Consider the following 56,968-nt stretch of genomic DNA (forward strand, 5'->3'; position numbering starts at 1 on the left):
CCCAGTGACCTGCTTGAGCCGTGGTGCGGTGCAAGCCGCTCGCCCGGTTCTGAGGGGGCCGGGGTTCCAGCAATGGGCCCCGGCTACCCGACCGTGGACCGCAAGTCGGTGTGCGTCTACTCCCAGCTTCGCTCCTGCAACGCCTCCGAAGTCGCCGCGATGATGGAGGGCGTACTGCGGCACTGCACCGACGCCACGATCGATCGCCAGTACACAGATAGTCATGGCCAGTCGCTGGTCGGGTTCGCGTTCTCCTACTTGCTGGGGTTCAAGCTGCTGCCCCGGATGAAGAACATCGCCCGGCAGAAGCTGGTGAAGGCCGACGCCGATGACGAGGTCCCGTCCTGCCTGACCGGCATGGTGGCCGACAAGCCGATCGACTGGGAGATCATCGCTCAGCAGTACGACCAGATGGCGAAGTACGCCACCGCCCTGCGCAGTTTGGTGCCTTGGAACGCCTGACGATCTTCGGTTCCTAATTCGTCGGCCGACCAAGCGGTCACTGACCCGCTACGACCACTGAACACCGGCAAGACCGCTTGGACGCAAGCATCTAGTCAGCACCCTGGCTCATACGGTGCGCTGGGCGCATACTGTGACCACTCCTGCCTGGTCAAAGGTGGTCTCCCGCCAGTCGTGCATGCCGTCGATAGAAGATCGTTCGGCTCACCCCGAACACGCGGCCCTGGTGGCCAGCGAGCGAGGCGCCGATCTGGCTATAGGTGGCCGTGTCCCACCCAATCCGGTACGCAGGTCGGCCCTTCAGAAGACGAGTCCACCCGCCGGGATTCTCCTGGCCGTCTGCCTGCACCCATGGCCGTCCGCCAGGGGCGTCATGGCCGCCAATCCGGGTTTCCCGATGACCGCTAACGCACGGCAACCCCGATCCAGACGATGGTGGCGGACGGTCGGCCTTCGACTCCGCGGGAACATTTGTCCAAGACTGATAGTCGACCGCCCGTGCACAGTCTCCGCATGAATGAGTACGACATCGAGCCGCGTGGTGAAGGCCGCGGTCGAGAGAGCCGCCGACTGGAGAGGGCGGGGTCTTCGTAGACGGGGGCGCCTGCGACCAGTAGGGCGGTGAGGGCGTGCCGCTGGCGGGCGTCAGTCTGCATGTTTGTGGAGTGCCACAGGCAGACCGGTCAGCCACGTCCGGCATCCGTGACGGGTGGGTGCGGGTGAAGGCCTGGGCGGTGGGCAGGGCGGTGCCCGCGCTGGTAGGGGCGCAGTCACGCCGCTCCTGGGTGTCGGCCTACCAGGCCAGCTCGACCGGGTCCTCGCCCCCTCATACGCCGACCCCGTATACGCCGCCCCTCATCCACCATCGGCTCGGCCACGGGCCGGGTCGTGACGAGATCGACGAGACCGGAGAACGATGACCACCACCAGCGACCTCGCTCGGGCGACCAAGCAATCGCATGCCGATTCCGCGGCGGGACAGAGCATGACCCGGCTGTTGCGTCCCCATCTGCGAAGCTTCGCGGCCGTGGTGATCTTGCAGGTCATCGGCGCGCTCACGGGTCTGGCCCCGTTGCTGGCGGTCGTCGAACTGGGCCGTGCCCTGCTGTCGCCCGGCCCGATCGATCACGCTCACGTCTGGACTGTGGTGATCGCGGGTGCGGCCGGCCTGTTCGTCCGGCTGCTGTTCACCGCCGCATCGTCGGGGATCGGGCATGTTCTCGACAGCCGGGTGCAACTGACGTTCCGCCGGCAGTTGGCCGCGTCGCTGGGACGCGTCCCGATCGGCTGGTTCTCCCGGCGCCGCACCGGTGAGCTGGCCAAGGTGGTGGGCGAGGACGTGAGTGCCGTGCATCCGTTCATCGCCCACGCCCCCGGCGAGCTCGTCGCCGCGTTCGTGGTGCCGCTGGTGTCGCTGATCTACTTGTTCACCGTCGACTGGCGGCTCACGCTGATCACGTTGATCCCGGTGGTGCTGGCGATAGCGCTGGTCCCGCTGCTGATGCTGCCCGCCAGGACGCGCGAGCAGGAGGCCTACGACGCGGCCCTGGGACGGATCGCCAGTTCCGTCGTCGAGTTCGTGCAAGGCATCTCGGTGGTCAAGGCATTCGGCGGAGGCGAGCGCGCCCACCGCACGTTCCTGACAGCCGCCGACGACTTCGTCAGCATCTTCTCCCGCTGGGTGCGCGGCATGTCCGTGATCGCCGCCGGGATGCAGCTGGCGCTGTCGCCGCCGTTCGTGCTGCTCATCGTGCTGACCGGCGGCACGGCTCTGATCACCTCCGGCGGCCTGGCCCCGGCGGACCTGCTGCCGTTCCTGCTGCTCGGGCTGGGACTGACCGCTCCGGTGGCGGCGCTCGGCCACGGCTTCGACGACCTGCAGAGCGCCGGCCGCGCGGTCGGCCGGATCAAAGACGTGCTCGCGGTCCGGCCACTGCCCGAACCCGCCCACCCGCGTCCGCCGCGGGGACACCGGGTGGAACTGCGTGACGTCCGCTTCGCCTACGACGCCGACCACGAGGTGCTGCGCGGCATCGACCTGGTGCTGGAGCCAGGGACGGTCACCGCGGTCGTCGGACCGTCGGGAAGCGGCAAGTCCACGCTGGTCCAGCTGCTGCCGCGGTTCTTCGACCCCACCCACGGCTCGGTCCTCCTTGGCGGCGTCGATCTGCGCGAGATCGGCAGCCGGGAGCTGCATCGGCAGGTGTCCTTCGTCTTCCAGGACGTCCGTCTGCTGCGCGTCTCGGTCGCCGACAACATCGCGCTGGCGGTGCCGCGGGCCGGCCGCGACGACGTAATCCGCGCCGCCCGGCTGGCCGGCATCCACGACCGCATCCTCCAGCTGCCGCACGGATACGACACGGTGCTCGGTGAAGAGGCCAAGGTGTCCGGAGGCGAGGCGCAGCGGATCTCGATCGCCCGCGCGCTGCTTGCCGACGCTCCCGTGCTGGTGCTGGACGAAGCGACCTCCTTCGCCGACCCGCAGACCGAACAGGCGGTCCGCCGGGCCCTGGCGACGCTGAGCGGCGACCGCACGATCGTCGTCATCGCCCACCGGCTGGAGACGGTCGCCGACGCTGACACTGTCGTGGTGCTGGAGGACGGAGCGATCGTCGAACGCGGCAGGCCCGCCGACCTGCTGACACGAGGCGGAAGGTTCGCCGCGTTCTGGCGATCCCACCAATCCGACGAGACCAAAACCCACGGTGGCGTACTGCGAGGAGACGAGCCCCGATGATCCGAATGCTGCTGCGTGTGCTCGGAGATGAGTACGCCTGGGCGATGCGCCGCACCGTGATCCTGATGACGATCACCGCGGTGGTCGAAGGTTTGTCCTACGCGCTGCTGGTCCCGGTGCTGCGGGCGCTGCTCGGCAGCACGCCCGCGGATGCCGTGCCCTGGCTGGTCGCGTTCGGGGCCGCGGTCGCCCTCTACGCCGTGCTGCGCTACATCAGCGACTTGTCCGGCATGCGGGTCGGGACCACCATGTTGCGCGGCATGTATCACCGGCTCGGCGAGCACCTGGCCCGCCTCCCCCTCGGCTGGTACAACGCCGGTCGCATCGGCGAGGTGTCCGCCCTGGCCGGCCGCGGCCTCCTGCAAGCCATGGGCGTGGCCGCGCATCTGCTGGCACCGTTCATCTCCGCCCTGGTCACGCCCCTGACCATCGTGGCCGTGATGACCGCCTTCAACTGGCGGATGGGGCTGGCCGCGTTGCTCGCCGCACCCGTCGTGGCGGCGATCCAGGTCTGGACGGCACGCGCGACGGCCGCCGCCGACGTTGAGCGTCACGAACGCCACCAGGAGGCCGGCGCGCGTGTGATCGAGTTCCTCCAGGCCCAGCCGGTGCTGCGGACCGGCGGACGGACCGGCGAACGCTTCCAACTGCTCGACGACTCGCTTCGGAATGCCCAGCGCGCCTCCCGCCGTACCGTGCTGGCGACGCTGCCCAGCGCCGTGGGGCTGACGCTCACCGTGCAGGCGATCTTCACCGGGCTGCTGGTCCTGGGCGCCTACCTCGCGCTCGGGGGGAACATCGGTGCGGCGGAGATCCTGGCGATCCTGGTGCTGGCCGCCCGCTGCGCCGACCCGCTGCTGTCGCTGTCGGACATGAGCGGCAAACTGCGCGGCGCACGTTCGGAGCTGGCCAGACTCGAGACGGTGCTGCGCACCGAGCCGCTGCGGGAACCCCGCGAGCCGATCCAGCCGGCGCACCACGGCCTGGAGTTCGACGCCGTCGCCTTCCGGCACGGAGCGCTCACAGTGTTCGACGAGGTGTCGCTCACCGTCCCTGAAGGACAGCGGCTCGCGGTCGTCGGACCGTCCGGCGCGGGCAAGAGCACTCTGCTGCAGCTGCTGGCGCGCTTCTACGACGTGGACGCCGGCGCGGTGCGCGTGGGAGGCGTGGACGTACGCGCGATCAGCACCGAGGCGTTGATGGCGCGGATCACCATCGTCTTTCAGGATGTCTATCTCTTCGACGGCACGATCGAGGAGAATGTGCGCCTGGGCCGTCCCGGCGCAGGCGTGGCCGAGGTGCGGGCGGCGGCGACCGCGGCGCGGTTGGACGAAGTGATCGAGCGACTGCCCGGAGGATGGGCTGCGAAGGTCGGCGAGGGCGGCGCACTGCTGTCAGGTGGTGAGCGCCAGCGTGTCTCGATCGCGCGGGCGCTGCTGAAGAACGCGCCCATCGTGCTGCTGGACGAGGTGACCTCGGCGCTGGACCCGGTCAACGAGGCGGCCGTCCACGAGGGCATCGAGCGCCTGATGGCGGGGCGGACGGTGGTGATGGTGGCGCATAGGATGCGGACCGTCCGGCGCGCCGACCGCATCGTCTTTCTGGACGGCGGCCGGATCGTGGAGGAAGGCAGCCACGACGAACTGCTCGACCATGGCGGCCGCTACGCCGGCTTCTGGAACATCTCCATGGCTCCCGCCGCGCGGGAATGAGCCCGCCGGGCCCGTGTTCCGGCCTTGGGACCTCGGTACGGCCGTTATGGCGATGGCCGCCGGTCTTCGACTGCGCGGGAACATATGTCCAAGACTGGCGGCCGGCCGCGCGTGCATAGTCTCCGCATGAGTGAATACGACATTGAACGTTCGCATGGGATGCACGTGGTCCATGACGGCCCGCGGCAGGCGCCACCGTTGTTGCTCATCCACGGGTCGGGGGCCTCAGGCGGTTTCTGGGGTCCGGTGGTCCCGGCGCTGACCGGTCACCATCACGTCATCCGGGTCGACCTCCCGGGCTGCGGCCAGTCCCCGCCCGCGCCGTCGTATGACGTGCCCGCGCAGGCGGGTCAGGTGGCGGCGCTGCTGGACGACCTCGGCCTTCGTCACGTCGCCGTGGCCGGGCACTCCAGCGGCGGCTACGTCGCCACCGCGCTGGCCGAGCAACGTCCCGACCTCGTGGGTTCGCTTGCGTTGATCAGTAGCGGCCCGAGTCCGGATGCGCTCCTCCGGCAGCCGTTCATCCTTCGGGTGCTGCTGGCCCCGCCGCTGGGCCCGCTCCTGTGGCCGAGGCGTTCGGACGCGATGATCCGCAAGGGGATCAGCGCGACGGCCGTTCGCCCCGTGGACCTCCCGGACGACGTGGTCGCCGACGTACGGGGCATCACCTACCGCGTGATGAGGACGGTGCTGCGCCAGAACACCGCCTACATCGCCGAACGGAGCGTGCCCGAGCGGCTCGCCGCCCTCGGGGTCCCCGTGCAGGTGATCTTCGGTGCTGCCGATCCCCGTTGGGAGCCGTCGTCGGCGCGCCGATACGACGCGGTGCCGGGCGCGCGGGTCGAGCTGCTACCCGGTGTCGGGCACCTACCCATGCTGGAAGCGCCCGAGACGATCGGCAAACTGCTGCTGGACTTCACGGCGGCGGGGCCGACGACGACCCGTGATCCCTGATGCCTAGACTGGCCATGTGTTGCCTGCCGGAATGCCATCTGACCAGACATGGGTGGACATCGCAGTCCCACGCCCGTCGGTTCGGCTGCCGGGGGTCAGCATGGCCGGGTTCTGCCATCGTGCCCCGGCCTCGGTGGACATCTCCATGATCGCCTACCCGTCCGTCACCCTGTTCGTCGATCTGGGCGAGGGAGAAGGTGTCGTCTACGAAGCCCCTGGCCGGCACGAGCGCGGCAGCGTCGTCGCCGGGCTACTCCCCGGCGATCTCCAGGCAACTGGCCGGGGAGCCGGACAGTTGCTCCAGATCCGGCTGGATCCGGTCGCGGCGGCTGCGTTGCTGGGCGGCGCATCGGCCGAGCTCAGCGGGACGGTGGCAGCCCTTGAGGACGTCTGGGGCCGCGACGCCGGGCAAGCCGAGGACAGGCTGCGCACCGCCACGTCGTGGGACGAACGCTTCACGATAGCGGTGGACATCCTAGGTCGGCGGCTGGGCGACCACCCGCCGGTCGACCCCCAGGTCGCCCACACCTGGCGGCGGACGCTGTCCAGCCGGGGCCGGGTGCGGGTCGACGGCCTGGCGGACGAGGTCGGCTGGAGCCGCAAGCGCCTGTGGTCCCGCTTCCGGTCCCAGCTCGGCATCACCCCTAAACGCGCCGCCCGACTGGTGCGCTTCGACCACGCCGCCCACCTTCTCGCGGCGGGTCACGCCGCCGCCCGCGTAGCCGCCGAGAACGGCTACGTCGACCAGTCCCACCTTCACCGCGAGGTCGCGACGTTCGCCGGGCTCACGCCCACGGCCCTGGCGGTCGCGCCGTGGCTCGCGGTGGACGACGTCGCATGGCCGGCTTCATCGCCCGCCGGCGCAGCACGCCTTCCTGCGATGAGCCACACGCGCAAAGCTCCCACCGCGGAATGACCCTCCCACACCGGCCATCATCAACCCCATGCCCACCAACCAGAACTCCCGGCTCTTCCGCTCGATCTCCGCGATTCACCCTGACAGCAGCGTCGCTTCGTGGTCCTTGATCGCTGCTGTGACCAGGCTGCGTGCGGCCCCAGATGATGGCCCCCTGTTCGGCCTGGGGGCCCAGGCCGCGGACGTCACGCAGGGCGATCTGCGCCTCCCAGCCGACCACGACGGTCAGGGCCGAGATCAGGCGCTGAAACGACTCCTCGCTCAGGGTGCCGCGGAGCGGTTCGCAGGGCTCGCTCCAGCCATTCCACCCCCGGCGGGGGCTGCGTCGCTGGCCGGTCAGCTCTTCACCGTCGCGACCCTTTCAAGATCATCCCAATGTGGGTTTTGGGCTTATGTGCGCTGTTACCTGACAGGCCAATCCGGCTACGACAAACGCCCGCACAGGGCCCTGCCCCTCCTCAAACGAGCGATCCGAGCCCTGGCGCAAGACACCGCCTGCGGACCAACTCCATATGGGTCGCCGACTCCCACCCCCGTCGAGTGGATCCGACCCCGCCCTCCGCCCGGCCGTCTCCGACCCGAACACGATCAAGCAGAAACCCCACCCAGCCACAGTCACCGCTCCGAAACGATCATGAACCGCAATTGCGATCGATCACTCGGCTACCTGGCGGCTGGGGACGCGTTCGGGAGTGGAAGGCCTGGACCGCGTCCGAATCGGTGACGCGCACCACCGCGATATGGCTCTGGGAGCCGGGAAGGGGGATGCCGGCTAGCGGCGGGCGGTCAGTGCGGGATATCGGTCCGGTGCGTGGCGAGAAGGTCCATCCCGAAGTCCCCGTCCGGGTCCCGCCACACGGAGTGCGCGTGGTTGGCGGCGCGCTGGGTGTTGTCGTACTCGATGAGCAGGCGCGGGCCGGTGAGCCGGTAGTAGTGGGGCTCGCCCGGCGAGACGCTGCCGGCCCAGCCGAAATGTACGCGGTCGAGGTTGTGCTCGACGAGATAGTGGCGGCGGTAGGCGTCGGCGACCGGTGCCGGAGAGCGGTCGGTGTAGGCCGCCAGCAACTCGCGGAGCAACCCGCGCTGCTCCCCCGTCATCTCGTGGGCGGGGACCCCTTGGGGGTCATGGGTGAGCGCCATCGTCTCGTGGTCCTGCTCGGTGTAGCCGGAGTCGCGCTCGGCGGCTTCGTCGAGCCGGTGGGCCAGCGCGGACAGCTCCGGCGTGGGCAGCGGTCCGCGGAACAGGTCCTGAAGGTGCATCATGCGGTCTCCGGGGCGTACGCGGGCGCGGTTGCCCGAGACGATGTCGGAGATCGCGCGGGGGTGCAGCAGCGCCCGCGCCTGATCCTGCCTTCCAAGCGAGCCCATCACGGAGCGAGCCAGGTCCTCGGCCCCGCCGAGCGGGCGCAGCGTTCCGGCGAGCAGCGGCGATGTCGCAGGGTTTGCGCCCAGGAAGGACGGTGTCGACGCCGCGATCCGTCCCTCATGAATCAGCAGGTTCACCGACACATGGTGGCCGCCGACACGCCACCCCCACAGGGGGTCACCGGGACGGCCGAAGACACGCACCCAGTACAGCCCCGGGTCGCGGGTACGCTCCCGGCCCCAGTCGACGCCCCACCCCTCGAGTTCGTCGAGGACGTTCTCCAGCCCCATGATGACGCAGGCGGTGGCGTACGCGGGGCGCGTCAGGCCGCTGGCCAGGAGCCGCATGGCGAGGCCCTGCTGCCGGGGCGAGAGTTCGCCGAGCGGCACCCCGCCGTGGTCGGTGGGGGTGTAGAACCACCGGACCCGCTCGGCCTCGACGGCCGGGTCGCCGAAAGGGATCAGCGCCGCTCGGGCGTACAGCGCTTCCGGGAGCGAGTCGAGGAATTCGGTCGCGACGCGGACCATGTCGTCCACGAGCGTCCGCTCCGCGTCGTCCGGACCCGCCGTTCCCCCACCATCAACGCGATCGGTGACCTTCTCGCCCACCAGACCCACCTCATCCCTCTCGAAATGGTCCCTTTCGGGAGTCATGCGGCGATACGTCCGGTTCCGCGACATCGAGCATAACCTTCCAACCATCGGCAACCTAGCAAAAGACCGCCGGTATGTAGGATGTGGCCGTGACCTTCAAGCGCGCCCGCAACGACGAGCAACGCGGCGAACGACGGCGGCAGATACTCGACACCGCCGCCGCGATGCTGATCGAGATGCCGGTCGCGAAACTGAGCCTGAACGAACTCAGCCGCCGCGCCGGCCTGGCCAAGCCCAACGTGCTGCGCTACTTCGAATCCCGCGAGGCGGTCCTGCTCCAGCTCCTGGACACCGAGATCCACAACTGGATCGCCGAACTGGAGCAGTCACTCGAACCCACCGACGGCACACCACGGCAACGCGGAGACCGGCTGGCCGCCATCCTGGCCAAGTCGATCACCCGGCGGCCGGTGCTGTGCGACCTGATCAGCACGCAAGCCGCGGTGCTGGAACACAACGTGTCCACCGAAGTCGCCATCCGGCACAAGAACGCCACCCTGCGCGCCTTCCAAAGCCTGGTCCGGCTATTTCTCCGCTACCTGCCCGAACTCGGCACACAGGACGCCTTCCGGCTCGTCGGACTGGCCACACTGACGGTCAGCGCCGCCTGGCCGTACAGTCAACCCACAGAGGCACTACTGGCCGCCTACGCCTCCGACCCGGCGCTGGCCCCCCTGCAAGCCGACTTCACCGACCTCGTACGCCAAGCGCTGGAAGTGACCATCTCCGGCCTGCTCGCCCGCGGAGAAGACCTGCCCCTGGGAGCGGGCCCCCTCAGCTGAGCCCGCCGCGAGGCTCGCCTGTCAGACCGCGAGCGAGCGGACCACCTCCTCGTCCACGCCGATCCCCAGGCCGGGGCCGGTGGGCACGTGGGCGACGCCGTCGGTGACGGTGATGACCGGGTCCGTGGCGTACGGGCTGGTGATGAACTGGCGGCCGTTGAGGTCGACGGGCGTGTCCACGCCGAACGCGGCGAACAGGTGCAGCGAGGCGGCCAGCCCGATGTCGGACTCGGTGAGGCCGGAGCCCATGACGGCCAGGCCGCTGTCCTCGGCGAGCTGGCACTGGCGCAGGGCCAGGGTCAGCCCGCCGCAGCGCTGCACCTTGGCGACGGCGACGTCGATGGCGTCGAGCCGGACGAAGGTCGCCAGGTCGCTCGGGTGGCGCAGGCTCTCGTCCACGGCCACCGGGATGGGGCTGGCGTCACGCAGGCGGCGCAGGCCGGCGAGGTCGTTGGAGGGCACCGGCTGCTCGAAGACGGCGACGTTCAGATCGGTCAGGCGCCTGGCCACCCGGAGCGCGGCGGCGGCCGTGTAGCCCTGGTTGGCGTCCACCCAGAGCACGGCGTCGGGCGCGGCCGCGCGTACGGCGGTCACGATGGCCACGTCCTCGTCCTCGGTGTGCAGGCCGAGCTTGACCTTGACGTGGCGGTAACCGTGGGCGCGGCCCTCGGCCACCGAGTCTGCGGCCTCGGACGCCGACTCACCCGACACGATCCAGGCCAGCTCGATGGTGTCGCGCCTGCGCCGGCCCCACAGCTCGCCGAGGGACACGCCCAGGCTGCGGGCGTAGGCGTCATGGCAGGCCACGTCCACCGCCGCGCGCGCCAGCGGCATGCCGATCGAGAATCCCTTGCTGATGGTCCGGTCGAAGGTACGGCAGAGCCCGTCGAGGTCCCACAGCGGGCGACCGACGGCGGCCGGGGCCAGGTAGCCCTCGATGGTGGAGACGATGGATTCGGTGGTCTCGTACGTCCATGAGGGAATCGGGGTGGACTCACCCCACCCGATGGCGCCGTCGTCGGCCGTGACCTTCACCAGGACCCTGATGGCGGGACGGCCGCTCTGGACCACGGACCCGCCCGCCACCGCGAAGTCGCGCAGCGAGGGCAGGGCCACGGTGAAGGTCTCGACGCGTGCTATCTGGTTCACGTGATCAGTACCATTCCGACTTGTCCACCACATTGATCAGTTCGCGCCCGGCCACGAAGCGGCGGGCGTTCTCCAGCAGGACGGCGAAGCACCGCTCCGAGGCGTGCGGTCCCACGCCCGCGACGTGCGGGGTGATGAGCACGTCGGGACGCCGCCAGAGCGGGTGGTCGGCGGGGAGCGGCTCAGTCTCGAAGACGTCCAGGGCGGCGCCGGCCAGGTGGCCCGAGGACAGGGCGGCGGCCAGGTCGTCGAGCCGGACGATGGGGCCGCGGCCGACGTTGACCACGTACGCCCCCTGCTTGGCCAGCGCCAGCCGGCGCGCGTCCAGCAGGCCCTCGGTGGCTGGGGTGTGCGGGATCGTCAGGATGACCAGGTCCGCCTCGGGAAGCAGCCGGTCGAGGGCGTCCGGCGGCAGCACCTCGGCGAAGCCCGGCACGGGGCCGCCGCGCCGGGCGTCCGTGCCCACGACCCTGGTGCCGAACGCCGCCAGCAGCCTGCCGACCTCGGCCCCGACCGCGCCCACCCCCACGACCAGGGCCGTGGCCTCGCTCAGCGGCAGCACGGCGCCGGGGTCCCAGTCGGGCGCCCAGCGCGCGCGGGCCTGTTCGCGGGCGTACCTGGGCAGGTCCCTGGCCAGCGCGAGCACGAGCGCCAGCGTGTGCGCGGCCACGTGGTCGGTGTAGGTGTCGCGCATGTTGGTGACCTGTACGGGGTGCGCGACCAGGGCCGGATGGTAGAACGCCGGAGGCGGCCCGGCCTGCGGAGCCTGCAGCCAGCGCAACCGCCCGGCGTGCGCGAGCAGGTCCGCGGGCAGCGTGCCGTAGGCGGCGTCGGCCTCCGCCAGCGCCTCGGCCGCCTCCGCCGGGGTCTCCGGCCGGAGGACGACGAGCTCCGGCACCGCCTGCTCCAGCCGGGCCCGCCAGCCCGCGGTGGCCGGATCGTGCGGCGGCAACAGCACCAGGGTGGTGCTCACGCCCTTCTCGCGAGGCCGGACTCGGTGATCTCGTACCGCAGCGGTTCCCCCGCGAGGTAGCGGACGAGCTCCTCGGCCATCGCCTCGCCGTGGCGGCGCCGCTCGTGGCCCAGGCTGCCGGCCACGTGCGGGGTGACGACGATGTTCGGCATCGTGAACAGCGGCGACCCGGCGACGGGCGGTTCCGGGTGGGTGACGTCGAGGACGGCGAACAGGTCGGTCCGCCGGCTCAGCACGTCCACGAGCGCGGCCTCGTCGACCAGCTGGCCGCGCGCCGAGTTGATCAGGGTGGCGTCGTGCTTCATCGACTCCAGCAGCGCGGCGCCGATCATGCCGTTCGTCTCGGGGGTGAGCGGGGCGTGCAGGCTGACCACGTCGGAGGTGGCGAACAGCTCCTCGAGGCCGACGAGGCGCACCCCGAGCCGCTCTGCCTCGGCCGGGTCGGCGTACGGGTCGTGGGCCTGCACGTCGAGCTTGTGGTGGGCGAGCAGCCGTGCCGTGGCCCGGCCCGTGGCGCCGAGCGAGACCAGCCCGACCGTCGCGCCGTAGGCTCCCAGCTCGGGTCCGCGCGGGGCGGTGGCGGCGGCGGCGCGCGCGTTCAGCACGTAGCGCCAGCCGTGCTTGAGCGCGTACAGGATCTGCGACAACGCGAACTCGGCGACCGGCTCGGCGTTGGCCGTGGCCGCCGTGGTGACCCGCACTCCCCTGGCCCACATCTCCGGGGTCACCATCGAGCGGATGGAGCCCGCGCCGTACAGCACCAGCGAGAGTTTGGGTGCGGCGGCGAGAAACTCGGCGTCCAGCTTGGGCGCGCCCCACCCGGTCACCAGGACCTCAAGGCCGCCGAGCACGTCGGGAGTGAGCCGGTCGGCGGTGAGCAAGGGCGAGTCGATGGCCAAATGCCGCTCAAGCGCGGCCCGGGCATCCGGGCCGTAGACGTCGTCGAAGCGGTTCGGGTCCATCACATACAGGCCGTTCAGCATTATCAACTCTCCTTCAAGCGAGCCGCCGCCCGCAAACTTGCCAGGCGGGCGGGTGAGCCCAGCCCGGCGTGGTAGTAACGCAGTTGCCGCGCGCCCCCGGCGACGAGGTCGGCGGCCAAAGCCGGGATCCGGGCGTGCCCGTCCTCCAGCACGGTCAGGTTGGCGACGAGCGGGACCTCGGTACGGCTCGCCGCGGCCTTCATCTGGGCCAGGGCGGCCTCCTCCTGGCCCCAGCACTTGAGCACGTACGCGTCGACCGGCGCGTCGAAGGTGGCCAGGTCGATCCCCACGTCGGGGCCGGTGACCTGCGGGTCGTCGGTGGCCATGAGCAGCACCTCACGCCCGCCGGCCAGCGCCGCCACCTCCCGGACCAGGCCGGCGATGACCTGCCCGCGGTGACCGTACACCGCCCGGGCACGCTCGGAGCCGAGTACTTCCTCCAGGCTCGTCCCGGCCGGGACGCCCCACTGCAGCTCCCCGTCCACGGCGGCGCGCACGTCACGCGCCAGCTCCTCGACGTCGAGGCCGCGCCCGGCCAGCCCGGCCCGGCAGGCCGGGCACAGGCAGAGGGACAGCAGCGCCTTGCCGCAGGCGGACAGGCCGGCGCCGGAGGTCTTCTCGTGGTGACCGGCGTGCTCCATGCCCAGCCAGCCGCACGCCTCCAGCATCAGCGCGGGCACGTCGTACTGCTCGCACACCTCGCCTACGAGAGTGAGCGCGTACTCGTGGACGGCGGGCTGAGCGGGACAGAGCGCGTAGGGGTAGGACTCGCCGTAGGCGTTCGTGACCGTCAGGTCGGGCGCTTCGCGGCCCAGCACCGAGGAGTGCGTGAGCACCAGCCAGGCCTCCGCCCGCAGCCCCGCCCCGGCCAGCGCGGCCAGCGCCGTGCCGAACCGGTCCTCGTCGGCCACTCCCCAGCTCGGCGGGTACGGCCGCAGCCGCCCGCGCCAGCGCTCGGGGCGCAGCCGGAAGTAGGCCGCCGCGTGGTCGGCCTGCACGATCCGGTGACGCGGATGCCACGGGGTGACGCCCCGGACCGAGTGGTAGGCGGCCTGCAGGGTCACCGTGCTCACGCCCAGCCCGGCGATGCGCTCGGCCGCCGCGGGGTCGCCCACGACGTCCCAGGTGTAGGCGAACGCCCCATGCCTCACGCGTTCATCCTTTCGTGGCGCCGGCCAGGCCGCGCGTGAAGTAGCTCTGGAAGAACAGGAAGATCATCAGCATCGGCAGGAACGAGATCGTCATTCCGGCGGCGAACCCGGTCCAGTCCGTCGCGTGCTCGCCCTGGAAGGACAGCATCCCGACGGCGAGGTTCTGCAGCTCGGGCTGGCCGAGCGTGAACACCAGCGGGATGTTGAACTCGTTCCAGCTGCTGATGAACTGGAAGATGACCACCACCGCGATGACCGGCTTGGCCAGCGGCAGGATGAGGCGGAAGGTCTTGAGGAAACCGGCCCCGTCGAGCTTGGCCGCCTCGAACAGGTCGGTCGGGACACTGGAGAAGAACCCGACGAACAGCAGGACGTAGAGCGCGCCGGCGCCGCCGGACATGGCCAGGATGACCCCGGCCCGGGTGTTCAGCAGGCCGAGGTTCTCGATCAGCACGAACTGCGGGACGATGATCGAGGCGACCGGGATGAACAGGGTCCCCACGATCATCCGGTAGAGCAGGGTCCGGCCGGGGAACTCATACCTGGCCAGCACATAGCCGCATAGGGCCGCCTTGACCAGCTCGACCAGGGTCGAGGCGACCGAGTAGAGCACCGTGTTGAAGAAGTATCCGGAGAACCCGGCGTTCACCCAGGCCCGGACGAAGTTGTCGAAGTTCAGCTGGTCGGGCAGGAGGCTCGCGCCGCTGGTGAACATCCCCGCCTGGGTCTTGAACGCGGCCGAGATCGTCCACAGGAAGGGATAGACCCACACGAGCCCGACGACCAGCAGGATCGGCAGGGCGATGAGATTGGCCCGCACGGCGTGGCTGCGCCGGGCCGCACGAGTGGTCGCTGCCATCAGACGCCGTACTCCTTCCTGAGCCGCTGAGCCCGGCGGACCGCCAGGCCCTGGGCGGAGACCAGGACGAAGGCGATGACGGAGAACAGCAGCGCCGCGGCCGAGGCGTAGCCGTAGGCGAACGGCACCGAGCCGAAGGCGTTCTGGTAGATGAAGTAGGACACGACGTAGGTGCTGGTGCCGGGCCCGCCCGCGGTGAGCGTGACGACCAGCCCGAAGACGTGCATGGCGTTCACCAGGCCGAGCAGGGCGATGATCACGGCGACCGGCCTGATCATCGGCAACGTGATGCGGGTGAGCTTCTTCCACTCCCCCGCGCCGTCGATGGCGGCCGCCTCATAGACCTCCTCGGGCACGTTCTGCAGCGCCGCGATCCAGTAGATCATGTACTGGCCGAAGATCTGCCAGATGGAGACGAGCACGAGCACGACCAGCGCGCTCCACCGGTTGGCGAACACGTCGAACCCCTGGTCGACCAGGCCGAGGTCGCGCAGAATCGCGTTCAGCGCGCCGTTGGACGGGTTGAGCAGGTAGGTGAACACCAGCCCCGCCATGGCGACGGGGATGATGAGCGGCGCGAAGAACATGGTCCGGAAGAACCGCTTGCCGCGCAGCCACTTGCGGGTCAGCAGGATCGCCGCCAGCAGCGAGATCGGCAGCTTGATGACGGTCGTCAGCAGGGCGAAGACCAGCGTGTTGACCACCGAGAGCCAGAACAGCGGGTCGGCCAGGATCGTGCCGTAGTTGCCGCCCCCGACGAAGTTGTCGATGGGGCCGACACCCGACCAGTCGAAGAAGGAGTAGTAGATCGTCGCGATCAGCGGCCAGATGGTGAAGCCGAGGTAGAGCAGGAGGAAGGGGGCCAGGAAGACGAGCAGCCAGACCCTCTCGAGGCCGCGGACGCGCTCGCGGGAGTGATCGGGGCGCTCTGGCACCCGCTTGGCGGGCGACCGGTCCCTGTCCGTCACCCTTTCCCTCCTGGGGGCGGGAGCGGTGGTTGTCATGGATGTCCTCACGAGGAGTCCGGTCAGTTGCGGTACATGTCCGAGGTGTAGTCCTTCGTGTACTCCCAGTCGGGGAAGGTGTAGCAGTCCATCGACACCTTCAGCCCGCTGGCCGCCTCCTGCTTGAGCCCTTCCTCCAGAGCGGTCTGCCGCTGCTTGGCGATGGCGGCGCCCGTGCTCTCCAGAGGCTGGCCGCTGGTCAGGGCTTCACCCATGGCCTCCCACTCTCCGTCGGGGGTCTTCGCCACCGCGTTGACGTACGCCTTGGACTTGGCGATGTCGGGGCACTTGAGCAGCGGCACGGGGAGCTGAACCCGGTAGCCCGGCTTTCCGCCGATCTCCATGATCTGCCTGAGCGCCGGGTCGGTGACCATCTTCTGGTTGTCGACATAGGCGAGCGTGCCGAAGGCGCTCTTGTAGTACTGCTTGACGAAGTAGCCGTTGGGGTCGGTCATCCACTGGATGAACGTCCACATGGCGTCGGGATGCTTGGTCTGCGAGCTGACCCAGTACTTGTTGTTGTCGTACTTGCGGCCGGCCGCGCCGGTCTGCCCGCCGTCCGGGTTGACGCGTGGCGCCACCACGTACTTGTCGCTGCTGAAGCCCTGGCTGGCCCACACGCTCGGCAGCCACGTGCCGTCGAACATGATGCCGGCCTGATCGGCGGCGAACTGCTGACGGGAGAAGTTCTTGTCGTTGGTGCCGGGCGCCAGGTAGCCGGCCTTGTTGAGCTCCTGGATGAAGGCGAAGGTCTTCGTCTGCGCGGGCTGGGTCACGTCGAACTTGCCGGTCTTGTAGTCGAAGAACTCGTCCGTCGAGACGCTGCCGATCAGCCCGTACCAGATGCGCTGCATGTCCACGCCCTTGGTGGGGGCGGCGATGCACTGCGCCTTGGTCTTGGCCTTGATCTGCGCGCAGGCGTTCTTGAGGTCGGTCCAGGTCTTGGGCGGGCTGTTGACGTCCAGCCCGGCATCCTGGAAGACCTTCTTGTTGAGGAACATGTAGCCGGAGCCCCAGTACAGGTTCTCCGAGAACGGGAAGCCGTAGGTCTTCCCGTCCTGCATGTTGATGCCTTCCAGGAAGGACCCCTCCGGCCAGCGCTTGGTGAAGTCGGCGGGGACGGTCCCGCTCGGGCTGAGCGGGCGGATCCACTTCTGGTCCGTCAGCTGGGACAGCCCGAGAGCGTTCCAGTAGAACATGTCCGGCGCCTGGTTGCTCTGGAAGGCCAGGGGCAGGGTCTTCATGTACTCCGACTGGGTGATCGAGCGCCACTCGATCTTGATGTCGGGATGCTCCTTGGTGAACTGGGCGCCGATGTCCTTATGGAAGTTCACCTGTTCGGCGGAGAAGTCCCAGATCCGCAACGTGGTCTGCGAGCCACCTCCGCTCGGGTTGCTCGAGGTACCGCACGCCGACACGAGCAGAGACGCCATGGCTGCGGTCGCCATCACGGCGGTCAAACGCGGACGGGGGATCATGGACCCTCCTAAAGAGGCGGAGGTCAGAGGGGGGTCGGGCGGCTGGTAAGCGCTTACCCGAGGGTGGGTCGAGAGTAGCCCGCCTCATTCCCCGATTCAAGGCTTGTGAGAAAGCGGTTTCAGATGGATGCTCAGCCATGAAGTCTGTCTGACCCAAGATGTACAAGCGCTTTCTCAACTTCAGGAGTACGTGTGCGCCTGCTCGCCTTCACCAAGCCCTTCGGCTCCATCGACGCCCCCGAGCTGGCCGAGGCCGTGGCCTCGGTGGGCGCCGAGGGGGCGGACCTCCTCGTACGCGAGGGCCAGACGGTCAGCCCCACAGACCCGGACGGCATCGCCGTCGTCGCCGCCGAACTCGGGCGCCGCGGGCTCACCCTCGACGTCGTCACCACCGATTTCCTCGACACCGACGCCGACGCCGAACGGCTCATCGCGGCCTGCGGCGAGGCCGGCGTCCCCCTCGTACGGACGGGCTTCTACCGCTACGACCCCGCCATCGGCTACCACCATCAGCTGAAGGAGGCCAGAGCCGCGCTGACCCGCCTGGCCGCTCTCGCCGCCCGGCACGGCGTGCGGGTGGCGGTCCAGCTGCATCACGGTACGATCCATCCATCCGCCGCGCTCGCCCTCGCACTCGCCGGTGACCTGAATGACGTGCGCTTCTACGCCGACCCCGGCAACCAGGCCAAGGAGGGCAGCGAGGCATGGGCGCTCAACGTCGAACTGCTGGGCGATCGGATGGCCTGCATGGGAGTGAAGAACGCCGCCTGGCGCTCGGGCCCGGACGGCTGGACGTGCGATTGGCAGCCGTTCGCGGACGGGGGCGTGGTCCGCTGGGCGGAGATCATCCCCGGGCTGCGCGAACGCGGCTACGCCGGGGTGCTGTCGCTGCACGTCCACTACCCGGCGGCCGACCCGGTGGCGGCCGTACGGAGAGATCTGGATCATCTGCGCGGGCTGCTCGGCTGACGGGCGCACGGGAGGCAGGAGGAGCGGGTGCGTAATCTGCGGCAGGGCCGCGGGAGCCGGGTGACGATCAGCGACGTCGGGGCGGCCGCGGGGGTGTCGGCCTCGACCGTCTCCCGTGTGCTCAACGGCACGACGAAGGTCGATCCCGCTCTGGCGGCGCGGGTCCACGACGCGGTCACGCAGCTGGGCTACCGGCCCAACGCGGCGGCGCAGGGGCTGGCGCGCGGCGAGTGGGGCACCATCGGCGTGCTGGTCCCCGACCTGGCCAATCCCTACTTTCCCGGCGTGCTCAAGGCGGTCTCGGCCGTCGCCCGCTCGCACGGGCGCCGCGTCATGGTCATGGAGTCGGACGACGACCCCTCGATCGAGCAGGACCTGGTGGAGGACCTCATGCGCAGCTGCGACGGGGTGCTGCTCGCCTCCTCCCGCATGGAGCGCGCCGACCTGGCCGTCCTGACCGGCCGGGACCACCCGCTCGTCCTGCTCAACCGGATCGTCCCCGGCCTGGCCGCGCCCGCCGTCTCCGCCGACTTCTTCGGCGGGATGATGCTGATCTGCGGCCACCTGGCGCAGCTGGGCCACCGCCGGGTCGCCTACCTGAGCGGCCCCGAGGTGTCCTGGGCCAACTCCGAGCGGATCAGGGCGCTGGAGGCCGCCAAGGCGTTCGGCCTGTCCGTCACGATCCTGCCATGCGGGTCCACCAGCCGGTGCGGGTACGAGGCCGCCGCCGCGGTGGCCGGCACCGGCGCCACCGCGCTCACCACCTACAACGACCTGGTGGCCCTGGGGGCGGTGACCCGGATGCGCGAGCTCGGGGTGCGGGTTCCCGAGGAGTTGTCGGTGGTGGGGTTCGACGACATCGCGCTGGACCACGTGGCGCACACGGGACTGACCACGGTGTCGGTGCCCCAGGGGCAGCTCGGCAGGCAGGCGGCCGAGATGCTGGTGGCCCTCATGACCGAGGGGCACGACGGGGCGCCGGTGACGCTGCCGATGGAGCTGCAGGTCCGCGACAGCACCGCCCCGCCCGGGGTTCCCGCAGTGTTGACTGGCGAGGGCGACGGGGTGTTGACAAGTGAGGGCGGCGGCGGGAAACCTAGCTCGGGATAGCGCTTTCCCAGCGAAAGAGAGACCCCGTGCACACCGACGACCTGCCCGGCGGCGATCGAGACGAGTTGGCGCGTCAGGTATTGGACCTGGTCACGCCCCTGATTTCGCGATTCAGTCCGGGGCGGGGACGGCTGCGGCTGGGGTTCCACACGGCGCACTACGATTTGGCGTCCGCCGAGCTGGAAGCGTTTGCACGCCCGCTGTGGGGGCTGGCGCCGCTGGCGGCCGGCGGCGGGGCGTTCGACCACTGGGAGCTCTGGAGTGCCGGGCTCGCCGCCGGGACCGATCCCGAGCACCCCGACTACTGGGGCGCGGCCTTCGACAAGAACCAGCGGCTGGTCGAGACCGCCGCCATCGGCCTGGCGCTCGCCCTGGCCCCCGAGCGGATCTGGGACCCGCTGACCGGCCCGCAGCGCGACACGGTGGCCGCCTGGCTACGGCACTCCGTCACCGTGGAGCCGAACAACAACAACTGGCTGTTCTTCCCGGTCATGGTGGGGCTCGGGCTCGACCGCGTCGGGATCTCCCACGACCACGACGCCAACACGGCCAGGCTCGACCGGCTGGAGGAGTTCGACCTCGGGCGCGGGTGGTACTCCGACGGGCCGACGTGGCAGCGCGACTACTACATCCCGTTCGCCATGCACTACTACGGCCTCATCTACGCCGCGCTCGGTCGCGACCAGGAGCGGGCCGGGCGCTTCCGTGAGCGGGCCGCGGCGTTCGCCCAGGACTTCCAGCACTGGTTCAGCAGCGAGGGGGTGGCCGTCCCGTTCGGCAGGAGCCTGACCTACCGGTTCGCGCAGTCGGCGTTCTGGGGGGCGCTGGCCTTCGCCGGCGTCGAGGCGCTGCCGTGGGAGGTGACCAAGGGACACCTGCTGCGGAACCTGCGCTGGTGGGACCGCCGGCCGATCCGCGACAACGCGGGAGTGCTCACCATCGGCTACGGCTACCCCCAGCCGCACATGGCCGAGCAGTACAACGCGCCCGGCTCGCCGTACTGGGCCATGAAGGCGTTCCTGCCGCTCGCCCTGCCCGCGGAGCATCCGTTCTGGGCCGCCAAGGAGGCCGACGCTCCCCCGCTGCCCGAGGTCAGCACCCAGCCGGAGGCGGGCGTGGCGCTGATGCGCTGCGAGGAGGGGCGGCATGTGGTGCTGCTCAGCGCGGGGCAGCGCAACCCGTGGGCGCGGCACGGCGCGGCCAAGTACGCCAAGTTCGCCTACTCCACGCGGTTCGGCTTCAGCGTGCCGGCCGGGACGCTGAAGCTGGAGCAGGGCGCCTTCGACAGCACGCTGGCGCTCAGCGAGGACGGCGAGCACTGGCGGCCCTGCGAGCTGCCGGACCAGGTCTCCGCCGCCGACGGTGTGCTGCGCTCCCGCTGGACGCCGTGGGAGGACGTGGAGATCGAGACCTGGCTCGTGGCGTTGCCCCCGTGGCACGTACGGGTGCACCGGATCACGACCGGGCGGGCGCTGCGCACGGCCGAGGGCGCCTTCGCGATCGACCGCGACCGGCCGCCCACCCGGGTCGACATCGGTTCCGGCCGGGCCCGGCTCGACGCGCCCCACGGCCTGTGCGTGATCGAGGACCTGACCGGCGCGCGGGAGGGCGACCTGGTCACGGCTCTGCCCGGCACGAACGTGCTCACGCCGCGCACCACGATCCCCACGTTGAGGGGCGACCTGCCGCCCGGCGAGCACCTGCTGGCCTGCGCGGTGCTCGGCCTGGGGCCCACGAGCCCGGACGCGGCGGACGGGTGGCCGCAGGCGCCCGCGTGGGAGACCATCGAGCCGCTGATCGGCCCTAGTTGACGTACTGCTGGAGGAGCTTGTCCGTGCTCCGCCCGACCTGGTCGAGGTCGACGCCGAGCTTGACCAGCACCTGGGCCGCCACGCTCGCCCGGTCGTGGGTCAGTGCGAGCAGGAGGTGTTCGGTGCCGATGTAGTCAAGGCCGCGGTGCAGGGACTCCTGGTTGGCGGCCTGGAGCACTTGGCTGGCCGCCGGCGTGAACGGAAGGTAGCCCGACGGAGCGGACTGGCCTCCGCCCCGGCTCTCCTCAACCTGCCGGCGCACATCCTCAAGGCTGAGGCCCAAGCCCTTGAGAACCTGGGCGCCCACGCCCTCATCTTCACGGAGCAGACCGAGAAGCACGTGCTCGGTGCCGATGGAGTCGTGGTTGAGCGTTCTGGCCTCGTCCTGGGACAGGACGATGATACGCCGCGCTCGGTCGGTGAACTTCTCAAACATCCCGCCGCTCCTCGGAAAGCAGTTAGTCAGGCCGGTGCACCCGGTTTTGTCCCTGGGCATGCTAGTGCGTCACAGTCGCATGATCGGATCTCGGAGGGCGGGCATCGTGACCCGTTCGACGTGCGTGCCCCACCATGCACGCGACCCAGGGACGTCAGGCGTCTCGCCAGCGTTGGAAGGTCGCCGCCTGGCCCACGAGCACGCCGCCGCCGTCCACCAGGTTCCACATCGTCACGTCCTCGATCCAGAACCGGCGGCCGGACTTGGCGATGCGCTGTCCCCGGTAGCCGGTCGCGAAGCCGGTCCGGTGCACGGCGTCCAGGAGCCGCTGACGGTCCTCCCGCCGGTCCGGCTCCGCCGAGAGCCGGGAGGGCAGGCCGACGAACTCCGCCCAGTCGTACTCGAAGCATCGCTGGGCGGTGCGGTTCGCGTAGGTGAAGCGGGGGTCGTGTGCCGCGTCGTGCGCCAGCACCCCGAAAGGCGCGTCCTCGTAGAGCCAGCGCGCCGTGGCCTCAGGGCCGGCCAGCGGGGTGCCGACGAGGCGCTGATGGCAGCCCGCCAGCAGGTCGAAGAAGTCGGGATTCACGTAGCAGCCGTTCTCGTCGGGACGCCCGTCATGATCGTTGCTTCCGCTCTCGTTCGCCGCGCTGTGCCCGGGCACATGCGCCCGGCCGGGCATTCCACCGGTGGTGGAATGCCCGGCCGTAGAAGGCGATTTACCAGTGACCGCCCTTGTGGAGCTGGCCACGGACCGCGCCGTCGGGGAACTGGGCGGTGTGCAGGTTGGCGTACCAGTTCTTCGGGTTCTTCTTGATGTCCCTGAGCAGGCTGCTCTTGACGCGAACGGAGCCGAAGCTGGTGTTACCACGAATGGTGCCGCTGGACAGCAGGTCGATGACGACGGGACCGTTCACGCCCGCCTTGCCGCGGTGGATGTGGAAGGCGGTGGGCTTGCCGGTCTTCCTCCACTGGACGAAGTAGTAGAAGCGGTTTCCGTTGATGCGGAACTTGGCAACGGCCACGCCGTCCGGGTCATTGACCTTCTTGCCCGCTTCGCGAACCTCGTTCCTTCCGAGGAGCCCGGCGGCGAAGTAGTACTTCCTGGACGCGCTGGTCATGGGAGCGCGGCTGTGCGCGGCGGGCGCCGTGACCACCTCGGCGGAGTGGGGCAACCGCCATTCCGGTGCGGCTGCCGCGGGCGTGGCGGTCACCGCGGTGGCGGCCACGACCGCGACCGCGCCGGCCGCCGCCGCGCCACCAATTACCCGCCGCCACGAGATCCGTCCGTTGCCCGCCTGCTTTAACGTGCTCATCATTGCCTTTCCTTTTTGACTGGCAGTTGTGACTCTTTGATCGCTGCAGACCATATGAAAGACGATAGTGGTCGTTCTGCGTAAAAATACACATTCGGCATGTGAGCAATGCCACAGGGCTTCTACAAGGGCAGATACGTTCTTGACGAATACTGAACAGAAAGTGGAATTCGCGCCCGCCGGCCGGAGTCCTCAATAAGCGTCTTGATAACGAGTGAATATTTACTGAATTCGCCGCTCGACCCTTTTCAGGATCCGCGTGGATCAGTGGGCGACCGGCCCATCGTCCAGCGTGGCCAGGAACTCTTCGGCGCGCCGTGCGAACAGGTGGGTCCCGCGTTCGGTGGACAGCGTGCGGCACCTCTCCGCGACGGCCCTCACCTCGGCGACGGATTCCCCTCCGGCCAGCAGCAGTCGCGCCCGCAGCAGGAGGAGCAGGCCCTCCGCGTAGCGCTGGCCATAGAGGTCGAGGCAGGAGTCGGCCCTGTCGAGGGCCGCGGCGGCCTTGTCCAGCGCGCCGGCGGCCAGCCACATCTCACACAGATGCCCGTAGCAGGTCGAGACGCTGGCCCGAGGCGGATCGAGGAGGTTCGTGGCGATGATCCGTTCAGCCTCCGCGGCGGCGCCGGCCGGATCCCTGCCGGTCATGGCCAGCGCCCAGCACCGGACCAGCCGCTGGTAGGTGCCGAGGAACACGAAGGAGAAGTCGGGGTCCGCGGCGATCCCGCGTTCCGCCGCGCGCAAGGCCCGTACCGGGTCGCCGATCAGTGCTTCCATCCTTGCCGCGTGGGCGGCCCAGACCGTGATCGTGAACGGGGCGTCGCCGGGGGCCGCCAGCCGGTCGAGCAACGATCGCGCGCCGTCGATGTCATCGTGCATCGCGGTCGCCTCCGCGAGCATCCCGATCATCAGCAGCTGCAGGTCGTACCAGACGGGATCCTCCTCGCGCCGGACGACGCGGGTCAGCAGGATCCGGCTCGCCTCGGTCAGGCGACGGAACGCTTCACCCATGTTTCCGTCACTGAACTGCTGGAGTCCCCACGCCTGCAGCCCGTACGCGCGTACGAGCGGCTCGGCGGACGCTTCACCCTCTTTCAGCAACCGGCGCGCCAGCAGCCCGCTGCGGTCGTTCTCGAGGGCTTGGGCGTGGGCCGCCCAGCGGGAGTAGAGCAGGACGATGGCGTCGAGTTCCCGGCCGAGGATCCGGGCCAGGTGCTCCGCGCGTTCCAGCAGATCCACCGACGACGTGCCGTACATCTCACGCATCCCGACGACCGCGATCAGCTGGGACAGGGCGGGCAGCTCCGCGTCGGCGAGGCCGGCCGTCCGCGCCACCCGGACGCCCAGCCGCAGTTGTCGCTCGGCGGCCTCGAGCGCGGACTTGGCCGCCGCGTGACGGCCCGCGCGTACCAGCGCCGCCGTGGTCCGGCGCGGGTCGGCGAGCGGGCCGGCCGCCCACAGGTGGTGGGCGACGCGCTCGGCCACGTAGTCGCCGGAGGAGTCGGTACGGTCGAGCGTGTCGGCGACCCGCAGGTGAAGCGGGTTCGCCCGCCCGGCAGGCGTGGTCTCGGAGACGGACTCGCGGACCAGATCGTGCGAGAAGCGGAACGAGAACGGGTTCCCCGGTATGGGTTCGAGCAGGCCGAGCGCTTCCACGGGCTCCAGACGATCAAGGCAGGTCTGTACGTCAAGGTCGGCGACGCCGGCGAGCAGACCGAGGTCCACCTCCCGGCCGATCAGCGCGGCGATCTGGAGCAGGTTCCTGGCGCAGTCGTCGAGTCCGGCCATCCGGTCGCGGACGACGTCTCGCACGGTGGAGGGCACTCCCACTCGCGCCCCGGCGCCCTCGACGAGCGCGCCGCTGTCAGCCAGTAGCCGGGCCAGCTCCCGGACGAAGAACGGATTGCCGGCCGTACGCGTATAGATGCCGCCGACGGTCTCCGGGCCTGGATCCTGGCCGGTCTCGCGGCGGACGAGCTCGGCCACCTCGGCCGAGCCGAGAGGACCGAGCCGGCTACGGAAGTGGCCGGGCGCCCGGCTCGCCGCGGCGAGCGTCCGCGTCAGTGCCGATCCGGGTACGGGCGCGCGGTCGCGGAGCCCTCCGATGATGGCGGTCCCGGTCGGCAGCCGGGCCGCCAGGTGGCTGAACAAGTGCAGTGACGCGACGTCCGCCCACTGGAGGTCGTCGATCACGAGCACCAGTGGCCGCCGCGCCGCGACCTGGCCGATGGCGGCGACGGCCGCCTCGAACAAGCGGAACTGGGCGCCCGCGTCGGGTGCCACCGATTCGCCGAGGACGTCGCCGTCCGGCTCCAGGAGGTCGCCGAGTTCGCCGGCGAGCCATCTCTCTCGCGCCGCGCCGGGCAACTCGTCCAGCACCGCGCCGACTGCCTGGATCCACGGCCACATCGACGGCGTTCCTTCGCCTTCCAGGCAGCGGGCCCAGACGACGGCGGCGTCACGCGCCTCCGCCTCGGCGGTGAGCTCCTCCAGCAGCCGCGTTTTGCCTATCCCCGGCTCGCCCTCCAGGACGATGAGCCCCGTGCCTCCGGTGAAGGCGGGCTCGATCGCCTGCCGCAGCACCGTCAGTTCCTCCGCTCGGCCGACCAGGACGTCTCCGGACGAGGTCGCGGATCTCGCGGGGGCCCGTACCGGTGCGGGCGAGTGTCCGGCCGAGGGCCGTACGGTCGCTGTCTCGGTCGCCGCCGGGTTCTGGTCCAGCATCCGCCGGTGCGCGGCGGCCAGGGCTTGGCCAGGATCGATGCCGAGATCCTCGGCGAGCCGGGCACGGACCGCGCGGAACACCGACAACGCCTCCGCCTGCTGCCCGGCGGCGCCCAGCGTGGAGATGAGGCTCGCCTGCACCGGCTCGTGCAAGGGCGCCATCCGGGCAGCCAGGTGCAGGGAAGGCAGCAGCCGCTCCGGCCGGCCCAGCGACACCGCGAGCTCGGCCGCCGCCGTGCACGCGTCGAAGAACTGGCCGTCCAGCCTCGCGAATATCGACGTCGCGGCCGGTCCCTGGCCCAGCCCATCGCCCGCGGAGCCGTGCCAGAGTCCCAGCGCTTCCACGTAACAGTCGAGAGCCGCCTCAGGGCGCTCCTGCACCCGGGCGGCCTCGACCAGGTTCTGGAACACGACAAGGTCCAGTGTCCCGGCTGCCGCTGAGAACAGGTAGCTGTTGCCACGCCGCTCCAGGTACGAGCCGGAACTTCGCGCCGGAAGCTCAGGCTCCAGCAGCCGGCGCAACGACCCGACGTACTTGTGGATGACGTTGAGGGCACTCGCCGGCGGATCATCCTGCCAGATGAGATCGATCAGCTCGTCGGTGCTGATCGGCCGTCCTTCCCTGGCCAGGAGAAGGCCCAGCAGGAAGGCCTGCTGCCGCGGGCCGGTGCTCAACTCGACGTCACCCCGCCAGAGCCGTAAAGGACCGAGAATCTGGAAGAGCAGGGAGCCGCCGGAAGCCCGTCCGTCCTCGCCATCGCCGTCGATGGGAAGGATTGCCACAGCCACGCGTGTACCACCTTGGAATGTCATCGGATCGCCTGGGCTCAGCCAGTGAAGCGGACCGCGAAGGCGGTGGGTACTGTGATCCTGCTCGACCAGTGCCCATTCCCAGCGACGTCGCGGCACTGCGCCGGGGCGCGTGTCATGCGATGGGGTGTTCGCTTCTAAGATCCGAGGTGTGGCCAAGTATTTCGCTCTGCACCCGGACAACCCCCAGCCTCGCCTGATCAGCCAGGTCGTCGAATCGTTAAACGCCGACGGGCTGATCGCGTACCCGACGGACTCGTGCTACGCGCTGGGGTGCCGGCTGGGCAACAAGGAGGGCATCGATCGGATCAGGGAGATCCGCAGCCTCGGCAGTAATCATCACTTCACGCTGGTCTGCCGGGACTTCGCGCAGTTCGGCCAGTTCGTTCACGTGAGCAATGCGGTGTTCCGGCTGGTCAAGGCGGCGACTCCGGGCGGATACACCTTCATCCTGCCCGCGACCAAGGAGGTGCCGCGGCGGTTGCTGCACCCCCGGAAGAAGACGGTCGGCGTGCGGATCCCTGATCACATCGTCACCCAGGCGCTGCTGGCCGAGCTCGGCGAACCGCTGCTGTCGAGCACCCTGCTGCTGCCCGACGAGACCGAGCCCGCGACGCAGGGCTGGGAGATCAAGGAGCGGCTCGATCACGTGGTGGACGCGGTCATCGATTCGGGCGAGTGCGGCGCCACCCCGACCACCGTCGTCGACCTCTCGCAGGGTGAGCCCGAGATTCTTCGTCGAGGCACGGGAGACCCGTCCCTCTTTGAGTAGGTACGAGTAAGGGTGAGGGCCGCCCCGAGCACCACGGGGCGACCCTGGCGGCGGCCGGCGCTTGGCCAGTACGGCTGCGGCCGCGAAGCGCTTGGCCCGTGCGAGCCGGCGGCGCGGCTACTTGGCGGCCAGCTCTCGGCCGGCGTCGCGGGCGGCGGCGAGGGCGTCGCCGTGAAGCTGCGCGGCCAGCGGGCGCAGCGATTCCATGGCCGGGTTGGTGGCGGCGAGGGTGAGCTCACGTTCGACGACGGTGAGGTCGGCCTCCCACATGTCCCTCAGAACCCGCGTCAGGTACGGGGTGGAGTGGTCCCAGCCCTCACGCGGGGTCCCGGGCCCATAGCCGCCGCCACGCACGGTGGCCAGCACGGTCGGCTTGCCCTTCAGCACCGGAGTGCCGGTGCCCGCTCCAGCGATGACGAGGTCGGCCCAGGTCTTGAAGTGCTGGGAGACCCCGTAGTTGTACAGCGGCACGGCCAGCAGAACCGCGTCGGCCGCCTCCAGTTCGGCCGCGAGCCGCACGGCCAGCGCGAGCGCGTCACGCTGCGCCTGGGTGCGGTCGGGCTCAGGGGTGAACCCCGCGGTCGCCGCGAGCGCCCAGGCCTCGGCGGGCAGCGGGTCGGTGGCCAGGTGACGGCGCACCACGGGCACGCCGGGCCGGGTCGCGGTCCACTCGGCTTCAACGAGGTCGGCGAGCTCGGCGCTGGAAGAGGCGCCGGGAAGGATGCTGGCGTCCAGCCGGAACAGACTCATGATCATCTCCTTTAAGGTGCCGCGTCATGCGGCTCCACGGTGTCGGCGGCGGTCTGGCCTGGGTGTCGGCCCCGCGACTCGCTTCAGCATAAGCGGACTTTACCCCGCTTTATATTCCAGAGGTAGGGTGAGAACTTGTGGATCTCCCTGTGGTGCCCTTCGGTCGTCCCCGTCCGGAACGGGTGGACGCGGCGCGCAACCGTCTGCAACTGCTCCAGGTGGCCCGCGAGATGATCGCCGAGCACGGGGTGGAGAAGGTGACCATGGACGGCCTGGCCGAACGGGCCGGCCTGGGCAAAGGGACTGTCTTTCGCCGGTTCGGCACCCGCGCGGGAATCTTCCAGGCCCTGGTGGACGAGGACGACCGTGCCTTCCAGCAGGCCGTCATGGGCGGGCCACCGCCGCTCGGCCCCGGAGCCGACCCGGTGCGGCGGCTGATCGCCTACGGCCGGGCCCGCATCGCCTTTCTGCTCGACCACCACGCGATCGTCCGCGCGGCCCTGGACCGCAACCAGCCCGTCCCCGTCGGCGAGCACAACCTCTCCCGGCTGCACATCCGCATGCTCCTGGGACAGGCGCACCAAGACGAACTCCTGGACATCGCCGACCTCGACAGCCTGGCCGTCCAGCTCACCGCCGCCCTCGAAGGCCCGATCCTGCTCTACCTGGGCATGTCGCGGCCCTTCCCGGCCGACCCCACCCCGGCCTCCATCCCCTTGGCCGACAGCTGGCAGACCATCATCGAACGCCTCTTCCGTACGCCGTCACACAGCGGTTAGCTCACGGCAGCGGCGATAGCGCCCGGATACCCGATCGACAGGCCCGTCAGAGGGTGGCGTGGGCCCAGTCGGTGAAGGTCGTGGTCGGGATCGCGAGGGCGTGGGCGAACTCGGGACGCGCCGGTGCGGGGTGCAGGCTGGCGTACTGCTGCGACAGGACAAACTCGCTGCGCAGACCGGCGGCCTGTGCCTCCGACGGGTCGGCGGGAAGGGTGATGGGCTTTCCGCGGACCTCGGAGAGGATCGCGGCCGCCTCGCGGAAGGTCAGCAGGTCGCCTGCCAGTTCCAGTTCCACGCCGTCGAACCGCTCGGGGTCGGCGAACGCGGCCGCGGCCGCGACGCCGATATCGTCCAGGGCGACGAAGGGCTGGGGAACCTCGGGATCCATGGCGACCAGCAGATGGTCCGGCCGCCCGTCAGGGAAGTAGAACGACGGGTAGAGGAGGTTCTCCATGAACGTGCTTGGGCGCAGGATGGTCGTGTAGCGGGTCGCCGCGTCCCGCATCGCCTGCTCCGCGGCGGCCTTGCTGCGCCAATAGTGCCCCATGTGGGCCCCCCATCGCTCCTCGTCGATCGGTTCGCGGCGGCCCGCCCCCGACACCGAGGTGTGCACGATCTGTTCGACGCCGGCCTTCTGCGCCGCGGCGGCGAGATTGCCGGCGTACCGCACCTCGGAGTCGCCCATGAGATCGGCGAGGTCGGGCATCTGCATCGAGAACACGCCTCGGGCCCCGTCGAGGGCCGCCACCAACGAAGCCGGGTCCTCCAGGTCGCCCGGCACGAGCGTGGCACCGTGAGCGGCGATCTCCTGTGCGCGCGGCGAGGTGGGATCGCGTACGAGAGCGTGCACGTCCGTTCCCGCTCGGAGCAGGGCCCGCGCGGTCGCCCCGCCCTGCCGACCGGTCGCCCCTGTGACCAGCACGAATGATGAATCCGACATGTATGCCTCCAGCGGCCCCATAAACGGAGGGGCACCCCGCTTTTCCAGACGCTACGATATGGGGGGTCCCACCGTTTGTCCAGTGAAGGGTGAGCGCAACGATGAACGCGGCAGGTCCGGCGGGCCGGGCAGACAGGCAGCGCAATCGCCGGCGACTGCTCGAGGCCGCGGAGGCGGTGATCGGACGGGACGGCGCACAGGCCTCGCTCGAAGAGATCGCGCGCCGCGCGGGCGTCGGCTCAGCCACCCTGCACCGGCACTTCCCCTCGCGACATGACCTGCTCAACGCGGTGTTCCACGAGGGCGTGGAACGGCTCAGCCGGCGCGCCCAAGCACTCGCCGACAGCCTGGCTCCCGGCGACGCGCTCGCCGCGTGGCTCGAGGAAGTGACGACGTACACCGCGACCACACGCGGACTCGCGACGGCCCTGATGTCAGCCCCCGAATGCGCCGTCGCCGCGGAAGACAGCTGCCACGGCCTGATACATGATGCGGCGACGCGTCTGGTCACGGACGCGGAGGAAGCGGGCGTCCTGCGTACCGAGGCGACGACCCACGACCTCATGACCCTGACCAACGCCATCTCCGTGGCCTCCGACGGCGATCCCGACAGCGCTCGCCGGCTGTTGCGGCTCACCCTCGGCGGCGTCCTGAAGAGTCCGCCCGCCGAGCACCCTCCACTGAGCCGAGCGGCGACGAGCGCGCGCTGACCTGGCCTCCCGGCTGTACACATGGCACAATCCACCGGTGGTGTCCGGCGGCTGCGCTCAAAGCTGACAGCCGCTGTCCACCGGGTCAGGCGAGGATTGTTGGCGACGCTCCATGAGATGATCGAGATCATGATGGGTTTGTCAGGCACGGGCCGTCCGGTCCTTCACCCCTCCAGGTCGGCCGGCGAGGCTGCCGCGATGTTCAACGCCGACCTGGTCGCGGCGTCGGCCGCGTGCTGAGCATGGTCGAAGCGGAGACCACCCCGCGAGTCCCGCACACGTTCGGGGACGGCCTCGCGTCTCCCTTCCCCGGCGGCGACCCCATGAGACCAGCGAGCCATCCAGAGCCGGTCGGCGTCGGGCAGATCCCGGGATTACGACCGCGCCTGCGCCCTGGTGATGGGGGCGAGGTCCCCGCGGCCGACGTCGGCCTTGTGGACGCACTGGATCCGCGGACCCGGCGTACGGTGACGGCCTGGCTGCGCGAGAAGCCCTCCGCTCCCCTGCGGCAGACACGGCTGCGGGTCCTGGCCTCGTTCCTGCGCTGGCTGCACACCGCCGAGCCGGCCCTCGACCTGCTCACCGCCGCCGAGGCTCAACTGGACGCCTACTGCTACACCGCCCTCACGACCGGCGTACGCGCGTCCGGCAAGCCCTTGACCAGGGCGACGGTGATCCGGAGACGCGCCACGCTGGCCTCCTTCTACGCCTTCGCCCGGCGAACCGGCGCGGATCGGTCTCACCGCGGCGTGACCGGCACGCCTGCGCTCACCCCGGCCGAACGGCGCCTGCTGCGAACAGGTGCCGGGCGGCTGGCCGACGACGGCCGGTGGGCCGAGGCGCTCGCCGTCGCGCTGCTGGAGGCGACAGGCGCCTCCGTGGAGGCGCTGGCCGCTCTGACCGCCCACGATGTCCGCCCTTCCGCCCCCGCCGACCGGCTGACCCTGATCACCTTGCGCGACGGCCGTGATGGCATCGTCGCGTTCCCGGTGTCGCCGGAGGTCCGCCACCTGTTGCGCGCGCTGTGCGCCAGCCGTCCCCCCGGAGAGCCGCTGCTCAGGCAGGATGACGGCCGGAGCGTCGACCTCGAATGGATCGGGGCCGCGCTCACTGACGCCGCGCTCGCCGCCGGCGTACCCAGGCAGCGAGCCGAACTCCTGCACCCGCGCCTGTTGCGCGCCCGCACGGTGACCGAGCTCGCGCGCCCGTAACTGGCGGGCCGGGCAGGTCAGCCGGGCGGGCCTGTCTGGCGAGCCTGTCTCGCGGGGCTGTCTCGCGGGGCTGCCCCTGAACAGCTCGAACCCCGCCTCTGGACGGCCCGGGGTCACCTTTCGCCGATGAAGTACCTGGCGGGGATGAAGAGCTCGTGCCCGGTGTCGAAAAGCACCCGTACCCCGGCGGTCGTCCACTCCGTCGTCTTGACAGAGTCGGCGGACGTTTCGATGTCCACCCAATGGCCGTAAGAAAGGCTGGGATCCCGGCCGACGAAGATCTGGTGCGACTCCCCGATAAGGGCGCTCCGGCGAATAAAAGCCAGCAGATGCTTCGAATCGTCGTCGTAGGCCACAGTGGCCGGCTGGTCGCTGCGATAGACCACCTCGGTCCGCGGCCACCGCACCGCGACGGACAGCGCCACACCGAGCGCGATGCCGAGAACGATCAGCCCGAGTCCCTTCAGCCGCCGGGACCGGTGCGGACGGGTTAACGGCGGTTCCACAGTCAAGGGCGAAGTCATCTACAGCCTCCGTAATGGTCTACTTCGTAGTTCGTCGCTGCGGCACGAGGGAAAGTTCGCGAGCGCCAACGATGACTTGCTCTTCAGCGCCTCAGACGTGCACCACCGCGGTGTGGGCGTGTCCGCGGCTGCGACCGACCTCCACCTTGACCGAGCGCTTGGCCTTGCGCACGCCGCGGTCGCTCTTCTTGACCGATTTCACCCGCCAGGGCAGCGTGATCTTCACCTCGTCGGCGGTCCTGGACGGGTCGGAGACCGCGAGCCGTACCCGCCCGTGGTCGCGGCGGATCAGCAGCGTGCAGGGGCCGTCGGCGTGGAGCGGTCCGTCCGCGGTCTCGACGGTCCCCGCGCGCCAGAAGACGGCGGCGAGCACGTTGTCGCGGGCGATGGCCTGCACCGTCCGGGAGTTGGCGAGGATCTTGATCCGCTGCCCGTAAGCCGCGGTCTGCGCGATGGAGGCGTCGGGCAGCACGGCATAGGCGTAGCGCGCCTTGCCCGGATCGACGCCGTGGTCGAGCAGGATCGTCGTGTAGTGCCTGGTGACGGGGGTGTTGTCGCCGCCGGTGGTGGCGCCCTTGTCGATGTCGCGCCAGCGGCCGGTGCGCTGCTCGCGGATCACCTTCGCGTCGGCGCCGTCGAGCAGCGCGTAGCCGGCCACACCGGACAGGTGGACCCAGCCGTCGCCCCGGGTCAGCGGCGGATGCCAGTCGTGGGTGTTGCGGTTCTCCACGATGGTCTCGATGCGGCGGCCGTCGGAGGCGGCGATGCCGGTGCCGAGGGCGATCACCGCGTCATCGAGCAGGAACCACGCCTTCTTGGCCCGCAGCGAGGAGCCGTCGGCGATCAGCTTCATGGCCGCCACGCCGTACTCGCCGTCGAGTGCCACGCCGCCCGCCCACGGGGTGGGTGGCAGGCGGCGCTTGCTGTGGGAGAGGTCGGCGCGTTTGCGCGTGTCGACCGTCGTGCCCGGCAGCCGGTGCGGGTCGATCGTCGGCCACAGGTCGTCGTTCCAGTGGGTGAGGTCGGCGGTGTAGAGGTAGGTCATGCCGTCGCCGGTGTACCAGCCGTGCAGGTTCTCCTGGTTCATGGCCTCGGCCGCGCCGATGCGCTCCGAGCTCATCGCGATCGCGTACGCCCAGGTGGGGCGGCGGTGCACGACCCGGTCCATGTCGGCGAAGACGTACGTGCCCGTCATGCGCGGGCCGACCGGCACCGACAAGTCCTCCAGCAGGGCCTTGGCCCCGGCGATGCTCGCCAGCGATGCGAGCGTGGGGGCGGCCTGGTTGCGGACGATCCAGCCCTTCACCAGCGGTCGCCAGCGCTGGGCATAGCGCTCGGGCGCCGCCTCCAGCAGGGTGAGGATGGACTCGACCGCCTTCTCCCCCGAGTGGTGGTCGCGGTGGCCCTGCACCGAGATCTGCCGGCCGCGTACGCAGTCCATCATCAGCCCGTCGAAGATGAACGGCGCGAACGAGCGATCCACGAGGTCGTAGACGTTGCCGATGCCGGTGATCTCCCACGGTGACCTCGCGAGCATGGCGATCAGCTTGGCCACGCTCTCCAGGTAGTCCACGCCGTAGCTGCCGTTGTAGGGGAACACGTCGTGCTGGATGAACGACCCGTCACGGTAGAAGCCGTCGCCCGGGCCCCTGGTCGGACGTAGCAGGTCGGAGACCGCGTTCCTGGCCCGCTTGACGAGGCGGGCGTCGTGGGTGAGCAATCCGCGCATCGCCACCGCCGTGGCCTTGCCCGCCCGATTGGCGCCGGTCTCGACGACGCCGGGGTGGCTGACGCGGCGCTCCGGGTTGGGACACCAGCGGCGCAGGGGGCGCAGCCAGCGCTCGAGGCGGTCCTTGGGCAGGCCGTCGTACAGCAGGGCGCAGGTGTCGGTCAGCGCGCGGGGGACGCCGATCTCCCACCAGTACCAGTTGCTGCCCCGCCGGTCGAGTCCCTCGTGGTAGGCGTGCTTGTACAGGAAGTCCAGCGCCATGATCGCGGTGTCGGCGACCCGCCCGTCCCGGTGCATGGTGGTGCCCGGCGTGGCCCAGCCCAGCGCCAGCGTGCGCATGCGGTTGTAGGCGCGGTTGAAGTTGCCCGTACGGGGGTCGTCGAGCGGCAGGTCGGGCCACAGGCTCGGGCGGCCGGCGTCGGGCTTCAGCTTGCGCAGCACCGCGTTGGCCGAGCCGTCGACCGCCTGCGCCTTGTCGGTGTAGACCGAGTCGTACGACCCGCCGGCCAGCAGGCTCACCCACCGCTCACGCGCGGCGTCGAACGTGGCGGCACCGACCGTGGCGGGGCCGGCCGCCTCGGCTGGTCTGTCCCAAAGAGCGAGGCCGGCCACGGCCGAGGTGCCCAGCAGGGCGGACCGCCGGCTGAGGGGGTGGGTCATGGCGGCCTTTCGACAATCGGGCGAACATCAGCTCAAAGGATCATATGTCGACTCGCCCATGGCCCGGATCATCGCGTCGGCAGGACCCCCGCGTTCACCAGTCATGGACGGTGCCGTCCGTGAGCCGGTTGAACGGCAGGTACGCCGGTTGGTACGGGAAGCGCGCCGCGGCCTTCTCATCGAGCTCCACGCCGAGTCCCGGCAGCCCGCCGGGGTGCAGGTAGCCGTCGGTGAAGCTGAACGACTGCTGGAACACCTCGTTGGTCGCCTGGCCGTGCTGCATGTACTCCTGGATGCCGAAGTTGTGGATCGCCAGGTCCAGGTGCAGGGCGGCGGCCATGCCGACCGGCGAGATGTCGGTCGGGCCGTGGATGCCGGACTTGATCTGGTACTGGGCGGCGTAGTCGAGCAGCTTCCGCATGGCCGTGATCCCCCCGGTGTGGGTGACGGCGGAGCGGACGTAGTCGATGAGCTGTTCGCGGATCAGGGTCTGGTAGTCCCACACGGTGTTGAAGACCTCGCCGATGGCCAGCGGAGTGGTGGTGTGCCGGCGTACCAGGCGCAGCGCCTCCTGATTCTCGGCCGGCGTGCAGTCCTCCAGCCAGAACAGGTCGTACGGCTCAAGGGCCTTGCCGAGCTTGGCGGCCTGGATCGGGGTCATCCGATGGTGCCCGTCGTGCAGCAGCGGCAGCTCGGGCCCGAACTCGTTGCGCACCGCCTCGAAGACACCGGGCAGGTGGCGCAGGTAGGCGCGGGTGTCCCAGTCCTCTTCGGCGGGCAGCGCCGTGCGCTGGGCCGGCTCGTAGTCGTACCGCCTGCCGTCGACACTGGGCTGGGCGGCTACTCCGTACACGGCGTTGATGCCAGGTACGGAGGTCTGCACCCGGATCGACCGGTAACCCATCTCCAGGTGCCGGCGGATCGAGTCGAACAGCTCTGGCAGGTCCCGGCCCGAGGCGTGCCCGTACGCCATGATCCCGTTCCGGGAGGCTCCGCCGAGTAGTTGGTAGAGCGGCATCCCGGCGGCCTTGGCCTTGATGTCCCATAGCGCCACGTCCACGGCCGCGATGGCGGCCATGGTGACGGGCCCTCGCCGCCAGTACGCCGAACGGTAGAGGAACTGCCAGGTGTCCTCGATGCGATGCGGGTCTCGCCCGAGCAGGAGGGGGACAACGTGGTCGGCCAGGTACGACGCGACCGCCAGCTCCCGCCCGTTGAGTGTGCCGTCTCCCAGCCCGCTGATCCCCTCATCCGTCGTGATCTTGAGGGTGACGAAGTTGCGGTCGGGGCTGGTGACGACGACGTCCGCTGCGATGATCTTCACGCAGATGCCTTTCTCAAAGGTGGTGGCGGAGAAGTCGAGGGATCACGCTTACCATTCCGCGTAGGAACCGTCCCGGTGCCGCCAGATGGGGCTGCGCCAGGCGTGTCCTGTTTTGCCGGCGGAGCGGACCGCCTGATCGTCGACCTCGATACCCAGGCCGGGCGCGGTGAGCCGCTCGACGTACCCGTCCACGAAAGCCAACGGGGTCTTGTCGAGGCAGTAGTCGAGCACCTCGGCGCCGCGGTTGTAGTGGATGCCGATGCTCTGTTCTTGGATGAGGTAATTCGGCGTGGCGAAGCCGATCTGCAAGCAGGCCGCGAGGGCGATCGGGCCGAGCGGGCAGTGCGGGGCGAGTTGCACGTCGTACACCTCGGCGAGGGTGGCGATCTTGCGTACCTCGGTGATACCGCCGGCGTGCGAGAGGTCCGGCTGGGCGACCGCGATGCCGGCCTGGAGGGCGGGCAGGAACTCCTGCCGGCTGTAGAGCCGCTCCCCCGTCGACACCGGGATGGTGGTCGAGCGGACGAACTCGCCGATGAGGTGTGAGTTCTCCGGGACGACCGGCTCCTCCAGGAACAGCGGCCGATACGGCTCCAGCAGCGGCGCCAGACGGCGGGCGTTGGCCAGGGTGAACCGCCCGTGCAGGTCGACGGCGACGTCGCGGTCGTCGCCGAGCACCTCGCGGGCGGCGGCCACCCGGGCGACCACGCCGTTCAGTTCGGCGACCGAGGCGACCGGGCTCATCTTGCCGGAGGCGTTCATCTTCACCGCGGTGAGCCCGGCCTCGACCTGGGCGGCGATGTGGTCGCGGACCTCGCTGGGCTCGTCGCCGCCGACCCAGCCGTACATCCGGATCCGGTCTCGTACCGGACCGCCGAGCAGCTGGTGCACCGGGGCGCCGAAGTGCTTGCCGGCGATGTCCCAGAGGGCCTGGTCGAGGCCCGCCACGGCGCTCGCCAGGATCGGACCGCCCCGGTAGAACGAGCCCTTGGTCAGCACCTGCCAGTGGTCCTCGATGCGCAGCGCGTCCCGGCCGATCAGCAGCTCCGCGAGCTGGTCGATGGCGGCGCGGACGGTCTCGGACCGCCCTTCGCAGGTGGCCTCACCCCAGCCGACGATCCCGGAGGCGGTCTCCACCCGGACGAAGAGCCAGCGGGGGGCGACGAGAAAGGTCTCTATGCGGGCGATGGTCGTCATGCCGGTCAGCCCTTTGTCGCGCCGGCGGTGAGGCCGGAGACCACGTACTTCTGCACGAACAAGGCGATCAGCATGATCGGTACGGTGACCACGGTGGCCGCGGCCATCAGACCGCCCCAGTCGATGCTGGCGTAGCCGACGAAGTCGAAGATCGCCACGGGCAGGGTCTTGGTGTCCGCGTCGGAGAGCACGAGCGCGAACATGAAGTTGTTCCAGGAGAAGATGAAGGACAAAATCCCAGCGGTGGCGATACCCGGTACGGACAGCGGCAGCAGGATGCGGCGGAACGCGCCGATATGGGTCAGCCCGTCGACCAGCCCCGCCTCCTCCAGCTCCTCGGGCAGGCTGTCGAAGTAGCCCATCATGATGTAGACCACCAGCGGTAGCGCGACGAACATGTGGCTGAGGATCAGCACCCCGAAGCCGCCGACCATCTTCAGGTTGGAGAAGACGTAGTACCAGGGCACCAGCAGCGAGACACCGGGGATGACCCGGGCCATCAGCACCACCAGCGCGGACTTCCTCATGTTGAACCGGCTCATCGAGTACGCGGCCGGCAGGCCGAGGATCAGCGACGCCACGGTGGCGGCGAACGCCACCCAGAGGCTGTTGAGGATGAACTCGACGTAGTTGGCCTGCCGGAGCACCTTGGCGTAGTTGTCCATGGTGGGCGAGAAGGCCAGCGCCTTGCCCGGATCGTAGATGTCGACGTTGGTCTTGAACGACGCGGCGATCATCCACAGCAGCGGCGCGAGCAGCGAGAGCACCACGAAGGTGAGTGCCACCACCCGGAACACCCGGTACGCGGGACGGGGCTTCATCGCTTGGCCTCCTTGCGCCGGGCGGTCAGGGCCCACATCGCCCCGATGATGATCAGGAAGAAGAGGATGAGGACGGTGGAGGAGACGCCGTACTCGTTGTAGTCGAAGCTGAGGCCGTAGGCGTACACGTTCAGCGTCTCTACCTCGTGGAACGAACCGCCGCCGCGGCCCTTCGTGGCGTAGAGGATGTCGAAGGTCTTCAGCGCGTCAATGCCGCGCAGCAGGATCGCCACGGTCAGCGTGGGTCCCAGCAGCGGCAGGGTCACGTGCCGGAAACGCTGCCAGGTGCTGGCGCCGTCGATGCGCGCCGCCTCCTGCGGCTCGTCCGACAGCGAGGTGAGCCCGGCGAGCAGGATCAGCGTCACCATCGGTGTCCACTGCCACACGTCGATGAAGATCGTGGTGGGCAGGGCCGTGTGCTGGCCGGCGAGCCACGGCTGCGGCCCGATGCCGACCCAGCCGAGGATCTGGTTGGCCATGCCGATGTTCGGGTCGAAGATGAGCCGCCACATCATGCCGACCGCGACCGGGGTGGCGACGAGCGGCATCAGGATGGCGACCCGGACCCATCTCTGCCCTTTGAACGGCCGCCAGAGCAGCAGGGCGATCGCCATCCCGAGGACCACCTCGAACAGCAGCGCGACCACCGTGAACGTGGCGGTCCGTCCTACGGCGGGCCAGAACCGGGCGGTGTCCGTGAAGACGTCGAGGTAGTTCTGGAAGCCCACGAACTCGCTCTCCGCGCGGACGGATCCCTCGGCGTCGGTCAGGCTGAGATAGCCGGTCCAGGCCAGGGGGAACACGATCAGCGCGGTGACGAAGGTCATCGCGGGCGCGGCGAAGAGCCACTTGCGGTGGTCATTGACCCAGCGCACCCAGCCGGGCGTATGGGAGGCGGTCGGGGCGCTGCGCGGCGGCTTGGCGGTGGTGATCGTTGCCATGCTTACTTGGCCTCGTCGTCCAGGAACTTCTGGAATGCGGCGTTGGCCGTGTCAGCGGCCGCCGCGGCGTCCTTGCCGGTGATCGCGTCGACGATCGGCTGGCCGACGATCTCGCGGGCCTCGGGAACCTTCACGACCAGCGGCCGGTCATGGCCCACCCCGGCCTTGGTGCTGGCCTTGATGGCCTCCACCAGGTCCTTCGGGAAGGTCGAGGTGCCCTGCGGGTTGGCCCAGACGGAGCTACGGGCGCCCGGCACGCCGGACGTCTGCTGGCTGAGCGTCTGGTCCTTGCCGGTGGCCCACTCGATGAACTTCCAGGCGTTGCCCTGGTTCTCCGAGCTGGAGTTGATGCCCAGCGCCCATGACGGGATGTTGTACGGCTTGGAACCGGCCGGGCCGGCCGGGAACGGCGCGAAGCCGACCTTGTCCGCGACCTTGGATTTGGCCGGGTCGGTGGCGTTCTTGTAGAGCGAGTTGGCCTCGGTGTAGAAGGCGGCCTTGCCCTGGGTGAAGATGGCCATCGCCTCGGGCCAGCCCATATCGGTGCTGACGTTCGCCGGGCCGGAGTCTTTGATCAGCTCGCCGTAGTAGGCGTACGCCTGCTTGGCCGCGTCGCTGTTGACCGCGGCCTTGCCGCTGCCGTCCACGAAGTCGCCGCCGAAGCTGTAGAGAAAACTGGAGAACTGGGTGACCGCCGGCGACTTGCCGGTACGGGCGACGAAGCCCGCGACGTCCGGCTGGGCCGCCTTGACCTTGGCGGCGGCGGCCTTCAGCTCGTCGAGGGTCTTCGGCGGGGCGCTCAGGCCGGCCTTGGCGAGCAGGTCCTTGCGGTAGTAGAGGACCTCCTGCTCGGTGATGATCGGGACACCGACCGGCTTGCCGTCGTATGTGGTGGCCTCCACCGGGCCGGCCTGGAAGTCGCTGAAGTCCCAGTCCTTGTTGGCCTTCACCTGGTCCGACAGGTCGGTCAGGTATTTGTTCTTGGCGAAGAGCTTCCCCTCCTGCAAGGGGCGGTACATCATCACGTCGATGTCGGACGAGCCGGCGTTCAGCTTGACGTTGTACTGATCGGAGAGCTGGTCCTCGCCGAGTTGCGTGACCTCGACCTTGAGCCCGGTCTGCTTCTCGAAGTCGGGCAGGCTCTTCTTGATGTTCTCCGTCCACACGTGGTTGGCCAGGGTGACCCGGACCGTCTTGGACGCACCGCTGTCGTCACCGCCACCGCCACAAGCGGACAGGCTCATGGCGACAACCACGGCCAGAGAAGTACTGAATATCGATCGACGTTGCACGTCATCTCGCCTTTCTGTCATGGCCGCCGCCCGGAAGAGCGCCACACTCTCGTAACATCGGCTTAATTCCGGGATGCTAGGACAAAAAAGCGGATTTATTCAAGAGCTGGCCTTCAACTGATATGCTTTATGCCGTGAATCAGTCCTCCCCCGAGGGTGCCCCAACCCAGCCCTCCCCTCCCGAGACTGGGCTACACGCACGCATCCTCGACCACCTCGGCACCGCCATCTGCAGCGGCGATGTGGCCGCCGGTTCCGTCCTGAGCATCGACGACCTGGTCGACCGCTACCAGGTCTCCCGCTCGGTGATCCGCGAGGTGCTACGGGTGCTCGCATCCATGGGACTCATCGAGACCCGGCGCCGCGTCGGGATCATGATCCAGCCCGCCGAGGGGTGGAGCGTCTTCGATCCGCAGGTGATCCGCTGGCGGCTGGCCTCGGCCGGGCGGATGGCGCAGATGCGCTCGATCACCGAGCTACGGACCGCGATCGAGCCGCACGCCGCCTGGTTGGCCGCCGAGCGGATCGACGACAACGAGGCGAGCGAGCTGGTCGGCCTCGCGGCCAAGATGTGGGCCGCGGGGAAAGCCGGCGATGAGCCGCGCTTCCTCACCCTGGACATCGAATTCCACCGGCGGGTGCTGGCCGGCTCCGGCAACGAGATGTTCGCGAAATTGCAGCTGATCGTCGCCGAGGTGCTCGCCGGCCGGCACCACTACCACCTGATGCCGCACAACCCGGACGAGCAGGCGTTGCAGTTGCACACTGACGTGGCCCAGGCGATCCAGCGGCGCGACGGCGAGCGGGCCCGGGAGGCCATGGTGGGGATCATGGAGCAAGGGTTCGCCGAGATGAAGTCCATGTGGGAGCAGGCCGTCGAGCCAGGCGGCGGCTGAGCGCGCTGCCGCCGATCCGGACGTTCAGGAGCGATCTTCGAGGGCGCGATGCCCTCAAGCCACGCCTCAGTTGTCGACGGCCCATACCGCGGCGGCGATCGGCTCGAGCCCCGCGGCCAGCTCGTCGAGCTCGTCCGCACTGAGCACGTCGTACGCCGGCGCGGCCAGCTCGTCGGTGAGCGCCTCGATCCGCTCCTTGGTCTCCCGGCCGGCGTCGGTGAACCCGCCGGCGGCGTCCACGAGGCCGCGGCCGCGCAGCCCGTCGACCACGGCGGCCAGCTGCGCCTTGGGCAGGTGGTGGATCCGGCCGAACTCCTCCGCCCTCATTCCGAGGGAAACAGCCATGAGGACGTGGGCCTCGGTGCCGCCGATGCCGTGGGCGAGAAGGGCGGCGTTATGGCCGTCCCCGCGGTGCTCCCGCAGCAGCGTCGCCGCGTGCCAGAGCCTGGCCACCGGCTCCTCTGGCACGTTGAGCGCCCGCAGCCCGGCGTACAGTGGTCGGCCCTCGGTCGGCGCGCTGACCGCTGCTCGGATGGCGAGGTCGGCGGCCCGCACCAGACCGGGCGAGTCGGCGAGCTCCCCGAGCATTTGCCGCAGGGCGGCGGTGCTGCCCTGTTCGCGCACGGTGATCGCCTCCTGCGGGGTGGTCTTTCCCCACACCCAGGGGATGTGGCGTGCCACCTCGCCGTCGGCGAAGTTGTAGAAGACCGCGTGCACCACCTCGGCCGGTGCCAGTCCCAGCGGTGCGGCCCGGCCCGCGAAGTATCCGTCCCAGTAGTTGCGCATGCCGAGGGCCAGGAACGCCTCGTTCGCCACCTCGGAGAAGGTGACCGTGGCGATCGGCTCGACGAGCTCGAACATGCGGTGGATCTTGGTCTGTGAGTGCTGCTGCATCGGTCGGCATCTCCCTTAGTCGTGACAGCTGGTCGTGACAGCGCCCTCGTGGGCGACCGCTCACCCTAGCTACGAACAACGGGGCCCAGATACGACAACTCCGGTCGACAATTTTCCAGTCGATTCTGCCGGGCAGCGTCGGGGTGTCACCCGGACCCGGTCACCGCTCGGTTGCCGCGGTCTGGTTGCCGGCTGGGCCAGGCTCGGTCCGTCCTCGCCACAGGTCATGTCGGCCATCCGTCTGCGCAAAGAGCCCACGTCCGCTCCTCGGGCTTGATCTTCGGATCGGAGCCGGAGGCCGGTCCGAAGCGGTGGTGCCAGCCGGTCAGGTGCGCGGTGCGGGCGAGGATGTCCAACAAGGGCCGCTCCGGCAGCCGGTCCAGCACCGCACCTTTCCAGTGCGATCGCCGACCGATCGTCGCGGCCTTCGCCGGGTCCGTCAACCGGTCGAACTTGCTGCGCCAGGACGAGGGGTCTACCACCGGCAGTTCGACGAGCTTCGCGCGTCGTGCCGGTGATCCGGCGGGCAACCGTCGCGAAGACGTCCGCCCCGGAGGGCCATCCCATCGCGCATGGGACACGGAACGTCTCAGCCACCAGGTGGGGCGGTCGAGCCGCGGATGACCAGGCTGGGGGTGACGGAGAAGCGGACCGCTGAGGTGCGGCCCTGGATGCGTTCGAGCAGGAGCCGGCCGGCCGTGCCGCCCATGACGGCTCCGTCCTGGTTGACGCTGGTCAGCGCGATGTTGGGCAGGGCGGCCAGCTGGGTGTTGTCGTAACCCACGACCGAAAGGTCCTGCGGGACGGACAGTCCGGCCTCGTGGACCGCGGCGAGCGCGCCGAAGGCCGCCTGGTCGGCGCCCGCGAAGATCGCCGTCGGGCGCGGGGAACGGCTCAGCAGCTGGCGGGCGCCGTCGTAGCCGCCCTGCTCGTGGTAGTAGGTCTTCGCTATGGCGATCTCGTCGTCGAGCCCGTGTTCGCGCATGACGCGTTCGTATGCCTCGGCCCGGATGACGTGCAGCAGGTCAGAGGGGCGCGCGTTGCTGTTGTCCTGGTGGGTGATGTGCGCGATGCGGCGGTGCCCGAGTTCGATCAAATGGCGTACGACGAGCTCCGCGCCGACGTCGTCCTCGTCGAACACCGAGTCGTAGAGCGCCGACCGCTCGTGGCGGGCGAGCACCACGGTGGGCACCTCCTGCGCCACCTCCTCCAGCCGCGCCCGGCCGGCGAGCGGGGCGACCATGATGATGCCGTCGACCTGCCGGTCCACCAGGGCGTCGACCGCCTGCTTCTCGACCTTGCGGGTGACGCCGCCCTGGATCATGATCGCCTGGTAGCCGGTGTCGGCGAGCTGCTCCATGAGGCCGTCGAGGATGTCGGCGAAGAACGGGTTCCTGATGTGCGGCAGCATCAGCCCGACGGTGAAGGTGCGCCCGCGCATGCCCCGGGCGGCGGCCTGCGGCCGGTAGCCCAGCTCCTCGATGGACGCCTTGACCCGGTCCTTCATGGCCGGGCTGACGCCGTAGGCGTTGCGGATCACCTTGGACACCGCTGTGACGGAGACCTGGGCGTGGCCGGCCACATCGGCGATCGTCACGCGTCGCCGTCGATTGTGCGCGGCCAATGGGACTCCCTTCACGAGCGAGATCCCATTCTACGAGCTCCGTCTGCACGGGTAACGTTACCCATTTAATCAGACGAAATACAGCAAGTCAGGTGGTAACAAGTGGGAAGCGTTACTCAAATACGCTCTTGACGCTGTCCCAGGTAACGCCTACGTTAACTCGCATCGGGGGCTGTTAAAACGTTTCAACCAACCCGGAGGGGCGTTGTGAAGACCTCTCACCTGGGAGCGGCGATGGCCGTTCTCGCGATGGCGGCCCTGACCTCATGCGGCTCGGGCTCCGAGCAGGCCGCCGACGGCACGGTCACGCTGTCGTTCATGACGGGTAGCGACCAGTCGACCGTGGACACGACCAAGGCACTCGCCAACGCCTTCATGCAGGCCAACCCCAAGATCAAAATCGACATCGAGACGCAGCCCGGAGGCAGCGAGGGCGACAACATCGTCAAAACCCGGCTCTCGACCGGCGAGATGACGGACGTGTTCTGGTACAACTCCGGGTCTCTGCTCCAGGCGCTCAACCCGGCCCAGACGCTGGTCGACCTCACCGGCGACCCGGTGCTGGCCAACGTCCAGCCCGACTACCTGCCGGTGGTGACCCAGGGCGACCACGCGTACGGCGTGCCGGCCAGCGCGGCCTCCGGCGGCGGCATCCTGTACAACCGCAAGGTCTACGAAAAGCTCGGCCTCCAGGTGCCGAAGACCTGGGCCGAGTTCATGGCCAACAACGACAAGATCCAGGCGGCCGGGATCACACCGGTGATCTCCACCTTCAAGGACTCCTGGACCTCGCAGCTGTTCGTGCTGGGCGACTTCTACAACGTCCAGGCCTCGATGCCGAGCTTCGCCCCCGACTACACCGCGGGCAAGGCCAAGTTCGCCTCCACTCCGGCGGCGCTCGCGAGCTTCCAGCACCTGGCCGACGTGCACGCCAAGGGCTACCAGAACAAGGGCTTCGGCTCGGCCACCTTGGACCAGGGGCTGAAGCTGCTGGCCGACGGCAAGGGCGCGCACTATCCGATGCTCACCGCGATCCTGCCTCCGGTGCTGAAGACCAGCCCGCAGGCCGCCACCGACGTCGGCTTCTTCGGCATTCCGGGCACGGACGCGGCCAAGAACGGCGCCACCATCTGGGAGCCGCCCGCCATCTACATCCCCAAGACCACCAAGAAACTGGACGCGGCCAAGAAGTTCCTCGCCTTCGTCGCCTCGCCCGCCGGCGCGGACGCGGTCACCAAGGCCGTGCAACCGACGGGGCCGTACCGGGTGAAGGGCGCCAAGCTGCCCGACAACGCGATCCAGGCGGCCAAGGACGTGCAGGCCTACATCGACAAGGGCGCCACCTCGCCCGCGCTGGAGTTCGTCTCGCCGATCAAGGGCCCGTCCCTGGAGCAGATCACCGTCGCGGTCGGTTCCGGTCTGACGGCTCCGGCCGAGGGCGCCGCCCAGTACGACAAGGACGTGGAGAAGCAGGCCAAACAGTTGGGGCTGCAAGGGTGGTGACCAAGCAGCAGGCCGGGCCCCGCTCGGGGCCCGGCCCTGCCCCCGAGGGCCGGCCCGCCCGAGCCGACCGCCGCAGGAAGCACGCGGCCTATCCGTACGCGCTGTACCTGCCGGCCACCGTCGTCTACCTGGTGATCTTCGGCGTGCCGACGGTGATGGCCTGCTATTTCGCGCTGACCCGCTGGACGCTGTTCGACAGCACCTTCGTCGGCCTGCAGAACTTCCGTGACTTCCTGGCCGAGCAGAACCTGCGCATCGGCTTCCAGAACACGATCTTCTACGCCGTCGTGACCAGCGGCCTGAAGGTCGTGCTCGGGCTGCTGCTGGGCGTGCTGCTCACCTCGAAGCTGCGGCTGCGCGGCTTCCTGCGCTCGGTGGTGTTCTTCCCCGTCCTGGTCTCCACGGTCGGGGTCGGCATCACCTTCAGCGTGCTGCTCAAGCCCGACACCGGCCTGGTCAACCGGGTCCTGGCCCCGGCCGGGATCGACGGCGGCGACTGGCTCGGCGACGCCACCACCGCGCTGCTGTCGGTGGCCCTGGTCGACGTGTGGAAGGGCGTGGGCCTGGCCACGGCCGGCAACGTGCTGCTGTTCCTGGTCGTCTCCGCCATCATCGTCCCGCTCACCTGGTTCCTGGGCAAAAGGCAGGTCGCCGTATGAGGGCGCTGAGAAGGTTCGGCGCCGAGGCGACCGCGCTGGTGCTGGCCACCGTGTTCTTCCTCGTCCCGTTCGCCCTCATGCTGCTGACCGCCGTCAAGGACCCCACGCAGGCGCTGGACCTGGACTTCGCCTGGCCGGCCAACTGGCGGCTGGTGGAGAACTTCACCGAAGTGATCGAGGCCCGCGACTACGTGCTGCTGCGCGCCTACATCAACAGCACGATCCTCACCGTGGTGTCGGTCGCGCTGATCGTGGTCTTCGCCGCCATGGCCGCCTTCGTGCTGCAACGGCGACCCGGGAAGGTCGGCTCGCTGGCCAACTTCCTGGTGCTGTCCGGGCTGATCATCCCGCCCGCGATCGTGCCGACGATCTGGCTGCTGCAGGCGTTCGGCCTGTTCAAGACCATGCCGGGGCTGATCCTGGTCGAGGTGGCGTTCGGGCTGTCGTACGCGGTGCTGCTGTTTCGCGCGTTCATCGCGGCCATCCCGCGCGAGCTGGACGAGGCCGCCATGATCGACGGCTGCACCGGGACCGCGCTGTTCTTCCGCGTGATCTTCCCGCTGCTGCGGCCGGTCACCATCACCGTGATCCTCACCAGTTCGGTGGCCATCTTCAACGACTTCGTCAACCCGCTGTACTTCCTGCCCGGCGACGACAACGCCACCGTGCAGGTCACCCTCTACAACTTCCAGAGCCAGTACAACACCCAGTGGAACCTGCTGTTCATGGACATCGTCCTGATCACGATCCCGCCGCTGCTGCTGTTCGTCTTCTTCAATCGCAAGATCGTCGCTGGGATGACCGCCGGCGCCATCAAGGGATGACCAAGATGAAGGGAGTGACCTGTGTCCCGATTACGTCGCCGGATACGTACGCTCGCGAGCCTGGGATTCGCCCTCGCGCTCTCGCCGCCTCTGGGAACTCCGGCGAGCGCAGCACCTCTCGTCCAGGTGGTCGACCTGAATGTGGACGGCAGATACGACCAGCCTCTCGGCCTCGACGACCCCGCCCCGTCGGTGGGGTGGCGGATGAAGGAGACCCGGCAGGCCGCCACGCACCCCTGCTACCGGCCGCCCGCACGAGCCGCGTGTCCGGGTGACGCGCAGACCGGCTACCAGATCCAGGCCGCGACCAGCGACGCGAACCTCCAGCATGGCCGGCTGATCTGGGACTCGGGCAAGGTGAACTCCGCTGTCCAGACCGGCGTCCGCTACGCCGGCCGGCCGTTGGGTTCGCGGCAGCGGGTCGTCTGGCGCGTCCGCGTCTGGGACGCCGACAAGAAGCCGTCGGACTGGAGCAAGCCCTCCTCCTGGGAGATGGGCCTGCTGCGGCAGAGCGACTGGGGCGCGGCGCTCTGGATCGAGTACCCAGGCCGGACGGAAACCCAGCCCATGCCGATCTTCGCCCGCCAGTTCGGCGTCGACCGCGGGAAGCAGGTGGCCGGCGCCCGTCTTTACCTGTCCGGCGTGGGCCTGCAGCTGCCGACCTTGAACGGTCACCGGCTCAGCGACGAGGTGCTCGCCCCCGGGTACGCGAACTACCAGCTCTCCAGCGAGTACCGCGCCTATGACATCACCGATCACCTGCGTGCCGCAGCCAACACCCTCGGCGTCCGGCTCGGCAACGGCCCCGCCTATGTGCGGCGCAGTGTCACCAATGCGGCCGTCGGCCGCACGGCCCCGTACTCGTGGTGGCAGAGCCAGCTGAAAGGCGCCGGCGCTCTGGCCGCCGACGCCGGGGCCGGCGCTACGACGGTGAAACTGACCGACGTCGCCAACTACCACGTCGGCGGCACCATCAACATCGACACCGGCGACGGCGGCGACAACCTCGAATCCCGTACGATCACCGCGATCGGTTCGGCCGGCGCCGACGGGACGGGGATCACCTTCACGCCAGGGCTGTCCAAGGCGCACGCCTCCGGTGCGACGGTGACCGGCTCGGGCAACAACATCGCCGCCGGCGACGCGAGCGCCGGCGCCGCCGTCACCCCACGCATGATCGCGCGGCTGGAGATCGCCTACCGCGACGGGTCCACGGACGTCATCGTCTCCGACCGCGGCTGGCGCACCGCACTCGGCGCCCTCGTCACCGACGCCTGGTATTCCGGTTCGGACTATGACGCGCGGCGCGAGCAGGTCGGCTGGGACCTGCCGGGCTCGGACCTGTCGGCCACCGCCAAGCGCCGCGACGGTTCGGCCACCTCGTGGGTGAAAGCGGGGATCGCGCCGCCCCCGAACCTCGCCACCCAGCTCGTCGCCCGCGCGGCGGAGCCGGTCAAGGCGGTCGAGACGTTCACGCCGGTCTCGATGACGAACCCGGCCCCGGGCACCTGGGTGTTCGACCTCGGCCAGAACATCACCGGCTGGCCGCAGCTGAACCTCAAGGGCACCGTGCCCGGCGGAGTCACCATCCGGATGTCCCCCGCCGAGTCGCTCGCCCCTGACGGAACCGTCGACCAGTCCTCGATCATGGGCGGAGGCGGCTCGCGGGGCCGCGACCTGTTCAACACCTACACCACGGCCGGACTCCGTGGCGGGGAGACCTGGCACCCCGACTTCAACTACTTCGGCATGCAATGGATCCAGGTCACCGGCCTGCCGGAGGGCTACACCCCGGCCAAGGACCTGGTCAAGGGCATCCGCCTGCAGGCCGCCACGCCGATGGCGGGTGAGGTCACCACCTCCAGCGCGCGCGTCAACCGCGTTCACCGGATGGCCAGATACTCCTTCGCCTCCAACATGATGTCGGTGTTCACCGACTGTCCCGGACGCGAGAAGCTGTCCTACCCGGCCGACTACACGATGCCGATGGGCGCCATCCATCGCAACTACCAGCTCGCCGCCTACCTGCGGACCACGATCCGGCACCTCGTCGAGGGACAGTCGATCGCCGACACCCCGATGCGCGGCAACGTGGCGTTGAAGACGCCGGTCTACGACTGGGGCTACAGCGGACGTTTCGGCGACGAGATCAACTGGGGCGACGCCATCATCCTGGTCCCGGCGCTGCTGTACGAGCTGTACGGCGACACCTCGACGATGGCCCGTTACTACGACCGGATGGTGGCCTTCGCCGGCTACATCCAGCGCGAGAAGGCGGGAACGGGCGAGGACGCGCACATCGTCGACGCCGCCCTCGCCGACTGGGTCGCGGCCGACCAGACCTCGGGCCGGATCACCGGCACCTGGGGCTACTACGTCATGATCACGAAACTGGCCACGATGGCCGGGCTGACGGGTCACACCGACGACGCCGCCCGCTACCAGACGCTCGCCGGTGACATCAAGAACGCCTTCAACGCCCACTTTTACAGCCACGAGCTACGCCGCTACACCAGCGCGGGCGACGCCGGGGCCACCGGCGCCACCCAGACGGCACAGGCGCTCGCCCTCGACGCCGGGCTCGTCCCCGACGGTGAACGCCCGGCGGTCCTCGACGCGCTGGTCGAGCTCGTACGCGCCTTCCACCCCAACGGGGACGGCCCGCACTTCAGCGGCGGCACCATCGGCATGGCCCCTACTGTCCGCGCGCTGGCCGGCGGCGGCCGCGACGACGTCCTGTGGGAGCTGTTGCAGGGCGACGACCAGCCCAGCTACGGCTTCTTCATGCAGCCCACCACCGCCAACCCGGGCGGCATGACGACGATCGGCGAGAACTGGAATCGCGGGGCCTCGAAGAACCACATGATCCTCGCGCAGATCGAGGAGTGGTTCCACACCGGCCTGGCCGGCATCCGCGAGGCCGGCGGCTCCATCGCCTACCGGCGCCTGGTCATCCAGCCCAAGCCGGTCGGCGACCTCACCTCGGTCAACGGCAGCTACGAGACACCGCAGGGCATCGCCCGCTCCGCCTGGACCCGAGGCGAGCGATGGTTCAAGCTGACGGCCGACGTCCCGGCGAACACCACCGCCGAGGTCTGGGTGCCGGCCAAGAACGCGCGTTCCGTCGTCAGCCCACCTCGGGCCACGTTCCTGCGGATGGAGGGTCAGTACGCCTTGTACAACGTCTCGTCCGGTTCGTTCACCTTCGTAGCGGCAACGGCTGGCTGATCCCTTGAGGCGGTAGCTAGTCGACCCAGCACGCCCTACCCGCTCCGGGTGAGCGTGCCCCGAGGTCGCGGTCGCGTCACCGTACTGCCGTGGACCGCCGGCACCACCCAGCGCGTCAGCGGGCTGAGCAGCGTCGCGGACTTCATCGCCGGCACCGTGGCCGACCGGATCGGCGACGCGCGGATCTTGTCCGCCGAGTTCGCGACCAGCGTCGAAATCGTGGTCGGGCGGTCCGGCGACGCCCTCGTCATCCATCTCATCAACCATTCGGGCGGTCGGCCGGAGCGGCTCATCGATCCTGTACCGATCCGCGGCCGCCTGCGCATCCCCCATCGGGTGGCCGGGGATCGGCCCGTGGTCACGTCGCTGTCCGGGTCTTCGTGCGAGGTCGGCACCGAGGCGGACGCGCTCGTGATCGACGTCGAGGTGGGCGCCGTCGAGGCGATCCGCGTTGGCTGAGCGCGGCGTGCGTCTCGAACCCCGCACCGGCCGGGAATCGGCCGGGGACGCCGCCGACGGGCCCTTCCGGCTGGACGACCTCGTCGATGATCTCGTTCACGTGCTCGACGGGCTCGGGCTCGACCAGGCGCACCTGGCCGGCGTCTCCCTCGGCGGGGTGGTCGCCGCACAGGCGGCCGCCCGGCACCCCGGCCGGGTACGCAGCTTGACGATCATCTGCTCCGCGCCGGTGCTCCCGCGCGGCTCCTGGATCGAACGCGCGGCGACCGTACGCGGCGCCGGGCTCGCCGTGATCCGCGACACCGTCGTCAAGCGCTGGTTCACCCCGGAGTTCGCGTCCCAGAACCCGGACGTCGTCCGGCGCTACGGCGCCATGCTCCTCGCCAACGACGCCGAACAGTACGCGCGCGCGTGCGAGATGCTCGCGGCGGCGGACGTACGCGACGACCTCGCCGACGTGACCGCGCCGACCCTGGTCATCGGCGGCTCGGCCGACGTCGCCACCCCTCCCGCCAGCCAAGAGCTCTATGTGGCCCGCATACCGGGGGCACGCCTGCTGATCCTCGACGACGTCGCGCACATGGCGACGGCCGCCGTGCCCGCGACGATCGCGCGCGAGATCATCGGGCACGCCGCGCCCGTCTCCGGCTGATCCTGACGAGCCAGGTGCCCCGGTCCGTCGTGGGCTCTATCAGCTCATGACGGTGGGCAGTACCTCCTCTGTCAGGCGGCGGAGCTGGCCTCGCTGGTCCCAGGAGGTGAGGCGGAGGATGAGGTGGGTGGCGCCTTTGTCGAGCAGGGCGCGCAGGTCGGCGGCGCATCGCGCCGGCGGGCCCGCGGCGGTCCAGGACTCGATCATCGGCGCGGCGACCTCGTCCTCGTCCTCGTGGGCGGCGATGAACCGGCTCGTCTCGGCCAGGCATTCGGCCCGGTCGTCGCCGATGTTGACGTTGTGCATGGCCACGACGGGGAAGGTCGCGGGGTCGCGGCCGGCGGCGGTCAACTCCTCCCGCAGCCGGGACCACAGTCCTTCGAACAGGCCGGGCCAGCTGCCGGCCGTCATCCAGCCGTCCGCGAGCGTCGCCACCCGCCGTAAGGCGCGCTCGGCGAAGCGCGGATCCCACGGGTTGGCCGCGATGAGGATGGGACAGGGGTCCTGCAGCGGGGTGGGGGCGATGAGAAGGTCCTTGTAGCCGCGGAATCGCCCGTCGAAGTCGATGGGCTCGCCGCTCCACAGCTCGCGGCAGAGCGCGATGTTCTCTTCCAGGCGAGGTGCGCGTTCTCGATCGGGCACGCCGAAGTGCGCGCCCTCCCTCGCGCTCACCCCGTCGCCGACGAGCCCCGTGCAGGCGCCCAGGATCATCCGGCCGCCGGAGAGGTGGTCGAGGGTGGCCCATTGGTAGGCGGTGACGGCGGGGTCGCGCAGCGGGAAGCTCGCCATGCAGGACGTGCCGAGCCGGACCCGCTCGGTCATCGCGCTCAGGGCGCCGAGGAGAGACAGCGCGTCGGGGCGCGGCTGGGCGGTCAGGCTGTCGCCCACCCAGACCGAGCTGAGGATGCCGCTCTGTTCAGCGGTCACTCCCAGCTCCAGGAGTTCGCGGATGCCGCCGAGGCCGAACAGGGCGCCTCGCTGCGGGATGAGCAGGCCGAACCGGGTGTCGAACATGATCCCTCCGTAATCCAACAGTGTTGGTTTTGGCTAGGATCGTAGCAAGCGGAAGGAGAGGGTGTGGCGAAACCTCGGCGTGGCAGGCCGGCCGCAGGCCCGCATCTGACCGTCGCGGCGCTGGTCGCCGCCGCCCGCGAGCTCGTACGCGAGGAAGGTGTGGACCGGCTGAGCATGCGTCGCCTGGCGGCCCGGCTGGGCGTGGACGTCTCCTCGCTCTACTGGCACGTCACCAGCAAGGAGGCGCTGCTCGACCTGGTCGCCGACGACCTGCTGAGCGAGGCGCGCTGGCCCGACCCCGCGCTGCCCTGGCGGGAACGACTGCTCGGCGCGTTGGCCGAATACCGCAGGCTGCTGCTCGACCACCGCGACGCCGCCCGGATCCTGGCCGGGCGCTGGGTTCTCGGCCGCAACACGCTGCGCAGCCTGGAGGCGATGCTGTCGGCACTGCTGTCGGCCGGGCTGGACACACGTGCGGCCGCTCAAGTGGCCTTCCTGCTCAACAGCTACGTGACCGGCTTCGTCCTACAGGAGCTGAGCCCGATGAACTCCGCCGAGGCCGAGGGGGCCGACCCCGGCGAGGTGCTGGCTCGCATGAACGCCACCCTCAAAGCACTACCGGCCGACGAGTTCCCCAGCCTCGTCACGGCGGCCGACGACCTGACCGCCCGCACCAACGACGAGCGCTTCGAGCGCGGGGTGACGCTCATGCTGGCGGGTCTCACCGCCTTGTGACCGCTTGCCCTTTTGGGCCTCAGGCGGTCAGCAGGGGTAGCGGCTCGAAGGTGTGGTCCTGCCACAGGCGGCGCGAGGTCTCCTCGGGGTAGGCGGTGACGGACGATGTCGTGTCGAAGACCTGGGTCAGGCGCTGCCGGGGGTCGTACGCGGGCCAGCCCGGGTCGCCCGTGGCGGCGAAGGCCGTCCAGGCGGTGCGGATGCGCGTCGTCAGCGCGCGGGCCTCGGCGGTGTGCTCCGGGCCGATGGCCACCGGGCCGAGGTGGGCGTCATAGGTGCCGAACAGCAGCGGGCCGTCCAGGCCATGGCAGGCCCGCAGCAGTCCGCCCGTGCCCGGGGACTGCCAGGTCAGGTCGTACAGGTACGCCTGCCCGCCCCCGACGACCTGGGCCTCGGCCAGGTGCAGTGTCGGCATGCGGAACAGCCAGTCGCTCTGCACGAGCTCGAACAGGTCCTCGGCCGACGCGTCCGGGAACGCCGCGCGGTAGGCACGTTCGCCGTCCTCGCCCGGTCCGTAGCGCCGCAACGTCTGCGCCGCCAACTCCTCGGTGACCTTACCGAACAGGTTGCCGAGGAGCAGGAAGGTCCGCCACTCGTCGCGGTTGTGGCCGATGATCAGCTTCACGTCTCGTCCCGCGCCGCGGGCCAATCCCTCCCAGGGCGTGACCGGCAGCACCTCGCCGTCCACGACGGGAGAGTAGAGGGACAGGGTGTGCGCGAAGGAGCCCCAGCGGTCCTCGTACTGCCGCATCTTGGCCGTCAGCGCCTGGCCGACCGCCGGGAGTTCCCGCGGATCCACGCCGGACAGCTCTTCGACGGTCGGACGCAGGCCGGCCTCGGCGGCGATGGCCGCCCCGACGTCCCGGGCCAGTGCGCCGGACAGGAACGTGCCCGGCAGGCTCTGCCCGACAGCCCGCCGGAACAGGCCCGCCGCGCTCGGCATGACCATCAGCGAGGCGATGGACCCGGCGCCGGCCGAGTCACCGAGGATGGTCACCTGACCGGGGTCGCCCCCGAAGGCCGTGATGTTGTCCCGCACCCACTCCAGGGCGGCCACCTGGTCGAGCAGGCCCCGGTTGGCGGGCGCGCCCTCGATGCCGGCGAAGCCTTCGATGCCCAGGCGGTAGTTCAGCGACACGAACACCACGTCGCCGTCGCGGACGATGTGCCGGGCGTCGTAGCCGGGGCTGCCGGAGAAGCCGAGCTTGTAGGCGCCACCGTGGATCCACACCATCACCGGGCGGCGGGCGGCCGGGTCCGGGGCGGGCGTCCAGACGTTGACCGTCAGCCAGTCGTCACCCGGGCCCTTGAAGGTGAAGAAGTCCCCGCCGCCACGGCCACCCATGTCCGTGTCCTGCGGGACTGGCGGGCCGAACTCGTCCGTCTCTCGTACTCCGTCCCAGCGGCGTGCGGGTCGCGGCGCCTGGAAGCGGGCCGCGCCGATCGGGGGTTCGGCGTACGGAATGCCGCGGAAGACGGCCAGGCCGTCCTCGGTACGGCCGCGCACGACTCCGGCGGCGGTGCGAACCTCGGGCTCGACTACGGACATCGCTGGGCTCCCTTAAAACGGCTGATTTAACAGTTGTCTATTTTCTAACACATGTCTAGGGTTGGCGGCGTGCAAGTCAGACAAGACCGCCGGGTGCTCCGCTCTCGCGCCGCGCTGATGGCCGCCGCGGTACGCCTGGTGTCCGAGCGCGGCACCACGGCCCTTCCCGTCGGGGATCTCTCCGATGCCGCGAACGTCAGCCGGCAACTGGTCTATCTGCAGTTCGGCGACCGTGACGCGCTCCTCGTGGCGGCCGCGGCCGACCTGGTCGAGCGGGAGCTCATTCCGGAGGTGGGCGACGACAGCGCGCCACGTCGCACACGCGTGCTCGCGATGGCCCGGCACTTCGCCCGGCACCGGCCCTTCTACCGCGCGATGCTCACCGGATCCTGCGCCTTTCCCATGACCAGGGCCCTGAACAGGCTGTTCGGTTCGCTCATCACCACGACGGGCCTGCGGGAGGTGCTCGGCGACCTCGACGACGACACGGCCCGGGACCTGGCGACGATGATCACCGACGGCACCGGCGCGATCGTCAACGACTGGGTGGTCGACGCCGACGACCCCCTCGACCCCGAAGAACTCACGGACCGCCTGCTACGCCTCTCGACGGCGTGCGCCCGCGGCCTCCCTGACCTCACCCCTTCCGCCGGAGGCCGCCCCCGATGAACCTGAACAGCCACCTCGTCCAGCGCATGCTGCGTCTGCCCCCGCCCCTCACCAGGGATCTGACCGTCGAGCGCGACCTGCGTGTCCCGATGCGCGACGGAGCCGTCCTGCTGGCCGACCGCTGGACCCCGGCGACCGGCGGCGACGGCCTGCCGACCGCGCTCATCCGCGTCCCCTACGGCAGATCCGGTCCGACCGCGGCGCCGATGGTCCGGCCGCTGGCCGAACGCGGCTTCCAGGTCCTCATCCAGAGCACCCGTGGCACCTTCGGCTCCGACGGCCCCTTCGACCCGCTGCGCTGTGAGCGCGAGGACGGCCTCGACACCTTGGACTGGGTGATCGAGCAGCCTTGGTTCGGCGAGTCGATGATCCTGGTCGGTGCCAGTTACAGCGGCTTCACCCAGTGGGCGGTCGCCGACGCCGCGCCGCCCCAGGTCAAGGCCATGATCCCGGGAGTCTCCGAATCGGCCCTCACCCTGGACTTCCTGCACGGGGACGCCTTCTCCCTGGAGACCCCGTTCGTCTGGGGCGTACAGGTGGCCGGCCAGGAACGCAGGTTCGGCATGCTGCGCCAGCTGCTGGGCGGCAAGAAGGTCCAGCGCGCCCTGCGCACGCTCCCCTTGAACCAGGCCGACACCGCCGTGCTCGGCCGCCACTACGACTACATCCAGAACATCCTCGTCCACGACGCCGACGCGCCATTCTGGCGGGGCCTCGACCACCGCCACCGGGTCGCGGACATCACCGTGCCGGTGAGTACGGTCGGCGGCTGGTACGACATCTTCCTGCCCGGCCAACTCCGCGACTACCGCGCTCTGCGGAACGCTCGTCTCACCGTCGGCCCCTGGGCCCATATCTCCATGGGCGTGGGCCACACCTACACCGCCGAGGCCCTCGACTTCGGCCTGGCCCTGGCCAGGGGCGAGCAGCCGGCCGAACGCGCCCCGGTACGCCTGTTCGTCATGGGCGAGGACAAGTGGCGCGACTTCCCGTCCTGGCCGCCGCCGGGGTACGAGCCCCAGCGCTTCCACCTTCAGCCGGACGGCGCCCTCGGCACCGAGCCACCCGCCGACTCCTCCCCTGACGGCTACCGCTACGACCCGGCCGACCCCACCCCCGCCGTCGGCGGCGTCCGCATGGCCTTCGGCGAGAAGGCCGGCCGCGTCGACAACACCGCCCTCGAGGCCCGCCCCGACGTCCTCACCTACACCACTGCCGCGCTGGACGACGACGCCGAGGTCATCGGCGACGTCAGCGCCGAGATCTTCTTCCGCTCCAGCCTCCCCTTCGCCGACGTCTTCGTCCGGCTGTGCGACGTCGACGCCGACGGCCGCTCAACGAACGTCTGCGACGGCCTGCGCAGTCTCACCGGCGCCGACGAGACCCGCACGGCAGAAGTGCGGATGTGGCCGACCGCGTACCGCTTCAAGCGCGGGCACCGCATCCGCGTCCAGATCTCCAGCGGCGCCTTCCCCCGCTACAACCGCAACCCCGGCACCGGCGAACCCCGCGCCACCGCCACCACCCTCCGCGCCGCCGACCAGCAGGTCTTCCACGACCCGCGGCACCCGTCGGCGGTGCTCCTCCCCATCCGCCGGACCACGTCGGAGAAGTCCGGGAAATGACCGGCGCAAGCCCTGGTGACGGCAACCGCGCGTTGTGAGGCTGACTGCAATCCGCTCTGTCGAACTCACGGGGAGATTCGATGCAGACAGCAGGCAAATCCCGGAAGACACGGTCCACGGCCCGCGTCCTGGCGACAGCGACCGTACTCGCGACATCTCTCGCGACCACCATCGCACCCGCATCGGCCGGCACCAGCGCCACCCAGGCGGCCGTGGCCCGCGCTCCGGCCGGGGTCAGCGTCTGCCTCGGGCTGTGGGCCGCGTACAACGCCATCCTGCTCAGGCACCTGGGGGGCCGTTGCAGCCCCCTGGGCACCTACCACATCCATGTCTGGGGCGGCGGCCGCGACATCAACTACCCCACCTACACCTACAACAGCGCCATCAGGGAATTCTCCTATACCTGGCCGGTGCCTCAAGGGACCAACATCTGCGCCGAACTCTGGTACCACAAGCCTGGCGGCGGCTATGAGAGCTGGGGCCTTCCCTGCGAAGAGATGTGACTTCCCCGACGAACCCTCACGGAGGTGGGGGGGGGGGGCGGGCCCCCCCCACCCCACAGACACCAACGAAAACGCCGAGAAGGCACACCCCAGAACCAACACCGGAAAAAATGACACGAACCGGGCGGCGGA

Annotated in this window: 51 protein-coding genes; 25 read left to right on the top strand and 26 right to left on the bottom strand. The window is 69.8% G+C overall.

What is annotated here, in order from left to right; translation table 11 throughout:
• From ACGFJ2_RS57585 to ACGFJ2_RS57605, 5 genes are all read left to right on the top strand, one after another.
• Nucleotides 1–462, top strand: a 462-nt coding sequence (locus ACGFJ2_RS57585) for a Tn3 family transposase (protein ID WP_393483655.1), incomplete at its 5' end; no start/stop codon positions are given.
• A 916-nt stretch (nt 463–1,378) separates the two neighbouring features.
• Complete coding sequence (locus ACGFJ2_RS57590) at nt 1,379–3,199, top strand: ABC transporter ATP-binding protein (RefSeq protein WP_393483658.1); 1,821 nt, start codon at nt 1,379–1,381, stop codon at nt 3,197–3,199.
• Nucleotides 3,196–4,911, top strand: coding sequence for an ABC transporter ATP-binding protein (locus tag ACGFJ2_RS57595; RefSeq protein WP_393483661.1), 1,716 nt, complete (start codon nt 3,196–3,198; stop codon nt 4,909–4,911). The genes ACGFJ2_RS57590 and ACGFJ2_RS57595 overlap by 4 nt, the downstream gene beginning before the upstream one ends.
• Before the next feature lie 126 nt (nt 4,912–5,037).
• Entirely contained in the window at nt 5,038–5,865 is an 828-nt protein-coding gene (locus tag ACGFJ2_RS57600) for an alpha/beta fold hydrolase (RefSeq protein ID WP_393483664.1), read from the top strand.
• 52 nt (nt 5,866–5,917) lie between these two features.
• Nucleotides 5,918–6,781 (top strand): helix-turn-helix domain-containing protein, encoded by an 864-nt coding sequence (locus tag ACGFJ2_RS57605; RefSeq protein ID WP_357956606.1) that lies wholly within the window; start codon nt 5,918–5,920, stop codon nt 6,779–6,781.
• A 786-nt stretch (nt 6,782–7,567) separates the two neighbouring features.
• On the opposite strand, the gene ACGFJ2_RS57610 is transcribed toward ACGFJ2_RS57605, so the two are convergent.
• Nucleotides 7,568–8,755, bottom strand: coding sequence for a DUF3500 domain-containing protein (locus ACGFJ2_RS57610; protein WP_357956608.1), 1,188 nt, complete (start codon nt 8,753–8,755; stop codon nt 7,568–7,570).
• 134 nt (nt 8,756–8,889) lie between these two features.
• Here ACGFJ2_RS57610 and ACGFJ2_RS57615 point away from each other — a divergent pair, with 134 nt between their 5' ends.
• Nucleotides 8,890–9,582 carry a TetR/AcrR family transcriptional regulator gene (locus ACGFJ2_RS57615; RefSeq protein ID WP_393483668.1) on the top strand — a complete coding sequence of 231 codons (693 nt, stop codon included), beginning with the start codon at nt 8,890–8,892 and terminating at the stop codon, nt 9,580–9,582.
• 21 nt (nt 9,583–9,603) lie between these two features.
• On the opposite strand, the gene ACGFJ2_RS57620 is transcribed toward ACGFJ2_RS57615, so the two are convergent.
• From ACGFJ2_RS57620 to ACGFJ2_RS57650, 7 genes are read right to left on the bottom strand one after another with little or no spacing between them, the layout of a single operon-like run.
• Nucleotides 9,604–10,731, bottom strand: a complete 1,128-nt coding sequence (locus ACGFJ2_RS57620) for an enolase C-terminal domain-like protein (protein WP_357956612.1) — start codon at nt 10,729–10,731, stop codon at nt 9,604–9,606.
• Between the two features lie 4 nt (nt 10,732–10,735).
• Nucleotides 10,736–11,704: a D-2-hydroxyacid dehydrogenase gene (locus tag ACGFJ2_RS57625; protein WP_358183812.1), complete on the bottom strand. Its 969-nt coding sequence runs from the start codon at nt 11,702–11,704 to the stop codon at nt 10,736–10,738.
• Entirely contained in the window at nt 11,701–12,687 is a 987-nt protein-coding gene (locus tag ACGFJ2_RS57630) for a hydroxyacid dehydrogenase (protein ID WP_357956616.1), read from the bottom strand. The genes ACGFJ2_RS57625 and ACGFJ2_RS57630 overlap by 4 nt, the downstream gene beginning before the upstream one ends.
• A 2-nt stretch (nt 12,688–12,689) precedes the next feature.
• Nucleotides 12,690–13,838, bottom strand: coding sequence for a hypothetical protein (locus tag ACGFJ2_RS57635; protein ID WP_357956618.1), 1,149 nt, complete (start codon nt 13,836–13,838; stop codon nt 12,690–12,692).
• A 4-nt stretch (nt 13,839–13,842) separates the two neighbouring features.
• A complete protein-coding gene (locus ACGFJ2_RS57640) occupies nt 13,843–14,697 on the bottom strand; it encodes a carbohydrate ABC transporter permease (RefSeq protein ID WP_357956620.1) in 855 nt (284 codons plus the stop codon).
• Nucleotides 14,697–15,665: a sugar ABC transporter permease gene (locus ACGFJ2_RS57645; protein WP_357956622.1), complete on the bottom strand. Its 969-nt coding sequence runs from the start codon at nt 15,663–15,665 to the stop codon at nt 14,697–14,699. Before ACGFJ2_RS57645 ends, ACGFJ2_RS57640 begins: the two co-directional genes overlap by 1 nt.
• Nucleotides 15,666–15,724: 59 nt before the next feature.
• A complete protein-coding gene (locus tag ACGFJ2_RS57650; protein WP_393483673.1) occupies nt 15,725–17,179 on the bottom strand; it encodes an ABC transporter substrate-binding protein in 1,455 nt (484 codons plus the stop codon).
• 192 nt (nt 17,180–17,371) lie between these two features.
• Between ACGFJ2_RS57650 and ACGFJ2_RS57655 the strand changes: the two genes are divergently transcribed.
• Genes ACGFJ2_RS57655 through ACGFJ2_RS57665 form a run of 3 tightly spaced genes read left to right on the top strand, consistent with a single transcriptional unit; the run spans nt 17,372 to nt 21,069 of the window.
• Nucleotides 17,372–18,148 carry a sugar phosphate isomerase/epimerase family protein gene (locus ACGFJ2_RS57655; protein WP_393483676.1) on the top strand — a complete coding sequence of 259 codons (777 nt, stop codon included), beginning with the start codon at nt 17,372–17,374 and terminating at the stop codon, nt 18,146–18,148.
• A gap of 27 nt (nt 18,149–18,175) precedes the next feature.
• Entirely contained in the window at nt 18,176–19,258 is a 1,083-nt protein-coding gene (locus ACGFJ2_RS57660) for a LacI family DNA-binding transcriptional regulator (protein WP_358183824.1), read from the top strand.
• 26 nt (nt 19,259–19,284) lie between these two features.
• Nucleotides 19,285–21,069 (top strand): DUF2264 domain-containing protein, encoded by a 1,785-nt coding sequence (locus tag ACGFJ2_RS57665; protein ID WP_357956630.1) that lies wholly within the window; start codon nt 19,285–19,287, stop codon nt 21,067–21,069.
• On the opposite strand, the gene ACGFJ2_RS57670 is transcribed toward ACGFJ2_RS57665, so the two are convergent.
• The 4 genes from ACGFJ2_RS57670 to ACGFJ2_RS57685 form a co-directional block, all read right to left on the bottom strand.
• A complete protein-coding gene (locus ACGFJ2_RS57670; RefSeq protein ID WP_393483679.1) occupies nt 21,062–21,505 on the bottom strand; it encodes a Clp protease N-terminal domain-containing protein in 444 nt (147 codons plus the stop codon). The genes ACGFJ2_RS57665 and ACGFJ2_RS57670 overlap by 8 nt on opposite strands.
• Nucleotides 21,506–21,659: 154 nt before the next feature.
• On the bottom strand, nt 21,660–22,184 hold the full coding sequence (locus ACGFJ2_RS57675) for an MEKHLA domain-containing protein (RefSeq protein ID WP_393483682.1): 525 nt from the start codon (nt 22,182–22,184) through the stop codon (nt 21,660–21,662).
• Nucleotides 22,185–22,221: 37 nt separating this feature from the next.
• Nucleotides 22,222–22,821: a CHRD domain-containing protein gene (locus ACGFJ2_RS57680; RefSeq protein ID WP_357956634.1), complete on the bottom strand. Its 600-nt coding sequence runs from the start codon at nt 22,819–22,821 to the stop codon at nt 22,222–22,224.
• A 261-nt stretch (nt 22,822–23,082) separates the two neighbouring features.
• Nucleotides 23,083–26,331 (bottom strand): BTAD domain-containing putative transcriptional regulator, encoded by a 3,249-nt coding sequence (locus ACGFJ2_RS57685; protein WP_393483685.1) that lies wholly within the window; start codon nt 26,329–26,331, stop codon nt 23,083–23,085.
• Nucleotides 26,332–26,503: 172 nt separating this feature from the next.
• Here ACGFJ2_RS57685 and ACGFJ2_RS57690 point away from each other — a divergent pair, with 172 nt between their 5' ends.
• On the top strand, nt 26,504–27,124 hold the full coding sequence (locus tag ACGFJ2_RS57690; protein ID WP_357956639.1) for an L-threonylcarbamoyladenylate synthase: 621 nt from the start codon (nt 26,504–26,506) through the stop codon (nt 27,122–27,124).
• 117 nt (nt 27,125–27,241) lie between these two features.
• On the opposite strand, the gene ACGFJ2_RS57695 is transcribed toward ACGFJ2_RS57690, so the two are convergent.
• On the bottom strand, nt 27,242–27,874 hold the full coding sequence (locus ACGFJ2_RS57695; RefSeq protein WP_357956640.1) for an NAD(P)H-dependent oxidoreductase: 633 nt from the start codon (nt 27,872–27,874) through the stop codon (nt 27,242–27,244).
• Between the two features lie 137 nt (nt 27,875–28,011).
• Here ACGFJ2_RS57695 and ACGFJ2_RS57700 point away from each other — a divergent pair, with 137 nt between their 5' ends.
• Nucleotides 28,012–28,653 (top strand): TetR/AcrR family transcriptional regulator, encoded by a 642-nt coding sequence (locus tag ACGFJ2_RS57700; protein WP_393483689.1) that lies wholly within the window; start codon nt 28,012–28,014, stop codon nt 28,651–28,653.
• 46 nt (nt 28,654–28,699) lie between these two features.
• Here ACGFJ2_RS57700 and ACGFJ2_RS57705 read toward each other — a convergent pair whose 3' ends face one another.
• Nucleotides 28,700–29,593, bottom strand: a complete 894-nt coding sequence (locus ACGFJ2_RS57705; RefSeq protein ID WP_357956644.1) for an NmrA/HSCARG family protein — start codon at nt 29,591–29,593, stop codon at nt 28,700–28,702.
• A gap of 101 nt (nt 29,594–29,694) precedes the next feature.
• Here ACGFJ2_RS57705 and ACGFJ2_RS57710 point away from each other — a divergent pair, with 101 nt between their 5' ends.
• From ACGFJ2_RS57710 to ACGFJ2_RS57720, 3 genes are all read left to right on the top strand, one after another.
• The gene (locus tag ACGFJ2_RS57710; RefSeq protein WP_358183848.1) at nt 29,695–30,303 is read left to right on the top strand and encodes a helix-turn-helix domain-containing protein; all 609 of its coding nucleotides are present in this window, start codon (nt 29,695–29,697) and stop codon (nt 30,301–30,303) included.
• A gap of 117 nt (nt 30,304–30,420) precedes the next feature.
• A complete protein-coding gene (locus ACGFJ2_RS57715) occupies nt 30,421–30,543 on the top strand; it encodes a hypothetical protein (protein ID WP_357956648.1) in 123 nt (40 codons plus the stop codon).
• Between the two features lie 2 nt (nt 30,544–30,545).
• Nucleotides 30,546–31,514, top strand: a complete 969-nt coding sequence (locus tag ACGFJ2_RS57720; protein WP_393483692.1) for a hypothetical protein — start codon at nt 30,546–30,548, stop codon at nt 31,512–31,514.
• A gap of 113 nt (nt 31,515–31,627) precedes the next feature.
• On the opposite strand, the gene ACGFJ2_RS57725 is transcribed toward ACGFJ2_RS57720, so the two are convergent.
• The 7 genes from ACGFJ2_RS57725 to ACGFJ2_RS57755 all read right to left on the bottom strand — a co-directional run bounded on the left by ACGFJ2_RS57725 (nt 31,628) and on the right by ACGFJ2_RS57755 (nt 39,954).
• Nucleotides 31,628–32,038 carry a hypothetical protein gene (locus tag ACGFJ2_RS57725; RefSeq protein WP_393483695.1) on the bottom strand — a complete coding sequence of 137 codons (411 nt, stop codon included), beginning with the start codon at nt 32,036–32,038 and terminating at the stop codon, nt 31,628–31,630.
• A 91-nt stretch (nt 32,039–32,129) separates the two neighbouring features.
• Nucleotides 32,130–34,427 (bottom strand): polysaccharide lyase 8 family protein, encoded by a 2,298-nt coding sequence (locus ACGFJ2_RS57730; RefSeq protein ID WP_393483698.1) that lies wholly within the window; start codon nt 34,425–34,427, stop codon nt 32,130–32,132.
• Nucleotides 34,428–34,521: 94 nt separating this feature from the next.
• Nucleotides 34,522–35,751, bottom strand: coding sequence for a D-mannonate dehydratase ManD (gene manD / locus ACGFJ2_RS57735; RefSeq protein ID WP_357956656.1), 1,230 nt, complete (start codon nt 35,749–35,751; stop codon nt 34,522–34,524).
• Between the two features lie 48 nt (nt 35,752–35,799).
• Nucleotides 35,800–36,948, bottom strand: a complete 1,149-nt coding sequence (dgoD, locus tag ACGFJ2_RS57740; RefSeq protein ID WP_393483701.1) for a galactonate dehydratase — start codon at nt 36,946–36,948, stop codon at nt 35,800–35,802.
• Between the two features lie 5 nt (nt 36,949–36,953).
• Nucleotides 36,954–37,769, bottom strand: coding sequence for a carbohydrate ABC transporter permease (locus ACGFJ2_RS57745; protein WP_357956660.1), 816 nt, complete (start codon nt 37,767–37,769; stop codon nt 36,954–36,956).
• Nucleotides 37,766–38,710, bottom strand: a complete 945-nt coding sequence (locus ACGFJ2_RS57750; protein ID WP_357956662.1) for a sugar ABC transporter permease — start codon at nt 38,708–38,710, stop codon at nt 37,766–37,768. The genes ACGFJ2_RS57745 and ACGFJ2_RS57750 overlap by 4 nt, the downstream gene beginning before the upstream one ends.
• A 2-nt stretch (nt 38,711–38,712) precedes the next feature.
• A complete protein-coding gene (locus ACGFJ2_RS57755) occupies nt 38,713–39,954 on the bottom strand; it encodes an ABC transporter substrate-binding protein (protein WP_393483706.1) in 1,242 nt (413 codons plus the stop codon).
• Between the two features lie 182 nt (nt 39,955–40,136).
• Here ACGFJ2_RS57755 and ACGFJ2_RS57760 point away from each other — a divergent pair, with 182 nt between their 5' ends.
• Nucleotides 40,137–40,898, top strand: a complete 762-nt coding sequence (locus tag ACGFJ2_RS57760; RefSeq protein WP_357956666.1) for an FCD domain-containing protein — start codon at nt 40,137–40,139, stop codon at nt 40,896–40,898.
• A gap of 66 nt (nt 40,899–40,964) precedes the next feature.
• Here ACGFJ2_RS57760 and ACGFJ2_RS57765 read toward each other — a convergent pair whose 3' ends face one another.
• From ACGFJ2_RS57765 to ACGFJ2_RS57775, 3 genes are all read right to left on the bottom strand, one after another.
• On the bottom strand, nt 40,965–41,792 hold the full coding sequence (locus tag ACGFJ2_RS57765; protein WP_393483709.1) for a MarR family winged helix-turn-helix transcriptional regulator: 828 nt from the start codon (nt 41,790–41,792) through the stop codon (nt 40,965–40,967).
• A 224-nt stretch (nt 41,793–42,016) separates the two neighbouring features.
• Entirely contained in the window at nt 42,017–42,322 is a 306-nt protein-coding gene (locus ACGFJ2_RS57770) for a hypothetical protein (RefSeq protein WP_357956670.1), read from the bottom strand.
• A 59-nt stretch (nt 42,323–42,381) separates the two neighbouring features.
• Nucleotides 42,382–43,389, bottom strand: a complete 1,008-nt coding sequence (locus ACGFJ2_RS57775; RefSeq protein ID WP_358183869.1) for a LacI family DNA-binding transcriptional regulator — start codon at nt 43,387–43,389, stop codon at nt 42,382–42,384.
• Nucleotides 43,390–43,650: 261 nt separating this feature from the next.
• Here ACGFJ2_RS57775 and ACGFJ2_RS57780 point away from each other — a divergent pair, with 261 nt between their 5' ends.
• The 6 genes from ACGFJ2_RS57780 to ACGFJ2_RS57805 are packed head-to-tail and all read left to right on the top strand — an operon-like array spanning nt 43,651 to nt 50,741.
• Nucleotides 43,651–44,919, top strand: coding sequence for an ABC transporter substrate-binding protein (locus ACGFJ2_RS57780; RefSeq protein ID WP_393483713.1), 1,269 nt, complete (start codon nt 43,651–43,653; stop codon nt 44,917–44,919).
• Nucleotides 44,916–45,578 carry a carbohydrate ABC transporter permease gene (locus ACGFJ2_RS57785; RefSeq protein ID WP_393483716.1) on the top strand — a complete coding sequence of 221 codons (663 nt, stop codon included), beginning with the start codon at nt 44,916–44,918 and terminating at the stop codon, nt 45,576–45,578. The genes ACGFJ2_RS57780 and ACGFJ2_RS57785 overlap by 4 nt, the downstream gene beginning before the upstream one ends.
• The gene (locus ACGFJ2_RS57790) at nt 45,575–46,402 is read left to right on the top strand and encodes a carbohydrate ABC transporter permease (protein WP_393483719.1); all 828 of its coding nucleotides are present in this window, start codon (nt 45,575–45,577) and stop codon (nt 46,400–46,402) included. The genes ACGFJ2_RS57785 and ACGFJ2_RS57790 overlap by 4 nt, the downstream gene beginning before the upstream one ends.
• 21 nt (nt 46,403–46,423) lie before the next feature.
• Nucleotides 46,424–49,630 carry a family 78 glycoside hydrolase catalytic domain gene (locus ACGFJ2_RS57795; protein ID WP_393483722.1) on the top strand — a complete coding sequence of 1,069 codons (3,207 nt, stop codon included), beginning with the start codon at nt 46,424–46,426 and terminating at the stop codon, nt 49,628–49,630.
• Nucleotides 49,631–49,678: 48 nt separating this feature from the next.
• A complete protein-coding gene (locus ACGFJ2_RS57800) occupies nt 49,679–50,089 on the top strand; it encodes a hypothetical protein (protein WP_393483725.1) in 411 nt (136 codons plus the stop codon).
• A gap of 7 nt (nt 50,090–50,096) precedes the next feature.
• The gene (locus tag ACGFJ2_RS57805; RefSeq protein ID WP_393483728.1) at nt 50,097–50,741 is read left to right on the top strand and encodes an alpha/beta fold hydrolase; all 645 of its coding nucleotides are present in this window, start codon (nt 50,097–50,099) and stop codon (nt 50,739–50,741) included.
• Nucleotides 50,742–50,780: 39 nt separating this feature from the next.
• On the opposite strand, the gene ACGFJ2_RS57810 is transcribed toward ACGFJ2_RS57805, so the two are convergent.
• Nucleotides 50,781–51,755, bottom strand: a complete 975-nt coding sequence (locus ACGFJ2_RS57810; protein WP_393483731.1) for an LLM class flavin-dependent oxidoreductase — start codon at nt 51,753–51,755, stop codon at nt 50,781–50,783.
• A gap of 63 nt (nt 51,756–51,818) precedes the next feature.
• Here ACGFJ2_RS57810 and ACGFJ2_RS57815 point away from each other — a divergent pair, with 63 nt between their 5' ends.
• The gene (locus ACGFJ2_RS57815; RefSeq protein WP_357956689.1) at nt 51,819–52,490 is read left to right on the top strand and encodes a TetR/AcrR family transcriptional regulator; all 672 of its coding nucleotides are present in this window, start codon (nt 51,819–51,821) and stop codon (nt 52,488–52,490) included.
• A gap of 19 nt (nt 52,491–52,509) precedes the next feature.
• On the opposite strand, the gene ACGFJ2_RS57820 is transcribed toward ACGFJ2_RS57815, so the two are convergent.
• A complete protein-coding gene (locus ACGFJ2_RS57820) occupies nt 52,510–54,039 on the bottom strand; it encodes a carboxylesterase/lipase family protein (RefSeq protein ID WP_393483735.1) in 1,530 nt (509 codons plus the stop codon).
• 69 nt (nt 54,040–54,108) lie between these two features.
• On the opposite strand from ACGFJ2_RS57820, the gene ACGFJ2_RS57825 reads away from it, so the two are divergent.
• From ACGFJ2_RS57825 to ACGFJ2_RS57835, 3 genes are all read left to right on the top strand, one after another.
• On the top strand, nt 54,109–54,708 hold the full coding sequence (locus ACGFJ2_RS57825; RefSeq protein WP_393483738.1) for a TetR/AcrR family transcriptional regulator: 600 nt from the start codon (nt 54,109–54,111) through the stop codon (nt 54,706–54,708).
• Nucleotides 54,705–56,333: a CocE/NonD family hydrolase gene (locus ACGFJ2_RS57830; RefSeq protein ID WP_393483741.1), complete on the top strand. Its 1,629-nt coding sequence runs from the start codon at nt 54,705–54,707 to the stop codon at nt 56,331–56,333. Before ACGFJ2_RS57825 ends, ACGFJ2_RS57830 begins: the two co-directional genes overlap by 4 nt.
• 80 nt (nt 56,334–56,413) lie before the next feature.
• A complete protein-coding gene (locus ACGFJ2_RS57835; protein ID WP_393483744.1) occupies nt 56,414–56,836 on the top strand; it encodes a hypothetical protein in 423 nt (140 codons plus the stop codon).
• Nucleotides 56,837–56,968 lie beyond the last annotated feature (132 nt).

Source organism: Nonomuraea sp. NPDC049028, from assembly GCF_043197735.1.
GTDB lineage: Bacteria > Actinomycetota > Actinomycetes > Streptosporangiales > Streptosporangiaceae > Nonomuraea.

What these genes read in the sequence shown, in the direction of transcription:
- ACGFJ2_RS57750 (WP_357956662.1), bottom strand. Translation starts at nt 38,710, where the DNA reads ATGGCAACGATCACCACCGCCAAGCCGCCGCGCAGCGCCCCGACCGCC.
- ACGFJ2_RS57595 (WP_393483661.1), top strand. Translation starts at nt 3,196, where the DNA reads ATGATCCGAATGCTGCTGCGTGTGCTCGGAGATGAGTACGCCTGGGCG.
- ACGFJ2_RS57720 (WP_393483692.1), top strand. Translation starts at nt 30,546, where the DNA reads ATGGTCGAAGCGGAGACCACCCCGCGAGTCCCGCACACGTTCGGGGAC.
- ACGFJ2_RS57780 (WP_393483713.1), top strand. Translation starts at nt 43,651, where the DNA reads ATGGCCGTTCTCGCGATGGCGGCCCTGACCTCATGCGGCTCGGGCTCC.
- ACGFJ2_RS57680 (WP_357956634.1), bottom strand. Translation starts at nt 22,821, where the DNA reads ATGATGAGCACGTTAAAGCAGGCGGGCAACGGACGGATCTCGTGGCGG.
- ACGFJ2_RS57820 (WP_393483735.1), bottom strand. Translation starts at nt 54,039, where the DNA reads ATGTCCGTAGTCGAGCCCGAGGTTCGCACCGCCGCCGGAGTCGTGCGC.
- ACGFJ2_RS57590 (WP_393483658.1), top strand. Translation starts at nt 1,379, where the DNA reads ATGACCACCACCAGCGACCTCGCTCGGGCGACCAAGCAATCGCATGCC.
- ACGFJ2_RS57630 (WP_357956616.1), bottom strand. Translation starts at nt 12,687, where the DNA reads ATGCTGAACGGCCTGTATGTGATGGACCCGAACCGCTTCGACGACGTC.
- ACGFJ2_RS57600 (WP_393483664.1), top strand. Translation starts at nt 5,038, where the DNA reads ATGAGTGAATACGACATTGAACGTTCGCATGGGATGCACGTGGTCCAT.
- ACGFJ2_RS57715 (WP_357956648.1), top strand. Translation starts at nt 30,421, where the DNA reads ATGATCGAGATCATGATGGGTTTGTCAGGCACGGGCCGTCCGGTCCTT.
- ACGFJ2_RS57650 (WP_393483673.1), bottom strand. Translation starts at nt 17,179, where the DNA reads ATGATCCCCCGTCCGCGTTTGACCGCCGTGATGGCGACCGCAGCCATG.
- ACGFJ2_RS57705 (WP_357956644.1), bottom strand. Translation starts at nt 29,593, where the DNA reads ATGTCGGATTCATCATTCGTGCTGGTCACAGGGGCGACCGGTCGGCAG.
- ACGFJ2_RS57725 (WP_393483695.1), bottom strand. Translation starts at nt 32,038, where the DNA reads ATGACTTCGCCCTTGACTGTGGAACCGCCGTTAACCCGTCCGCACCGG.
- ACGFJ2_RS57790 (WP_393483719.1), top strand. Translation starts at nt 45,575, where the DNA reads ATGAGGGCGCTGAGAAGGTTCGGCGCCGAGGCGACCGCGCTGGTGCTG.
- ACGFJ2_RS57695 (WP_357956640.1), bottom strand. Translation starts at nt 27,874, where the DNA reads ATGAGTCTGTTCCGGCTGGACGCCAGCATCCTTCCCGGCGCCTCTTCC.
- ACGFJ2_RS57745 (WP_357956660.1), bottom strand. Translation starts at nt 37,769, where the DNA reads ATGAAGCCCCGTCCCGCGTACCGGGTGTTCCGGGTGGTGGCACTCACC.
- ACGFJ2_RS57730 (WP_393483698.1), bottom strand. Translation starts at nt 34,427, where the DNA reads ATGACCCACCCCCTCAGCCGGCGGTCCGCCCTGCTGGGCACCTCGGCC.
- ACGFJ2_RS57670 (WP_393483679.1), bottom strand. Translation starts at nt 21,505, where the DNA reads ATGTTTGAGAAGTTCACCGACCGAGCGCGGCGTATCATCGTCCTGTCC.
- ACGFJ2_RS57710 (WP_358183848.1), top strand. Translation starts at nt 29,695, where the DNA reads ATGAACGCGGCAGGTCCGGCGGGCCGGGCAGACAGGCAGCGCAATCGC.
- ACGFJ2_RS57830 (WP_393483741.1), top strand. Translation starts at nt 54,705, where the DNA reads ATGAACCTGAACAGCCACCTCGTCCAGCGCATGCTGCGTCTGCCCCCG.
- ACGFJ2_RS57755 (WP_393483706.1), bottom strand. Translation starts at nt 39,954, where the DNA reads ATGAGCCTGTCCGCTTGTGGCGGTGGCGGTGACGACAGCGGTGCGTCC.
- ACGFJ2_RS57675 (WP_393483682.1), bottom strand. Translation starts at nt 22,184, where the DNA reads ATGCCCGGCCGGGCGCATGTGCCCGGGCACAGCGCGGCGAACGAGAGC.
- dgoD (WP_393483701.1), bottom strand. Translation starts at nt 36,948, where the DNA reads ATGACGACCATCGCCCGCATAGAGACCTTTCTCGTCGCCCCCCGCTGG.
- ACGFJ2_RS57765 (WP_393483709.1), bottom strand. Translation starts at nt 41,792, where the DNA reads ATGCAGCAGCACTCACAGACCAAGATCCACCGCATGTTCGAGCTCGTC.
- ACGFJ2_RS57835 (WP_393483744.1), top strand. Translation starts at nt 56,414, where the DNA reads ATGCAGACAGCAGGCAAATCCCGGAAGACACGGTCCACGGCCCGCGTC.
- ACGFJ2_RS57640 (WP_357956620.1), bottom strand. Translation starts at nt 14,697, where the DNA reads ATGGCAGCGACCACTCGTGCGGCCCGGCGCAGCCACGCCGTGCGGGCC.
- ACGFJ2_RS57810 (WP_393483731.1), bottom strand. Translation starts at nt 51,755, where the DNA reads ATGTTCGACACCCGGTTCGGCCTGCTCATCCCGCAGCGAGGCGCCCTG.